Annotated in this window: 48 protein-coding genes (2 of these 48 running past the window's edge); 19 read left to right on the top strand and 29 right to left on the bottom strand. The window is 73.8% G+C overall.

Going from position 1 to position 57,671, the window contains the following annotated elements:
* From ABD993_RS03775 to metH, 3 genes are all read right to left on the bottom strand, one after another.
* Window positions 1-60, bottom strand: the start of a protein-coding gene (locus ABD993_RS03775) for a phosphoribosyl-ATP diphosphatase (RefSeq protein ID WP_345412673.1). 204 nt of this gene lie to the left of the window's left edge; only the first 60 of its 264 coding nucleotides appear in the window; its start codon is at window positions 58-60; the stop codon falls past the left edge of the window.
* 209 nt (window positions 61-269) lie between these two features.
* Entirely contained in the window at window positions 270-938 is a 669-nt protein-coding gene (locus ABD993_RS03770) for an HAD family hydrolase (RefSeq protein ID WP_345412672.1), read from the bottom strand.
* Between the two features lie 94 nt (window positions 939-1,032).
* Window positions 1,033-4,596 (bottom strand): methionine synthase, encoded by a 3,564-nt coding sequence (gene metH, locus ABD993_RS03765; protein ID WP_345412670.1) that lies wholly within the window; start codon window positions 4,594-4,596, stop codon window positions 1,033-1,035.
* A 64-nt stretch (window positions 4,597-4,660) separates the two neighbouring features.
* Here metH and ABD993_RS03760 point away from each other — a divergent pair, with 64 nt between their 5' ends.
* Window positions 4,661-5,554, top strand: a complete 894-nt coding sequence (locus tag ABD993_RS03760; protein ID WP_345412668.1) for a PAC2 family protein — start codon at window positions 4,661-4,663, stop codon at window positions 5,552-5,554.
* Complete coding sequence (locus ABD993_RS03755) at window positions 5,551-6,660, top strand: MFS transporter (protein WP_345412823.1); 1,110 nt, start codon at window positions 5,551-5,553, stop codon at window positions 6,658-6,660. The genes ABD993_RS03760 and ABD993_RS03755 overlap by 4 nt, the downstream gene beginning before the upstream one ends.
* Window positions 6,661-6,758: 98 nt before the next feature.
* Here ABD993_RS03755 and mshC read toward each other — a convergent pair whose 3' ends face one another.
* Both mshC and ABD993_RS03745 read right to left on the bottom strand, forming a co-directional pair.
* Window positions 6,759-7,997, bottom strand: a complete 1,239-nt coding sequence (mshC, locus tag ABD993_RS03750; protein WP_345412666.1) for a cysteine--1-D-myo-inosityl 2-amino-2-deoxy-alpha-D-glucopyranoside ligase — start codon at window positions 7,995-7,997, stop codon at window positions 6,759-6,761.
* 113 nt (window positions 7,998-8,110) lie between these two features.
* Window positions 8,111-9,079: a bile acid:sodium symporter family protein gene (locus ABD993_RS03745; RefSeq protein ID WP_345412664.1), complete on the bottom strand. Its 969-nt coding sequence runs from the start codon at window positions 9,077-9,079 to the stop codon at window positions 8,111-8,113.
* A gap of 79 nt (window positions 9,080-9,158) precedes the next feature.
* Between ABD993_RS03745 and ABD993_RS03740 the strand changes: the two genes are divergently transcribed.
* Window positions 9,159-10,001 carry a LysR family transcriptional regulator gene (locus ABD993_RS03740; RefSeq protein ID WP_345412662.1) on the top strand — a complete coding sequence of 281 codons (843 nt, stop codon included), beginning with the start codon at window positions 9,159-9,161 and terminating at the stop codon, window positions 9,999-10,001.
* 66 nt (window positions 10,002-10,067) lie between these two features.
* On the opposite strand, the gene ABD993_RS03735 is transcribed toward ABD993_RS03740, so the two are convergent.
* The gene (locus tag ABD993_RS03735; protein WP_345412660.1) at window positions 10,068-10,724 is read right to left on the bottom strand and encodes a TetR/AcrR family transcriptional regulator; all 657 of its coding nucleotides are present in this window, start codon (window positions 10,722-10,724) and stop codon (window positions 10,068-10,070) included.
* A 53-nt stretch (window positions 10,725-10,777) separates the two neighbouring features.
* On the opposite strand from ABD993_RS03735, the gene ABD993_RS03730 reads away from it, so the two are divergent.
* Window positions 10,778-12,358 carry a carboxyl transferase domain-containing protein gene (locus ABD993_RS03730; protein ID WP_345412658.1) on the top strand — a complete coding sequence of 527 codons (1,581 nt, stop codon included), beginning with the start codon at window positions 10,778-10,780 and terminating at the stop codon, window positions 12,356-12,358.
* A 5-nt stretch (window positions 12,359-12,363) separates the two neighbouring features.
* The gene (locus ABD993_RS03725; protein WP_345412655.1) at window positions 12,364-14,322 is read left to right on the top strand and encodes an acetyl/propionyl/methylcrotonyl-CoA carboxylase subunit alpha; all 1,959 of its coding nucleotides are present in this window, start codon (window positions 12,364-12,366) and stop codon (window positions 14,320-14,322) included.
* 129 nt (window positions 14,323-14,451) lie between these two features.
* Here ABD993_RS03725 and ABD993_RS03720 read toward each other — a convergent pair whose 3' ends face one another.
* A complete protein-coding gene (locus ABD993_RS03720; RefSeq protein ID WP_345412653.1) occupies window positions 14,452-15,573 on the bottom strand; it encodes a hypothetical protein in 1,122 nt (373 codons plus the stop codon).
* A gap of 106 nt (window positions 15,574-15,679) precedes the next feature.
* On the opposite strand from ABD993_RS03720, the gene ABD993_RS03715 reads away from it, so the two are divergent.
* On the top strand, window positions 15,680-16,816 hold the full coding sequence (locus ABD993_RS03715; protein ID WP_345412650.1) for a tyrosine-type recombinase/integrase: 1,137 nt from the start codon (window positions 15,680-15,682) through the stop codon (window positions 16,814-16,816).
* Here the strand turns inward: ABD993_RS03715 and ABD993_RS03710 are convergent.
* The 6 genes from ABD993_RS03710 to ABD993_RS03685 all read right to left on the bottom strand — a co-directional run bounded on the left by ABD993_RS03710 (window position 16,795) and on the right by ABD993_RS03685 (window position 22,884).
* The gene (locus tag ABD993_RS03710; RefSeq protein ID WP_345412648.1) at window positions 16,795-18,759 is read right to left on the bottom strand and encodes a VWA domain-containing protein; all 1,965 of its coding nucleotides are present in this window, start codon (window positions 18,757-18,759) and stop codon (window positions 16,795-16,797) included. The two genes, ABD993_RS03715 and ABD993_RS03710, sit on opposite strands and share 22 nt — an antisense overlap.
* A complete protein-coding gene (locus ABD993_RS03705; protein ID WP_345412645.1) occupies window positions 18,752-20,152 on the bottom strand; it encodes an ATP-binding protein in 1,401 nt (466 codons plus the stop codon). Before ABD993_RS03705 ends, ABD993_RS03710 begins: the two co-directional genes overlap by 8 nt.
* Window positions 20,153-20,194: 42 nt before the next feature.
* Window positions 20,195-21,097 carry a M56 family metallopeptidase gene (locus ABD993_RS03700; RefSeq protein ID WP_345412642.1) on the bottom strand — a complete coding sequence of 301 codons (903 nt, stop codon included), beginning with the start codon at window positions 21,095-21,097 and terminating at the stop codon, window positions 20,195-20,197.
* 29 nt (window positions 21,098-21,126) lie between these two features.
* Window positions 21,127-21,468, bottom strand: a complete 342-nt coding sequence (locus ABD993_RS03695; protein ID WP_425568885.1) for a BlaI/MecI/CopY family transcriptional regulator — start codon at window positions 21,466-21,468, stop codon at window positions 21,127-21,129.
* A gap of 55 nt (window positions 21,469-21,523) precedes the next feature.
* Window positions 21,524-22,030 carry a L,D-transpeptidase gene (locus tag ABD993_RS03690; RefSeq protein ID WP_345412638.1) on the bottom strand — a complete coding sequence of 169 codons (507 nt, stop codon included), beginning with the start codon at window positions 22,028-22,030 and terminating at the stop codon, window positions 21,524-21,526.
* 122 nt (window positions 22,031-22,152) lie between these two features.
* Window positions 22,153-22,884: an enoyl-CoA hydratase gene (locus ABD993_RS03685; RefSeq protein WP_345412636.1), complete on the bottom strand. Its 732-nt coding sequence runs from the start codon at window positions 22,882-22,884 to the stop codon at window positions 22,153-22,155.
* A 46-nt stretch (window positions 22,885-22,930) separates the two neighbouring features.
* On the opposite strand from ABD993_RS03685, the gene ABD993_RS03680 reads away from it, so the two are divergent.
* The gene (locus ABD993_RS03680) at window positions 22,931-24,403 is read left to right on the top strand and encodes an MFS transporter (RefSeq protein ID WP_345412633.1); all 1,473 of its coding nucleotides are present in this window, start codon (window positions 22,931-22,933) and stop codon (window positions 24,401-24,403) included.
* On the opposite strand, the gene ABD993_RS03675 is transcribed toward ABD993_RS03680, so the two are convergent.
* Window positions 24,372-26,516 carry an FUSC family protein gene (locus tag ABD993_RS03675; protein ID WP_345412631.1) on the bottom strand — a complete coding sequence of 715 codons (2,145 nt, stop codon included), beginning with the start codon at window positions 26,514-26,516 and terminating at the stop codon, window positions 24,372-24,374. The two genes, ABD993_RS03680 and ABD993_RS03675, sit on opposite strands and share 32 nt — an antisense overlap.
* Window positions 26,517-26,551: 35 nt before the next feature.
* Window positions 26,552-27,388, bottom strand: coding sequence for an LLM class F420-dependent oxidoreductase (locus ABD993_RS03670; protein WP_345412628.1), 837 nt, complete (start codon window positions 27,386-27,388; stop codon window positions 26,552-26,554).
* 65 nt (window positions 27,389-27,453) lie between these two features.
* Between ABD993_RS03670 and ABD993_RS03665 the strand changes: the two genes are divergently transcribed.
* Together ABD993_RS03665 and ABD993_RS03660 are read left to right on the top strand one after the other, a co-directional pair.
* On the top strand, window positions 27,454-29,058 hold the full coding sequence (locus tag ABD993_RS03665; RefSeq protein ID WP_345412626.1) for an FAD-dependent oxidoreductase: 1,605 nt from the start codon (window positions 27,454-27,456) through the stop codon (window positions 29,056-29,058).
* Window positions 29,058-30,830: a bifunctional 3'-5' exonuclease/DNA polymerase gene (locus ABD993_RS03660; RefSeq protein WP_345412624.1), complete on the top strand. Its 1,773-nt coding sequence runs from the start codon at window positions 29,058-29,060 to the stop codon at window positions 30,828-30,830. The genes ABD993_RS03665 and ABD993_RS03660 overlap by 1 nt, the downstream gene beginning before the upstream one ends.
* A gap of 132 nt (window positions 30,831-30,962) precedes the next feature.
* Here the strand turns inward: ABD993_RS03660 and ABD993_RS03655 are convergent, their stop codons facing one another.
* Window positions 30,963-31,859, bottom strand: a complete 897-nt coding sequence (locus ABD993_RS03655; protein ID WP_345412622.1) for an SGNH/GDSL hydrolase family protein — start codon at window positions 31,857-31,859, stop codon at window positions 30,963-30,965.
* A gap of 76 nt (window positions 31,860-31,935) precedes the next feature.
* Here ABD993_RS03655 and ABD993_RS03650 point away from each other — a divergent pair, with 76 nt between their 5' ends.
* On the top strand, window positions 31,936-32,418 hold the full coding sequence (locus ABD993_RS03650) for a pyridoxamine 5'-phosphate oxidase family protein (protein ID WP_345412621.1): 483 nt from the start codon (window positions 31,936-31,938) through the stop codon (window positions 32,416-32,418).
* Here ABD993_RS03650 and ABD993_RS03645 read toward each other — a convergent pair.
* Together ABD993_RS03645 and ABD993_RS03640 are read right to left on the bottom strand one after the other, a co-directional pair.
* On the bottom strand, window positions 32,415-33,419 hold the full coding sequence (locus ABD993_RS03645) for an acyl-CoA dehydrogenase family protein (RefSeq protein WP_345412619.1): 1,005 nt from the start codon (window positions 33,417-33,419) through the stop codon (window positions 32,415-32,417). The two genes, ABD993_RS03650 and ABD993_RS03645, sit on opposite strands and share 4 nt — an antisense overlap.
* Window positions 33,419-34,585, bottom strand: coding sequence for an acyl-CoA dehydrogenase family protein (locus tag ABD993_RS03640; protein WP_345412618.1), 1,167 nt, complete (start codon window positions 34,583-34,585; stop codon window positions 33,419-33,421). The genes ABD993_RS03645 and ABD993_RS03640 overlap by 1 nt, the downstream gene beginning before the upstream one ends.
* 77 nt (window positions 34,586-34,662) lie before the next feature.
* On the opposite strand from ABD993_RS03640, the gene ABD993_RS03635 reads away from it, so the two are divergent.
* A complete protein-coding gene (locus ABD993_RS03635) occupies window positions 34,663-36,132 on the top strand; it encodes an NAD-dependent succinate-semialdehyde dehydrogenase (protein ID WP_345412616.1) in 1,470 nt (489 codons plus the stop codon).
* Between the two features lie 36 nt (window positions 36,133-36,168).
* On the opposite strand, the gene ABD993_RS03630 is transcribed toward ABD993_RS03635, so the two are convergent.
* The gene (locus ABD993_RS03630) at window positions 36,169-37,761 is read right to left on the bottom strand and encodes a lipopolysaccharide biosynthesis protein (RefSeq protein WP_345412613.1); all 1,593 of its coding nucleotides are present in this window, start codon (window positions 37,759-37,761) and stop codon (window positions 36,169-36,171) included.
* 221 nt (window positions 37,762-37,982) lie between these two features.
* On the opposite strand from ABD993_RS03630, the gene ABD993_RS03625 reads away from it, so the two are divergent.
* The 4 genes from ABD993_RS03625 to ABD993_RS03610 are packed head-to-tail and all read left to right on the top strand — an operon-like array spanning window position 37,983 to window position 42,377.
* On the top strand, window positions 37,983-39,113 hold the full coding sequence (locus ABD993_RS03625) for a Gfo/Idh/MocA family protein (RefSeq protein WP_345412612.1): 1,131 nt from the start codon (window positions 37,983-37,985) through the stop codon (window positions 39,111-39,113).
* Window positions 39,110-40,108, top strand: coding sequence for an NAD-dependent epimerase/dehydratase family protein (locus tag ABD993_RS03620; protein WP_345412610.1), 999 nt, complete (start codon window positions 39,110-39,112; stop codon window positions 40,106-40,108). Before ABD993_RS03625 ends, ABD993_RS03620 begins: the two co-directional genes overlap by 4 nt.
* Window positions 40,105-41,232 (top strand): DegT/DnrJ/EryC1/StrS family aminotransferase, encoded by a 1,128-nt coding sequence (locus ABD993_RS03615; protein WP_345412608.1) that lies wholly within the window; start codon window positions 40,105-40,107, stop codon window positions 41,230-41,232. Before ABD993_RS03620 ends, ABD993_RS03615 begins: the two co-directional genes overlap by 4 nt.
* Before the next feature lie 50 nt (window positions 41,233-41,282).
* Window positions 41,283-42,377 (top strand): DegT/DnrJ/EryC1/StrS family aminotransferase, encoded by a 1,095-nt coding sequence (locus ABD993_RS03610; RefSeq protein WP_345412607.1) that lies wholly within the window; start codon window positions 41,283-41,285, stop codon window positions 42,375-42,377.
* A 39-nt stretch (window positions 42,378-42,416) separates the two neighbouring features.
* Here ABD993_RS03610 and ABD993_RS03605 read toward each other — a convergent pair whose 3' ends face one another.
* A complete protein-coding gene (locus tag ABD993_RS03605) occupies window positions 42,417-43,262 on the bottom strand; it encodes a polysaccharide deacetylase family protein (RefSeq protein ID WP_345412605.1) in 846 nt (281 codons plus the stop codon).
* A gap of 86 nt (window positions 43,263-43,348) precedes the next feature.
* Here ABD993_RS03605 and ABD993_RS03600 point away from each other — a divergent pair, with 86 nt between their 5' ends.
* Window positions 43,349-44,266, top strand: coding sequence for a hypothetical protein (locus ABD993_RS03600; protein WP_345412604.1), 918 nt, complete (start codon window positions 43,349-43,351; stop codon window positions 44,264-44,266).
* A 3-nt stretch (window positions 44,267-44,269) separates the two neighbouring features.
* Here ABD993_RS03600 and ABD993_RS03595 read toward each other — a convergent pair whose 3' ends face one another.
* Both ABD993_RS03595 and ABD993_RS03590 read right to left on the bottom strand, forming a co-directional pair.
* Window positions 44,270-44,665, bottom strand: a complete 396-nt coding sequence (locus ABD993_RS03595) for a hypothetical protein (RefSeq protein WP_345412602.1) — start codon at window positions 44,663-44,665, stop codon at window positions 44,270-44,272.
* 54 nt (window positions 44,666-44,719) lie between these two features.
* The gene (locus ABD993_RS03590; RefSeq protein ID WP_345412599.1) at window positions 44,720-45,328 is read right to left on the bottom strand and encodes an acyltransferase; all 609 of its coding nucleotides are present in this window, start codon (window positions 45,326-45,328) and stop codon (window positions 44,720-44,722) included.
* 164 nt (window positions 45,329-45,492) lie between these two features.
* Between ABD993_RS03590 and ABD993_RS03585 the strand changes: the two genes are divergently transcribed.
* A complete protein-coding gene (locus ABD993_RS03585; RefSeq protein ID WP_345412597.1) occupies window positions 45,493-47,019 on the top strand; it encodes a lipopolysaccharide biosynthesis protein in 1,527 nt (508 codons plus the stop codon).
* The gene (locus tag ABD993_RS03580; protein ID WP_345412595.1) at window positions 47,016-48,410 is read left to right on the top strand and encodes a glycosyltransferase family 4 protein; all 1,395 of its coding nucleotides are present in this window, start codon (window positions 47,016-47,018) and stop codon (window positions 48,408-48,410) included. The genes ABD993_RS03585 and ABD993_RS03580 overlap by 4 nt, the downstream gene beginning before the upstream one ends.
* A 67-nt stretch (window positions 48,411-48,477) precedes the next feature.
* On the opposite strand, the gene ABD993_RS03575 is transcribed toward ABD993_RS03580, so the two are convergent.
* The 7 genes from ABD993_RS03575 to ABD993_RS03545 form a co-directional block, all read right to left on the bottom strand.
* Window positions 48,478-49,413: a glycoside hydrolase family 16 protein gene (locus ABD993_RS03575; protein ID WP_345412593.1), complete on the bottom strand. Its 936-nt coding sequence runs from the start codon at window positions 49,411-49,413 to the stop codon at window positions 48,478-48,480.
* On the bottom strand, window positions 49,410-50,651 hold the full coding sequence (locus ABD993_RS03570; RefSeq protein WP_345412590.1) for a glycosyltransferase family 2 protein: 1,242 nt from the start codon (window positions 50,649-50,651) through the stop codon (window positions 49,410-49,412). Before ABD993_RS03570 ends, ABD993_RS03575 begins: the two co-directional genes overlap by 4 nt.
* Before the next feature lie 29 nt (window positions 50,652-50,680).
* The gene (locus ABD993_RS03565) at window positions 50,681-52,381 is read right to left on the bottom strand and encodes a choline dehydrogenase (RefSeq protein WP_345412588.1); all 1,701 of its coding nucleotides are present in this window, start codon (window positions 52,379-52,381) and stop codon (window positions 50,681-50,683) included.
* Window positions 52,382-52,600: 219 nt separating this feature from the next.
* Complete coding sequence (locus tag ABD993_RS03560; protein ID WP_345412586.1) at window positions 52,601-52,966, bottom strand: hypothetical protein; 366 nt, start codon at window positions 52,964-52,966, stop codon at window positions 52,601-52,603.
* Window positions 52,963-54,960: a hypothetical protein gene (locus tag ABD993_RS03555; protein WP_345412584.1), complete on the bottom strand. Its 1,998-nt coding sequence runs from the start codon at window positions 54,958-54,960 to the stop codon at window positions 52,963-52,965. The genes ABD993_RS03560 and ABD993_RS03555 overlap by 4 nt, the downstream gene beginning before the upstream one ends.
* A complete protein-coding gene (locus ABD993_RS03550; RefSeq protein ID WP_345412582.1) occupies window positions 54,957-55,328 on the bottom strand; it encodes a hypothetical protein in 372 nt (123 codons plus the stop codon). The genes ABD993_RS03555 and ABD993_RS03550 overlap by 4 nt, the downstream gene beginning before the upstream one ends.
* A 76-nt stretch (window positions 55,329-55,404) precedes the next feature.
* Complete coding sequence (locus ABD993_RS03545; protein WP_345412580.1) at window positions 55,405-56,535, bottom strand: glycosyltransferase family 2 protein; 1,131 nt, start codon at window positions 56,533-56,535, stop codon at window positions 55,405-55,407.
* Between the two features lie 359 nt (window positions 56,536-56,894).
* On the opposite strand from ABD993_RS03545, the gene ABD993_RS03540 reads away from it, so the two are divergent.
* On the top strand, window positions 56,895-57,671 hold the 5' portion of the coding sequence (locus tag ABD993_RS03540; RefSeq protein ID WP_345412578.1) for a glycosyltransferase family 2 protein. The gene runs 126 nt beyond the window's last position; 777 of the gene's 903 nt are visible here — the first part of the coding sequence; the start codon lies at window positions 56,895-56,897; the stop codon falls past the right edge of the window.

Raw genomic sequence — 57,671 nt, 5'->3', positions numbered from 1 at the left:
GGGGGCCTTGGCGGCCGCCTTCTCACTGAGCTCCTCGAACAGCGCGTCGAATGTCTTCACGGGTCGGCGTCTTCCTCTCACGAGCGTTCCTGCACACCCAGTGTCGGATGCGTCCCCCGCGGTCACGACCGGAAACGGGCCGCAGGAGATCGCCGGGTGCCGGCATGCGCCGGGCGGCCCGGTCCTCCCGGGCGTTCACCCGGAAGGAGGCTCCGCTCGGCGCACGCTGATCGCGCCCGACGGTACCCGGCGTGAGCAGGGTGGTTCCGTCAGGCCTCGGGACGCCCGCGGACCGACCCGAGGACGCAGGCCAGGTCCTCCGCCCGCAACCCCACCAGCGAGTCCCGGACGACACGCCGCGGGCCCGCGGGGATCGGCACCTCGCACGGCACCCCCAGCACGGCCGCGCCCGCGGCCTCGGCCGACGCGATGCCCGTCGGTGAGTCCTCGACGGCCACGCAGTCCGTGATCGCCACGCCCAGCAGCGACGCCGCCCGCAGGTACGGATCCGGCGCGGGCTTGCCGCGCGGCACCTCGTCCCCGCACACGGTGACGTCGAAGTGCTCGTGCCCGATCCCGATCAGCGCCTTGTCCGTGAGGTACCGGCCGGTGTTGGTCACGAGGGCGACCTTCGGACCCGCCAGCCGGACAGTGCGCAGCGCCTCCTCGGCGCCGGGCCGCCAGGGCAGCCCGGCCTCGAAGAACTCCGCCGTGGTGTCGACGAGCATCCGGGCGCCCTGCTCCGACAGCGCCGGGGTCTGCGCGACGCCCGCCTCCCGGAACACGATGGCGAGGCTGCTCGCGAGGTTCCCGCCGAGGGTCTCCCGGCGGGCCGCCGCGGACAGGTCGGTGCCGCCCAGCCAACGCAGGACCTCGACGAGCGAGCGGTCCCACACCTTCTCCGAGTCGATCAACGTGCCGTCCATGTCGAACAGCACCGCCGCCGGAACCGCACGAACGGCACTCTCGTGCGGTAGGTCCGCACGAGGGTGCCGTTCGTGCGGATCGGAGCCGGGCCCCGACGAGCGCGCCTCACCCGGCATTGAAGTACTTCGCCTCCGGGTGGTGGGCGACCAGCGCGTCGGTGGACTGCTCGGGATGGAGCTGGAACTCCTCGGACAGGGTCACGCCGATGCGGCCCGGCTCCAGCAGGTCGATGATCTTCGCGCGGTCGTCCAGGTTCGGGCAGGCGCCGTAGCCCAGCGAGTACCGGGCGCCGCGGTAGCCCAGCTTGAAGAAGTCCTCGATGTCCGTGGGGTCCTCCTCGGCCAGGCTCCGGCCCGTGGCACCCCAGGTCAGCTCCTCGCGGATCCGCTTGTGCCAGTACTCCGCCATCGCCTCGGTGAGCTGCACGCCCAGGCCGTGGACCTCCAGGTAGTCCCGGTAGGCGTCCTTCGAGAACAGCTCGTTGGCGTAGTCGGCGATCGGCTGGCCCATGGTCACCAGGTGCAGCGGCAGGACGTCGATCTCGCCGTTCGCGATCGCGAGCTCGCGCGGGCGCCAGAAGTCCGCCAGGCACAGGTTCCGGTCCCGGCGCTGGCGCGGGAACGTGAACCGGTAGCGCTCCGGCGCGTCCGGCCGCGGCTCGGTGAGCACCAGCAGCGAGTCCTTCTCCGACACCGCGGGGAAGTAGCCGTAGACCAGCGAGGCGTGCGCGAGCACCCCGTCCGCGGTCAGCCGCTCCAGCCAGTACCGCAGCCGCGGCCTGCCCTCGGTCTCGACGAGCTCCTCGTAGGACGGCCCGTCCCCGCCCTTGGTCCCGCGCAGGCCCCACTGCCCCAGGAACAGCGCGCGCTCGTCCACCATCCCGGAGTACTCCGACAGCGACAGCCCCTTGACGACCCGGGTGCCCCAGAACGGGGGCGTCGGGACCGGGTTGTCCACCGCCACGTCCGACCGCTCGGGCAGCGGTCCGGCCGCCTCGGCCTCGGCCGCCTTGCGCTTCGCGGCGATCCGCTTGGAGCGCTCGTGGCGCTCCTTGCGCTCGGCCGCCTTGCGCTCCTCGTCCGGGTCGACCGCGGGGGTGAGCCCGCGCAGCCGGGACATGGTCTGGTCCATCAGGCGCAGGCCCTCGAAGGCGTCCCGGGCATAGGAGACCCGGCCCTCGTAGACCTCGGTGAGGTCGTTCTCCACGTACGAGCGGGTCAGCGCGGCGCCGCCGAGCAGCACCGGCAGCCGCGTCCCGCGGGAGTTCATCTCCTGCAGGTTCTCCTTCATGATCACCGTGGACTTGACCAGCAGCCCGGACATCCCGACAGCGTGCGCCCGGTGCTCCTCCGCGGCCTGCAGGATCGTGGAGATGGGCTGCTTGATGCCCAGGTTGACCACGGTGTAGCCGTTGTTGCTCAGGATGATGTCCACGAGGTTCTTGCCGATGTCGTGGACGTCCCCCTTCACCGTGGCGAGCACGATCGTGCCCTTGCCCTCGTCGTCCGACTTCTCCATGTGCGGCTCGAGGTGGGCGACCGCGGTCTTCATGACCTCGGCGGACGCGAGCACGAACGGCAGCTGCATCTGCCCGGAGCCGAACAGCTCACCGACGGTCTTCATGCCCGCCAGCAGCGTGTCGTTGACGATCTCGAGGGGCGGCCGGGTGGTCATCGCCTCGTCGAGGTCCGCCTCCAGGCCGTTGCGCTCGCCGTCCACGATCCGCCGCTCCAGCCGCTCGAACAGCGGCAGCCCGGCCAGCTCCTCGGCCCGGCTCGCCCGCGCGGACGTGGCGGTGACGCCCTCGAACAGCTCCATGAACCTGTTCAGCGGGTCGTAGCCCTCGCGGCGGCGGTCGTAGACCAGGTCGAGCGCGACGGCGCGCTGCTCGTCCGGGATCTTCGCCATCGGGATGATCTTCGCGGCGGACACGATCGCGGTGTCCAGCCCGGCCTCGACGCACTCGTGCAGGAACACCGAGTTCAGCACCTGGCGCGCCGCCGGGTTGAGGCCGAAGGAGATGTTGGAGATGCCGAGCGTGGTCTGGACCTCGGGGTAGCGCCGCTTGAGCTCGCGGATCGCCTCGATGGTCTCCAGGCCGTCCCTGCGGACCTCCTCCTGCCCGGTGGTGATCGGGAAGGTCAGGGTGTCGACGACGATGTCCTCGACGTGCATCCCGTGGTTCGTGGTCAGGTCCTCGATCAGCCGCGACGCGACGCGGACCTTCCAGTCCCGGTCCCTGGCCTGGCCCTCCTCGTCGATGCACAGCGCCACGACCGCGCAGCCGTGCGCCCGGACCAGCTCCATCGTGCGCTGGTAGCGCGAGCCGGGCCCGTCCCCGTCCTCGAAGTTGACGGAGTTGACGATCGAGCGACCGCCGAGCAGCTCCAGGCCCGCCTTGAGGACCTCGGGCTCGGTGGAGTCCAGCATCACGGGCAGGGTCGAGGCCGTGGCCAGCCTGCCCGCGAGCTCCTCCATGTCCCGGACGCCGTCCCGGCCGACGTAGTCGATGCACAGGTCGATCAGGTGCGCGCCCTCGCGGGTCTGCTCGCGGGCGATCGCGACGCAGTCCTCCCAGCGCTCCTCCAGCATGGCCTCGCGGAACTTCTTGGAGCCGTTGGCGTTCGTCCGCTCCCCCACCATCAGCACCGAGGTGTCCTGGCGGAAGGGCACGGGCGCGTACAGCGACGCGACGCCGGGCTCGGGGCGCGGCCTGCGTTGGGCGGCGGTGACCTGCGGGATGGCGTCCGCGACGGCGCGGACGTGCGCCGGCGTCGTCCCGCAGCAGCCGCCGACCAGCCGCAGCCCGTAGTCCCGGACGAAGACGGACAGCGCCTCGGCGAGCTCCTCGGCGGTGAGGGGGTACTCGGCGCCGTTCTTGCCCAGCACCGGGAGGCCGGCGTTCGGCATGACGGACAGCGGGATGCGCGACTGCTTGGACAGCGTGCGCAGGTGCTCGCTCATCTCGGCGGGCCCGGTGGCGCAGTTGAGCCCGATGAGGTCGATGCCCAGCGGCTCCAACGCGGTGAGCGCGGCGCCGATCTCCGAGCCCAGCAGCATCGTGCCGGTGGTCTCGACGGTCACGCTGGTGATGATCGGGACGCGCCTGCCCTCGAGCCGCATCGCCTCCTGCACGCCCAACACGGCCGACTTGACCTGCAGCAGGTCCTGGCAGGTCTCGATCAGGAACGCGTCCGCGCCGCCTGCGAGCAGGCCCCGCCCGGTCTCGGTGTAGGCGTCCCGCAGGGTGCCGAACCGCTCGTGGCCCAGCGTGGGGAGCTTGGTGCCGGGGCCGATCGAGCCCAGCACGAACCGCTCCCCGCCGACCTCGTCCGCGGCCTCGCGGGCCAGGGCGGCCCCCCGTTCGGCCAGCTCGCGGATGCGGTCCGCGATGTCGTAGTCGGCGAGGTTGGGCAGGTTCGCGCCGAAGGTGTTCGTCTCGACGGCGTCCGCGCCCGCCTCGTAGTAGGCGCGGTGGATCCCGCGCACCACGTCCGGCCGGGTGACGTTGAGGATCTCGTTGCACCCCTCGAGCCCCGCGAAGTCGTCGAGCGTGAGCTCGGCGTTCTGGAGCATGGTGCCCATGGCACCGTCGGCGACCACCACGCGCTGGGACAGGGTCTCCAGGAGCGTGGTGTCGAAGCTGTGATCTGACGCGGCTGCGTTCACGGCTGACACTCCACCAGAGTACGGCTGTCCACCGTGCTAGATGCGCGCGCCGTAGGGTGGACGGATGACCGAGCGAGAGCAGCGTGCGGGGGTGCCCTCCGATCTGCCGGACCTCGTGGACCCGGTGATGATCACTGCGTTCGAGGGCTGGAACGACGCGGGTGAGGCCGCGAGCACCGCGCTCGAGCATCTCGAGCTGAGCTGGGACGCCGAGCCGCTGGGCTCGATCGACCCCGAGGAGTACTACGACTTCCAGGTCACGCGGCCGCTGGTCCGGATGGCGCAGGGCGTCACGCGGCGGATCGAGTGGCAGACGACCCGGCTGTCGGTGGCGAAGCTGCCGGGCAGCGAGCGGCACGTCGTGCTGGTGAACGGGATCGAGCCGAACCTGCGCTGGCGCACGTTCTGCGGCGAGATCCTGGAGTACGTCGAACGGCTGGGCGTGACCAAGGTCATCAACCTGGGCGCCATGCTCACCGACATCCCGCACACCCGACCCACCCCGGTCCGCGGCAGTGGCTACGACTCGGACTCCACGGAGAAGCTGGGCGTCGAGCCGTCGACCTACCAGGGGCCCACCGGCATCGTCGGGGTCTTCCAGCACCTGTGCATCGAGGCGGGCGTGCCCGCGCTGTCCTACTGGGCCGAGGTCCCGCACTACGTCTCGCAGGCCCGCGTGCCCAAGGCCGCCGTGGCGTTGCTGCTGCGAGTCGAGGACGCGCTGGACGTCGAGGTCCCGCTCGGCGGGCTGCCCGAGCAGGCCGAGGAGTGGGAGCGCACGGTCAACGAGATGGCCGAGGCGGACGACGAGGTGCGCGAGTACGTGCGCCAGCTCGAGCAGCAGGCTCAGGACGACGAGGAGGAGCAGCCCGTCGACCTGACCGAGACCAGCGGGGACGAGATCGCCAAGGACTTCGAGCGCTACCTGCGCCGCCGCGGCCCCGGCGGCGCGAGCTGAACCTGCGCAGGGCCGGGCTCTACCTCGGCGGGTTCCTGGGCCCGTTCGGCGGCGGGATCACCACGGCGATGCTGCCGGAGCTGGGCGGGTCCTTCGGGATCTCCCCCGCCACGGCGTCGACGTCGCTGACGGCGTTCCTGCTGCCGTTCGCCGCGGCGATGCTGGTCTCGGGCACCCTCGGCGAGCGCTGGGGCCGGTCGCGCACGGTCCGGCTCGCCTACGTCCTCTACTCGCTGTCCTGTGTGGCCGCGGTGCTGGCCCCGTCCTGGGGGCTGTTCCTCGGGGCGCGGATCGTGCAGGGGCTGGCCAACGCCTTCACCACCCCGTTGATCATGGCGGCGCTCGCCGCGTCGGTGGTGCCGGAGGCCCTCGGTCGGGCGCTGGGCTGGTACGGGTCGCTGCAGGCCGCGGGCCAGACGTCGGCGCCGCTGGTGGGCGGGCTCGCGGCCGAGGTGGAGTGGCACTACGCCTTCTACGGGGTCGCCGTGGTGGCCCTGCTCCTCGCCGTGGTCGGGATCCCGCGGGAGGAGCGGGCCGCGGGCCGGGCGCGGGCCACCCTGCGCAGCGCGCTGCGGCCCCAGGTGCTGCGGCTGGGTCTGGTCGCCGGGCTCGGCTGGGGCTGTCTCGCGGGCGCGGGGTTCCTGGTCGCCCTCCGGCTGGCGGACGTGTTCGCCCTGGACTCGGGGCCGCGCGGGCTCGTCCTGACCGGGCTGGGCGCGATGGGGATCCTCACCGCGCGGCTGGTCGGGGCGGCCGTGGACCGGGTGGGTGCGCGGCGCTGTGTCGTCGTCGGCGCGGTGGCGGGCGGGCTGCTGCTCGCCTGCGTCGGGCTCGCGCCGGTCGTGTGGCTGGTCGCGGTGCTCTGGGTGCTGGCCGGGATCCCGAGTCAGCTCCTGCTGGTCGGGGTGAACGCCCTGGTCCTGGGCGGGCCGGGGGCGAACCGGAGCGGCGCGGTGTCGGTGGTGCAGTCGCTGCGGTTCTTCGGCGCCGCCGCCTCCCCCGCAGGCCTGCCGCCGATCTACCACGCGGACCCGCTCGCGGCCTTCCTCGCCCCGGCCGCCCTGCTGGTCGCCGCCGTCCCCGCCCTGGTCCCCCGCCGCCCCTGACCGCCCCGGTCGCACGTTTCGTGCCGTCAGCGCGGCATGATCACCGGTTCCGTGCGCTCACCGCGGCGCAAGCCACGCTGAGAGCACGAAACGTGCAGTCAGAGCGCGATGCCGAGAAGGGCGTCGATCGCCGCGCGGGCCTCGGCCGGGGCCGCGGCGTCCGTGCCTCGCCGCTCCAGCGCCTCGGTCGCCCACGCGTCGACCGCCGCCAGCGCGCGGGGGGTGTCGAGGTCGTCCGCCAGGTGCTCGCGCAGCCGCGCCACCAGGCTCGACGCCGACGGGCCCGCCTCCAGTGCGACGGCCTCCCGCCACCGCGCCAGCCGCTTCTCCGCCGTGGCCAGCAGCTCGTCCGTCCAGGGCCGGTCCTCGCGGTAGTGCCCGGAGATCAGGGCGGCGCGGATCGCGTTGGGGTCCACGCCCTGTGACCGCAGCTTCGACACGAACACCAGGTTGCCGCGGGACTTCGACATCTTCTCGCCGTCCAGCCCGATCATCCCGGTGTGCGTGTAGTGCCGGGCGAAGGGGTGCTCGCCGGTCAGCGCCTCCGCGTGGGCCGCGCCGCACTCGTGGTGCGGGAAGATCAGGTCGGAGCCGCCGCCGTTGAGGTCGATCTGCGTGCCCAGCCGGTTGAGCGCGATCGCCGCGCACTCGACGTGCCAGCCCGGACGCCCCCGACCCAGGTCGGACTCCCACGCGGGCTCGCCGGGTCGCTCCAGGCGCCACAGCAGTGCGTCGACCGGGTTGCGCTTGCCGGGCCGGTCCGGGTCGCCGCCGCGCTCGCGGGACAGCCGGAGCATCGTCTCCGCGTCGTAGGTCGACTCGTAGCCGAAGTGGCCCGTCGACGCGGAGTCGAAGTACACGTCCGGGTACTCCGGGTCGTCGATCCGGTAGGCCGCGCCGTTGGCCACCAGCTTCCCGACCAGCTCCGCGATCTCCGGGATCGCCTCGACCGCGCCGATGTAGTCCCGCGGCGGGAGCACCCGGAGCTCCTCCATGTCCTCGCGGAACAGGGCGGTCTCGCGCATGCCCAGGACCACCCAGTCGTCCTGGTCCCGCTCGGCCCGCTCCAGCAGCGGCTCGTCGATGTCGGTCACGTTCTGGACGTAGTACACCTCGTGCCCGAGGTCCCGCCACAGCCGGTTGACCAGGTCGAACGCCAGGTAGGTGGCGGCGTGGCCGAGGTGCGTGGCGTCGTACGGGGTGATGCCGCAGACGTACATCGTGGCGGTGTCACCCGGGGCGGTCGGGCGGACCCGCGCGGTCGAGGTGTCGTACAGGCGGAGCGGCGGACCGCTCCCCTCGAGCGCGGGGAGGTCGACGGAGGCCCAGGTGTGCATGAGTCCAGCCTAAATGCTCGCCGGGTGTGCTCCGTCCTGTCGTTGCTCACCTCCGCCACGCACAGCCGGGCCGCGACGTCGAGACCCTCGGGGTGGTCCCGGCGGGGGCGAGGTCAACCCTGGAGCACGGGCTCCCGGACCTCGCGGCCCAGGCGCCCCGCGATCACCGCGCAGGCCATCAGCTGGATCTGGTGGAACAGCATCAGCGGCAGCACCAGCAGACCGACCTGCCCGCCCGCGAACAGCACCCCGGCCATCGGCAGCCCGCTGGCCAGGCTCTTCTTCGACCCGCAGAACAGGACGGTGATCCGGTCCTCGCGGTCGAAGAACCGGGCGGGGACGAACCAGGTCAGGGCGAGGACGACGGCGAGCAGCACCACACACGTCCCCACCAGGGCGGCGAGGGCGCCCAGGGACAACCGGCCCCAGATCCCCTCCACCATCCCCTCGCTGAACGCCACGTAGACCACCAGCAGGATCGAGCCGCGGTCCACGACCTGCAGGTACCTCCTGTTGCGGCCCACCCAGCCGCCGATCCAGCGGCGCAGCACCTGCCCGAGGACGAACGGCGCGAGCAGCTGCAGCGCGACGTCCAGCACCGCGCCGCCCGAGATCCCGCCCTGCGCCGACAGCAGCAGCCCGGTCAGCAGCGGCGTGACCACGATGCCCAGCAGGTTGGACAGCGACGCCGCGCAGATCGCCGCGGGCACATTCCCCCGGGCCACGGAGGTGAAGGCGATGGACGACTGCACCGTCGACGGCAGGCAGCACAGGAACAGCACCCCGAGCGTGAGCTCGGTGGGCAGCACGCTCGCGGGCACGAGCTGGATCAGCAGCCCGAGCAGCGGGAACGCCACGAACGTTGCGGCCAGGACGGTCCCGTGCAGCCGCCAGTGCCTGAGCCCCTCGATCGCCTCGCCGGTGGAGAGCCGGGCGCCGTAGAGGAGGAACAGCAGCCCGATGGCGACCGTCGTCGCGTGCCCGAACCCCTCCGCCACCGCCCCGCGCGCGGGCAGCAGCGCGGCGATCCCGACGGTGACCAGGATCAGCGCCAGGAACAGGTCGATCTTCACGCGACGCACGGGTACCAGGGTGAGCGGTTCGCGGTCATTCGGAAACCCGTGTACCGCTCTGTCTGTCAGTGCGAACTATGATGACCGCGTGGACCCCGTCCTGCTGCGCTCCTTCACGGCCGTCGCGCGGGCGCTGTCGTTCACCCGCGCCGCGGCGGCGCTCGACCTGCGTCAGTCGACGGTGAGCCAGCACGTCAGGCGGCTGGAGGAGACGGTCGGACGGACCCTGCTGGACCGGGACACCCACCGCGTCGCGCTCACCGCGGACGGCGAGGCGATGCTGGAGTACGCCGGGACGATCCTGGACGCCACCGACCGCGCCCTGGCCCACTTCCGCGGCGCCGACGTCCGGCAGCGGCTGCGCCTCGGCGTCTCCGAGGACCTCGTCCTCACCCGGGTGCCGACGATCCTCGCGGACTTCCGGAGCAGGCACCCCGCCGTCGACCTGGAACTGACGGTCGGGCTGAGCGAGACCCTCGAGGCTGCGCTGGACCACGGCGACCTGGACCTGGTCTTCGCCAAGCGCTCCCCCGGCCGGACAGGTGGCACCCGGGTCTGGCCGGACCGGTTCGTGTGGTGCGGGGCGCCCGGCACGCGACTGGCCCCGGACGCGCCGGTCCCGCTGGTCGGCTACCCGCCACCGAGCCTGTCCCGGGCCGCCGCGATCGCCGCGCTGGAGGCGGCGGGGCGGGCGTGGCGGGTCGCCTGCACCAGCGGCTCGCTGTCAGGCCTGCGGGCCGCGGCGCTCGCGGGCCTGGGGGTCGTGGCCCACGCCGAGACCCTCCTGCCCGCAGGCCTCGTCCCGATTCCGGGCCTTCCACCGCTGGGCGGCTTCGACTTCACGCTGCAGACCGGCAGGCGCACCCTCTCGGCACCCGGCGACGCCCTCGCCCGCGCGATCCTCGACAGCGCCGCCACCCTCCGCACCTGACCCCCGCGAGTCCCCCACTTCCCGCGCCCGAGTCGGACATCGCCGACTCGACGAGCCCGACCGCGGTCAGCCGGGCAGGCGCGCCGGGGTCCGTCGGACGACCCGCACGGCCTCGGTCAGCACCGCGTCGAGGTCGTCGGCGCCCGGGCCGGTCCGCAGCCCCTGCAGGATGTCCCGCGCGAACACCCCCGCGATCTGCTCCACGGACTGCGGCCCGTCCGGGCGGTACCAGGTCCAGGCGTAGTTGCACATGCCGAAGACGTGCAGCGCGGTCAGCCCCGGGTCGGTGGTGCGGAACTCCCCCGCCGCCACCCCCTCGCGCAGGATGTCCACGACGATCCCGGTGTACCGGACCCGCTGGGTGCGCACGAACTCCCTGAGGTCCCCCTCGAAGTAGCGGACGAGCTCCCGCAGGCAGGTGAGGCTGGCGGCGCGGTCGTCCCGGTGCGCGGCGAGCAGCGCGTAGATCATCGCGACCAGCCGGGAGGTCGGGTCCGGGAGGTGGGCGCGCACGTAGTCCGCCTCGGCGAAGCGGCGGCCGAAGTAGGTCACGTGCACCTCGCCGAGCACCGCCTCCTTGCTGCCGAAGTGGTGCAGGATCGTGCCCTTGCTCAGCCCGAGCTCCGCCGCGACGTCCGCCAGGCTCGTCTCGGCGTACCCGCGGTCGGCGACGTGCTCGGCGAAGACGCGCAGGATCGCGTCGCGGGAACTGGGCCGGACCATGCGGGGACTCTAGCCCATTGCTGACTGAACGTGCGGTCAGTTACGGTGGCGGCATGACGACGCAGACGAGCGCGGCACCGGTGCTGCGCAGCGCGGCCGACCCCGCGTCGGAGCGGTTCGCGCGCCAGGCCGAGTCGCACCGGTCGCTGGTGGCGGACCTCAACGCCCGGCTGGCCACGGCCCGACTCGGCGGCCCCGAACGTTCCCGCGCCCGGCACGTCGAGCGCGGGAAGCTACTCCCCCGCGACCGGGTGGACTCCCTCGTCGACCCCGGGTCGCCGTTCCTCGAGCTCTCCCCGCTGGCCGCGCACGGCCTCTACGAGGGGGACGCCCCCGGTGCCGGGATGATCACGGGCGTCGGACGGGTGTCGGGCCGGGAGTGCGTGATCGTCGCCAACGACGCGACGGTCAAGGGCGGCACCTACTACCCGATGACCGTGAAGAAGCACCTCCGGGCGCAGGAGGTGGCGCTGCACAACCGGCTCCCCTGCCTCTACCTGGTCGACTCCGGCGGCGCCTTCCTCCCCCGGCAGGACGAGGTGTTCCCCGACCGCGAGCACTTCGGCCGGATCTTCTACAACCAGGCCACCATGTCCGGGCTCGGGATCCCGCAGATCGCCGCGGTCCTGGGCTCGTGCACGGCGGGGGGCGCCTACGTGCCCGCGATGAGCGACGAGGCCGTGATCGTGCGCAACCAGGGCACGATCTTCCTCGGCGGCCCGCCGCTGGTGAAGGCCGCGACCGGCGAGGTCGTCACCGCCGAGGAGCTCGGCGGCGGGGACCTGCACTCCAAGGTCTCCGGGGTCACCGACCACCTCGCGGACGACGACGCCCACGCCCTGCGCATCGTCCGCTCCATCGTGGGCACCCTGGGCCCGCGCGCCGCCCCGCCGTGGGAGCGGATCCCCACCGAGGACCCGGTCGTGGATCCGGCCGAGCTGTACGGCGCCGTCCCCACCGACTCGCGCACCCCGTACGACGTGCACGAGGTCATCGCGCGGATCGTCGACGGCTCCCGGTTCCACGAGTTCAAGTCCGAGTACGGCACCACCCTGGTCACCGGGTTCGCGCACCTCCACGGCCACCCCGTCGGCATCATCGCCAACAACGGCATCCTGTTCTCCGAGTCCGCGGTCAAGGGCGCGCACTTCGTCGAGCTCTGCGACCAGCGCGGCATCCCGCTGGTGTTCCTGCAGAACATCTCCGGGTTCATGGTCGGCCGCGAGTACGAGGCGGGCGGCATCGCCAAGAACGGCGCGAAGATGGTCACCGCCGTGGCCTCCACCCGGGTGCCGAAGCTGACCGTGGTCATCGGCGGCTCCTTCGGCGCGGGCAACTACGCCATGTGCGGGCGGGCCTACTCGCCCCGGTTCCTGTTCATGTGGCCCAACGCCCGCATCTCGGTCATGGGCGGCGAGCAGGCCGCGACCGTGCTCGGCACCGTCGGCAACACCGATCCGGACGCCATCCGGGACCAGTACGAACACCAGGGCCACCCCTACTACTCCACGGCCCGGCTCTGGGACGACGGCGTCATCGACCCCGCCGACACCCGCACCGTCCTCGGGCTGTCCCTGTCCGTCGCCGCCAACGCGCCCCTGGCCGACCCGGCCTTCGGCGTCTTCCGGATGTGAGGCCCATGTTCTCGACAGTGCTCGTCGCCAACCGCGGGGAGATCGCGGTCCGGGTCATCCGGACGCTGCGGTCGCTCGGCATCCGGTCCGTCGCCGTGTACACCGACCCCGACGCGGCGGCGCCGCACGTCGCCGCGGCGGACGTGGCGGTGCACCTCGGGCCCGCCCCGTCCTACCTGTCCACCGAGAAGGTCATCGCGGCCGCGAAGGCCACCGGCGCCGAGGCGATCCACCCCGGCTACGGCTTCCTGTCCGAGAACACGGCGTTCGCCGCCGCGTGCGAGGAGGCCGGGATCGTCTTCGTCGGGCCGCCCGCGAGCGCGATCGAGGCGATGGGCGACAAGATCCGGGCGAAGCAGACCGTAGCGAAGGCCGGCGTGCCGGTGGTGCCCGGCTCGGACGGCGTCGGGCTCTCGGACGCCGAGCTGACGGCGGCCGTCACGGACATCGGCTACCCGGTGCTGCTCAAGCCCTCCGCGGGCGGGGGCGGCAAGGGCATGGTCGAGGTGCACCGGGCCGAGGACCTGCCCGAGGCACTGGCCGGGGCCCGACGGGTCGCGCGCAGCTCCTTCGGAGACGACACCCTGCTCGTCGAACGGCTGGTCACCTCGCCGCGGCACATCGAGATCCAGGTGCTGGCGGACGCGCACGGGAACGTCGTGCACCTCGGCGAGCGCGAGTGCTCGCTGCAGCGGCGCCACCAGAAGATCGTCGAGGAGGCGCCGTCGCCGCTGCTCACGCCCGCGCAGCGGGAGGCGATGGGGCGGGCCGCCTGCGACGCCGCCCTGGCCTGCGGGTACGCGGGGGCGGGGACCGTCGAGTTCATCGTCGACGGGCGCGACCCCGACTCCTGGTTCTTCATGGAGATGAACACCCGGCTCCAGGTGGAGCACCCGGTGACCGAGGAGGTGTACCGCGCCGACCTCGTCGCGCTGCAGCTGCGGATCGCCGCCGGGGAGCGGGCGCCGTGGCCGACCTTCCGGCCGCAGGGCCACGCGGTCGAGGTCCGGCTCTACGCCGAGGACCCCGGCGCGGGGTTCCTCCCGACGGGCGGGCGGATCCTGGCCTGGCGCCCGCCTTCGACCGTCCGGGTGGACTCGGGCATCGCCGAGGGCGGCGTCGTCGGCTCCGACTACGACCCGATGCTGGCCAAGATCATCAGCTGGGGCGGGACCCGGGACGAGGCGCTGCGCCTGCTCGACTCCGCGCTCGCGGACACGGTGTTGCTCGGCGTCGGCTCCAACCTCGGGTTCCTGCGGGCACTGCTCGCCGACCCGGACGTCCGGGCGGGGAACCTCGACACCGGGCTGGTGGGCCGCCGCCTCGACGCGCTGACCGCCACCGACCTGCCCGCCGCGGCCCTCGGGGCGGCGACGGGGGTGACCCTGCTGGACCTCGAACCGCGCGGCGCGATCGTCGACCCGTTCGACGTCCCGGGCGGGTGGCGGCTCGGCGAGGACGCCTGGACCACCCGGCGGATGCGGGTCGCCGGGCACGAGCCGGTCGAGGTCCGCGCCCGCGGTCGGGCCGCCGCGGCCGAGGTGTCGATCGACGGCGGGGCCCCGATCGCCGTCGCCACGGTGCGGGACGGGGACGGCTACCACCACACCCAGGACGGGATCACCCACGGCTGCGTCGCCGTGCGGGACGGGTCCACGCTCTGGCTCTCCTTCGACGGGCGCATCTACGCGATCGGCGAGCAGGAGGCCCTGGAGGCCGCGGCCGAGGCGGCGGCGGGCGCGGGCGGCCCGGTCCTCTCCCCCATGCCCGGGACCGTGACGGTCGTCGAGGTGGCGGAGGGCCAGGAGGTGACCGCGGGGCAGACCCTGGTCGTGGTCGAGGCGATGAAGATGGAGCACGTGCTGACCGCCCCGGTCGACGGCACGGTCCGCGAGCTGCGGGCGAGGGTCGGCGGCACGGTGGCCAAAGACGCGGCACTGCTGGTGGTGGAAGCCGCGGAATGATCGCTCGCCGCGGGATCCGAGCCCCGCCGGTGTGGCTCGGGAACCGCGGGTGAGCCGGTCGCTCGTGGCGGCGCGGGTACGCGCCCGGGCTGACCGCCCGGTGACACCGACCGGACGCCTCGTGGGTCGTCAGGTGCCCGTGGCGCGCAGGGTGCGGAGCTCGTGGTCGGCGGCGCCGAGCTGTCGGTGCAGGTCCGCGAGCCGGGCGGCCGCCTCCTCGTCCCGCGCCGCCAGCCGGTCGCGGTGCTCGCGGTCCCGAGCGGCCAGGTCCGCACGCCACCGGGCCTGCGCGGCCGCGGACTCCGCACCCGCCCGCTCCTCCACCGCCGCCACCGCGTTCCGGGCCTGCTCCCGGGCCGCCGCCACCGCCGCGCTCGCCCGTTCCTCGGCCGCCGCGACGTCCGCGCGACGGCGGTCCTCGGCCACCGCGGCCCGATCCGCCAGCTCCAGGCGGTGGCTCTCGCGGAGCTCCGCTAGCTCGGTGTGATGCCGGTCGGTCACCGCGGCCAGCTCCCCGCGGTGTCGCTCGGCCGCCGCGGCCAGTTCCTCCGCCGCGCGAGCCGCCTGTCGCTCGGCGCTCGCCCGGGCCTCGGCGGCCGCGTCCTCGGCGACCCGGAGGGCGGCGGCGGTCGTGGCCAGACGGTCGGAGACCTCGGCGGTCCGAGCCGCCGCGGCCTCGGCGAGGTCCTCCGCCCGGGAGACCCGCTCCTGCAGCGCCTCGATCCGGCCCTCGGCGCGCAACCGGTCCGCGACGGCTGCGGCCGCCGCCCTCTCCGCCTTCCCGCGCTCACGGTCCGCCCCCTCCGCGAACGCCACCGCCTCCACGGCCCGGGCCTGCGCGTCCGCGGCCTCCTGCGCGGCCGCGGCGGCGCGGGCCTCCGCCTGTTCGCGCGCCCCGCGGGACTCCGCGGCCTCCGCACGGGCCGCGTCCCGGTCCGCCAACGCCGCCCGGGTCGCGTCGCGGACCAGCGTGCGGGTCTCGGTCACCGCGGAGAGCAGGTCCCCGAGCGGTTCGGCCGCGGCGTCCAGCTGCTCCGCCATCCGGTCCAGGACGACGGCGTGTCCGAGCGGGTCCTCCGGCTGCAGTGACTCGACCGCGAGGAACGCCGCCTCCGCGGCCTTGCAGCTCAGGTCGTTCGCGCCCCAGGTTCTGCCGTCCTGGCAGTACCGGGGCCGGTTCCCGCGCCCCTGCGACACCGGCAACGGCGCTCGGCAGTGCCGGTACGCGCACAGGCGTTCGGTCTGTTCCACATCCACAGGATTACATATCAATCTGTATTATCGGAATTTGGATATGCGCTACCTGTCAACTCGGGAGAAACCCCCTTCTCCCGGGTCAGGCGCTAGGATCCGGCGCGTGAGCGACGCAGAAGTGGGCCTCCCCGCTCGACGGCAGACGGCAGTCCTCGCCGACCTGCCCACCCGCCTCCGTGCGCTCGACGCCGCCGCGGACCGCTACCTCGAGGACGGGCGGGTCGCCGGGACCCGCGCGGCCTACGCCCAGGACTGGGCGGCGTGGACCGACTACACGCGCTGGGCCGGGATCCCGCTGCTCTCCGGCGGGCGGGGCGCGCTCGTCGGGTTCGTGCTCTGGTGCCAGCAGGGCGGGCCGCGGCTGGACCGCCCGGCCGGCGAGCCCGCGGCGCCGGCGACCATCCGCCGTCGGATCGCGGGGGTGCTGCACGGGCTGCGGCGGTTCGGGGCGGAGATCGACCCGCGCGGCCCGGAAGCCGCCCGCGAGGCGCTGGCCGTCTACCGGCGGCGGCTCGCCGAGGAGGGGGTGCGGCGCGGGCGGGGGCAGGCGGTCGCCGTCGACCTGCCCGCCGTGCTCGCGATGTCGCGGGCCTGCCCGGACACCCGGGCCGGGCTACGGGACCGCGCGATGCTCACGATCGGCTTCTACGGCGCCACCCGGGCCAGCGACCAGGCACATCTGCGCGCGGCGGACGTGACGGTCGAGCAGAACGGGCTCGTCCTGGACGTCCGGGTGGGCAAGACAACCGGCCGCAGCGCGCTCCCCCGCCGTCGCCACCCGCTGCTCTGCCCGCGCACCGCGTGGCTGGCCTGGCGCGAGCTCACCGGGCCCGGCGGCCCCGCCTTCCGCCGGATCGACCGACACGACGTCGTGAGCGAGAAGGCCCTGTCCCCCGACGCCGTCACCGCGCTGGTCGCGCGCGCCGGCGAGCGGGCCGGGCTCCCGCACCCCGTGACCTGCCACTCCCTGCGCGCCGGCTTCGCCACGGAGTCCTACCGGGCGGGAGCCGCCCTGCTCGACATCGCGACGCAGGGCCGCTGGGCCCCGGGCAGCCAGGAGCTCTTCCGCTACATCCGCACCGTCGACCAGTGGCGCCACAACGCCGCCGACGCGCTCGACCTCCCCCCTGACCGCACTCCCCCAACCGCACACCCCCGACCGCACGAACGGCACTCTTGTGCGGACCTACCGCACAAGAGTGCCGTTCGTGCGGAAGGTCAGGAGCGGCGCTTCAGGTAGTCCGCGACCACCTCGGCGCCCAGGCCGTCGAGGGACGGCGTCACCACTCGACCGCCCACGCGCTTCGCCACGTCGTCCATGAACGCCGCGAGGCGCGGGTCGTCTCCCAGGACGAAGAAGGTGAACGCGGCCTTGAGCCCGGCGAGCTTGTCCAGCTCCCCCACCGTCGCCCGCAGGGTGTGCGGGCTGGGCGGGTAGTCGAAGTAGGCCTCGCCGTCCGGCTCCAGGTGCGCGGTCGGCTCGCCGTCGGTGACGACCAGGACCACCGGCGTGGCGTCGGAGTTCCTGCGGAGGTGCTGTCCCGCGAGCAGGAGCGCGTGGTGCAGGTTCGTGCCCTGCGCGTACGCCCCCTCCAGGCCGACCAGCTCGCCGATGTCCACGGACTGCGCGTGCCGCCCGAACGTCACGAGCTGCAGCGCGTCCCCGCGGAACCGGGTCGAGACCAGCTGGTGCAGGGCCAGCGCGGTGCGCTTCATCGGCACCCACCGCCCCTCGGCCACCATCGACCACGAGGTGTCCACCAGCAGCGACACCGCGGCGCGGGTCCGCTGCTCCGTCTCGACGATCTCGACGTCCGTCACGTCGAGCGCGCGGCTGTCGCCGGACGCCCGCCGCAGCTGCGCGTTGAGCAGCGTGCGCGGCACCGACCACGCCTCGGTGTCCCCGAAGGCCCACGGCCGGGTCTGCCCGGTCGCGTCTCCCGCGGCCCCGGCCCGGCGGGTGTCCCGCTGGCCCGTGCGCCCGGAGAGCTGCTCGGAGACGTCCCGCAGGATCGACTGCCCCAGCCGCCGCAACGCCTTGGGCGACAACGTCAACGACCCGTCCGCGGCCCGTTCGAACAGGCCCTGCCGCTGCAGCTCGCGCTCCAGCTGGGCCAGTGCGCGGGCGTCGACGCCCGCCTGCTCGCCGAGCATCTCGGTGAGCGCGTCCAAGTCGATGTCGTCCAGCCGGGCGCCCGGGTAGCTCTGCGAGAGCTGCTCCGCGAGGGAGTCCAGCTGTCCCAGCTCCTCCAGGGCACGCGTCGCCTCGCCCATGCCCATCGGGTTGTCCCCGCGGAACCGTCCCGACCCGTCCCAGTCCTCGCCGGGGCGCAGGCCCTGGAGCTGGGCGTCCAGCCGGGCCATCTGCTGGGCCAGCCGAGGGTCGCCGAACGCCTGCTGCGAGAGCTCCATCAGCTCGGCCCGCTGCTCGGCGGACATCGAGTTGAGCATCCGCTGGGCGGCGGCGGAGCGTTGGGCGAGGGTGTCGATGAGCTCGTCGGTGTTCTGCGGGTTCTCCGGGAAGAAGTCCCCGTGCTCCCGCATGAACTCCTGGAACTGCTCGGTGGTGTCCTGCCCGTTCGCGTGGTTCTCCAGCAGGGAGTTCAGCGACTCCATCATGGAGTTGATGCGCTCGACGTCCTCCGGGGTGGCCCCCTGCAGCGCCTGCTTCATCCCCTCGAACCGCTGGTCCATCATCTCGCGACCGAGCAGGTCCCGGATGTCCTCGTAGGCCTGGCGCGCGTCGGCCGACCGCCAGTCGTACTCGTTCAGCTCGCGGACCGCGCCGCCGGTGTCGTTCGGCAGCGCGTCCAGCTGCATCTCACGGAACCGCGCGTCGACTGAACCTTCAGCGTCCTCGTTCCGCAGAGCCTCGCGCTCGGCGTCGAGGGCACGCTGCAGGAGCTCGCGGACCTCCTGCAGCGTGCCGTCGATCCGGTTGTCCCGCTGCAGGTCCCGGCGGCGCTGCCAGACCTGGCGGGTCAGGTCGTCCAGCCCCCGGTTCTCGCCCAGCCCGCGGCGCAGCAGCTCCTGGAGGGCCTGGCGGGGCGAGGACCCCTCCATGACGTCCCGGCCGACCTGGTCCATGGCCGCGCGGATGTCGAACGGCGGGGCGAGCGGGTCCGGGCCGCCGTCGTAGGGCCCGTAGGCGTAGCGGAGTCTCCTGCGGCGTGGATCAGCCATATTCCACCGTGTCGCCGTCGTCCGTCTCGTCCTTCGCCAGCTTGCGGGTGAGGAAGAGGTACTCGAGCGCCATCTCGGCGGCCGACGCCATCGGCCCGGGGTCCTCGGTCCCCTCGGCCCCCAGTCGCCTGGCCACCTCGGTGAGCACGGCGACGGCGGGCAGCTTGGCGACGACCTCGGCCGCCGCCACCCGCTCCCCCGTCCGCACGGGCCGGGACGCCACCTCGTGGGCCAGCTCGGAGAGGTCGACGCCGCGCAGGGCGAACCGCGCGGTGTCCGCGATCGCCCGGCGCAGCAGGTGCTCGAGGATCTCCTCCTCGCGCCCCTCCTCACCGGACTCGAACTCGATCTTGCCGCGGAGTACGGCAGGCACGGCCTCCAGGTCGACGGGCCGGGCGTACGCCCTGCGCTCGCCGACGATCGCGGCCCGGCGCAGCGCCGCCGCCGCGACGGTCTCGGCGGCCGCCACGGCGAACCGCGCCGACACACCGGAGCCCTGGTCGACCGCGGAGGACTCCCGCAGGTGCCGGGTGAACCGCGCGACGACCTCGATCAGGTGCCGCGGGACCTCCGCGGCCAGCTCGGCCTCCTGGACGACCAGGTCGACCTCGTCCGCCACGGCGAGCGGGTAGTGCGTGCGCACCTCCGCGCCGAAGCGGTCCTTGAGCGGGGTGATGATCCGGCCGCGGTTGGTGTAGTCCTCGGGGTTCGCGGAGGCGACCAGCAGCACGTCCAGCGGCAGGCGCAGCGTGTAGCCGCGGACCTGGATGTCCCGCTCCTCCATCACGTTGAGCAGGGCGACCTGGATGCGTTCGGCCAGGTCCGGCAGCTCGTTGATGGCGACGACGCCGCGGTGGGCGCGCGGGACGAGTCCGAAGTGGATGGTCTCAGGGTCGCCCAGCGAGCGACCCTCGGCGACCTTGACCGGGTCCACGTCGCCGATCAGGTCGGCGACCGCGGTGTCCGGGGTGGCGAGCTTCTCGGTGTACCGCGCGGAGCGGTGCACCCAGGTGACGGGCAGGTCGTCGCCCAGCTCGGCGGCGCGGCGGAGGGTCTCCGGCGCGATGGGCTCGTAGGGGTGCTCACCCAGCTCGGAGCCCTCGATGACGGGCGCCCACTCGTCGAGCAGGCCGACGAGTGAGCGGAGCAGTCGGGTCTTGCCCTGGCCGCGCTCGCCGAGCAGCACGATGTCGTGCCCGGCGATCAGGGCCCGTTCGAACTGGGGCAGGACGGTGTTCTCGAAGCCGACGATCCCCGGCCAGGGGTCGCGGCCCTCGCGCAGCGCGGCGAGGAGGTTGTCACGGATCTCGGACTTGACGCCCTTGAGCACGTGCCCGGAGGCACGGAGGGCACCGAGGGAGCGGGGAAGATCGGCGGGTGCAGTGAACGGCACGGATTCCACGCTACGCCCGCGAGATGATGACCGCGCAACGATTCACAGGAGCAGGAGCCCCGTGGGCACCGCCACCAGGGCGATCGCGCCCAGCCGGATCCCCGCCTGCGCGAGCCGCGGCAGCGGGCGGGGGTGCGAGGAGATCCGCTCGATCCGGGCCTCGAGGGCGTCGGTGAAGGAGCTCAGAGCGGCGGCGGGGGCGCTGCCGCCCACCGTCTTCAGGGCACCGACCAGCTCGTGGGGCTCCGACTTGCACGCCGCGACGTCGTCCGCCCGCATCTCGATCAGCTCCGCCACCGCGACCTGGGCGCACTCCATCCCGCGCACGAACGGCGCGGTGGCACCCCAGGCGACGAAGGGCAGGACCACCAGGTCGTGCCGCTCGCGCAGGTGGGAGCGCTCGTGGGCGAGGACGGCCCAGACCTCCTCGGGCTCGAGTGCCTCCAGCACCCCGGCGGAGACGACGAGCCGGGAGCTGCGCCCGGGCAGGCAGTACGCGACGGGCTGGGGATGGTCCAGCACGCGGGTACCGGGCGAGTCCGGCCAGGGCGTCGCGAGCACGTCCAGCAGGTCCCGGTGGCGCCGCCGGGCGCGGAGCGTGCGCAGGTACATCGTGCCGAGCACCCACACCAGCCGCGCCCCGACGCCGAGCGACGCGGCGGCGGCGATCACGTGCACGGTGTCGAACCGGGCGGGCCACTCGCCGGAGTTCCACTCCCGCACCAGCGTGCCGAGCGCGGCGGGGAGGGAGTCCCCCAGCGGGGACAGGCCGTAGACGACTCCACAGCCGACGAGCGACAGCCCACCGGCCAGGCCGATCGCCTGCCAGACGAGCAGGGCCCCGACCGGGTCCCGGCGGGTCCAGCGCGCCCGGCTGAACCCACGGCTCACCGGCTCGGCGAGGACCACGCCGAGCACCAGGAGGCCGAGCGCCGCGAGCGCCATCGGCCCATTGTCCCGGACGGCGTCCGGGCCTAGTCCAGCAGGTCCCGCAGCTTGCGACGCTCCTCACTGGGGATCGAGCCCAGGAAGCGGGCCAACGCGGCGCCGCGGTCCGGGGCGCCGTCCAGCGCGTCGTTCATCAGCTCGGCCACGTGGTCCTCGCGCGAGGCGGTGGGCCGGTAGTGGTGCGCCCGCCCATCCCGCGTGCGGAGCACGAGCTGCTTGCGCTCCAGCCTGCCCAGCACCGTCAGCACGGTGGTGGTCGCGAGCTCGCGATCGGCCAGGGACTCCTGGACCTCCCGCGCCGTCAGGTCGCCGGTGGCGGCCCACAGCACTTCCATCACAGCACGTTCAAGCTCACCCAGACTCGGCACACCGACGATTCTACTCCGCGTAGAAAGCATCGCGGTGCAGAACCGAGGGCGACCTTCACGTGACCTGCACCTCGTCACCGACCTGGAGGAACGCGAAGAAGGCCTGCGCGTCCGCCTGGACCAGCTTCACGCACCCGGCCGACGGCGTGTCCTGCCCGCCCTGGTGGAACGCGACCCCTCCGGGGGCGAAGAACACCGAGTACGGCATCTGCACCAGGTACTCGCGGCTGGTGTACTGCTCGGCCTTCCACTGCACCGCGAAGGTGCCGACCGGGGTCGGGTCCTCGTCGTCCCCGGTCTGGACCGCCACCGGCCCCCGGACGACCTTGCCGCCGTCCATCAGCCAGGCCTTCCTTCCGGCCACGTCCACGCACGCCCGGGCGGTTGCCGTGCACGGCGTGCCCGCGACGCCGCCGGGGTACGCGGCGGGGGCCGCCGCGGCGAGGGGTCGTGCCGGTTCCTGCGCGGACGCCGCACCGATCCCGACCGTCGAGACCGCGAGGGCCGTCACCACGCCCAGGGCCACCGCACCCGCGACCGAGCCCCGCACCTGCCGCCGCATCCGCACCTCACCGTTCCGTCCGTCGGGCCCCCACCCCTCCATCGTCCGTGCGGGGCAACGACTGTTGGGCGATCCGGGTGACGGTCGGGTGGCCTTGACGACACTCTCCGTACAGGTGCGTGTCACCGGCCGCGGTAGGCCGGGGTCCGCTTCTCCGCCCTGGCCACGCGGCCCTCCTCGAGGTCCGCGCTGCGCCAGCAGGCCCGGAAGGCCTCCTGCAGCACGGGATCGGTCTCGGCCAGGTCGACGCGGTCGAGGACCTGCTTGTTGTAGGCCAGCGTGAGCGGGGCCAGCCCGGCCAGCTCGGCGGCCCAGGCGTGGGCGTCGGCGACGGTGCCGAGCCGGTCGACGAGCCCGCGCTCCCACGCGAGCCGCGCGCCGACGGTCTCGCAGCCGATCAGCAGCGCCCGCGCGGTGCCCCCGCCCGCGACCTGCTCCAGCCGCCGGATCGTCCACGGGTCGACGGCCAGCCCGAGCCGCGCGGTCGGCAGCGCGAAGACCGCACCCTCCGCGGCGACCCGCAGGTCCGCGGCGATGGCCAGCTGGGTGCCGCCACCGATCGCAGGCCCGTTGACCGCGGCGACGACCGGGACCGGGAGGGTGTGCACGGCCTGCAGCGCGGCGTAGAGCGCGGCCAGGAAGTCCGCGCCGTACACCTCCCCGAAGTCCGCCCCCGCGCAGAAGCTGGTCCCCGCCCCCGTCACGACGACGGCGCGGGCCCCCTCGGCCCGGACCCGTTCGACCGCGGCGACGATGCCCTCGCAGGTCTCGATGTTCAGCGCGTTGCGCCGCTCCGGACGGTCCAGCTCGATGGTCCCGACCCGGTCGTCACCGACCCGCACGTGCACGGCCACAATCCACTCCTCTTGATCGACCGCTCGGGAGCGTACGCTGCGCCGCGTGACCGACGGTGCAGACGACGGCGGGCTGCGCCTCGGCACCCCCGCGGGCCGGTGGGTGCTGCTCGCCACGGTCCTCGGCTCCGGGCTCGCCATGCTGGACGGGACCGTCGTCAACGTCGCCCTCGCCCACATCGGCGAGGACCTCGACGCCGGGTTCTCCGGTCTGCAGTGGACGGTCAACGCCTACACCCTCGGCCTGGCCGCGCTGATCCTGCTCGGCGGGTCGCTGGGCGACCGGTTCGGGCGGCGGCGGGTCTTCGTCGTCGGGGTGGTGTGGTTCGCGGTGGCGTCGGCGGGGTGCGCGCTGGCGCCGGACGTCGGCACGCTGGTGGCGGCACGGGCGCTGCAGGGCGTCGGCGGGGCGCTGCTCACCCCCGGCAGCCTCGCGATCATCTCGGCGTCCTTCCACGGCGGCGACCGGGCCGCCGCGGTGGGCGCCTGGTCCGGGCTGGGCGGGATCGCGGGCGCGGTCGGGCCGTTCGTCGGCGGCTGGCTCGTCGAGTGGTCCTGGCGGGCGGTGTTCCTGGTCAACCTGCCCCTGGCGGCGCTCGTGGTGTGGGTCGCGCTCACGCACGTCCCCGAGACCAGGGACCCGGCGGCCGCCCCGGGGCTCGACCTCACCGGGACGGCGCTGGCGGCCGTCGGGCTGGCGGGGGTCACCTGGGCGCTGACCGAGGGCGGCTCCGGCTGGACCACGCCCGCGTGGGTCGCGCTGGTGGTGGGGATCGCCGCGCTGACGGCGTTCGTGCCGGTGGAGCGGCGCTCCCCGCACCCGCTCGTCCCGCCGTCGCTGTTCCGCAGCCGGGTGTTCACCGCGGCGAACGTCGTCACGCTGCTGGTCTACGCCGCGCTCGGCACGCTGTTCCTGCTACTCGTCCTGCAGCTCCAGGTCGTCGCGGGGTTCTCCCCCGTGCTCGCGGGCGCGTCGCTGCTGCCGGTGACCCTGCTGATGCTGCTGCTCTCCGCCCGCTCGGGGGCGCTCGCGCAGCGGATCGGGCCCCGGGTCCCGATGACGGTGGGGCCGCTGCTCGCCGCGGCGGGGGTGCTGCTGCTCCTGCGGATCGGGCCGGGCGCGTCCTGGGTGCTGGACGTGCTGCCCGGCGTCGTGGTGTTCGCGCTCGGGCTCTGCCTGACCGTCGCGCCGCTCACCGCGACCGTGCTCGACGCCGCCCCGGACCGCTACGCCGGCGCCGCCTCCGGGGTGAACAACGCCGTCGCGCGCTCGGCCGGGCTGCTCGCCGTCGCGGTGATCCCCGGCGTCGCGGGCATCGGCGGGGCCGACTACACCGACCCGGTCGCCTTCGGGTCCGGGTTCCGCACCGCGATGGTCATCGTCGCCGTGCTGCTGGCGGCGGGTGGCGTGGTGTCGGCGCTGACCGTGCGGCGGGCCCCGGGCGACGTCGACCGGATCCCCCTCGAACGCTGCGCGCACTGCGGGATCAGCTCGCCACAGGCGTATCCACGGGAGTGAGGTCGTCGGCGAACCGGAGTACCGCCTGGTCGATGCGGCGCAGGTAGCGGACCGCGGCGAGCATGGCGGTGCGCCGCGCGTGGTCGGTGCAGGTCGCGGCCTCGGCCTCGGCCGCGTCGACCAGGTCCTCGGCGGCCCGGATGTCGGCGTACCCGTCGCCCTCGGGCCGGAGCAGGTCACCGAGCGCGGCGAGGTTCGCCCGCACCCGCGTGACGACCGGGTCCAGCGTGGGCGCCCAGTCCGGCGCGACGAGGGTGTCCGAGACCCGCGCGAGCGACCGGGCGTAGTGGTCGACGGCCGTCAGCACCCGCAGCGCGCGCTGGTAGCTCCCCCGCCCGCGGCGCCGCGGTAGCGGGTTGTCCAGCGGCTTCGCCCGCTCGCGCAGCGTCCCCAGCTTCTCGTCCGCCTCCCGGGCCAGCTCGGTGGGCACGCCGGTGGCGGGTCGGCCGAGCAGCCGGTCCGCGGCGGCCGCCAGGGTCGCGTCGAGGGCCTCGACGGTGTCGTCGAGCGCGTCCCGGAAGGCCTCGCGGGTGTGCGTGGGCAGGATGAGGAACCCGGCCAGCGCCCCGAGCGCGCCGCCCACCGCGGTCTCGGCCACCCGCAGGACCAGGGTCTCGACGGAGAACTGGCCGATGACGCCGTAGAGCAGCGCGAGCACCGCGGTGATCCAGAAGGCGAGCAGCCCGACGGAGATCCGGACCAGGTACAGCGCGAGGAACACGCACACCGCCAGCAGCACCAGCGACGCCACCGTGTTCCCGCCGACGAGGAACGCCAGCAGCATCCCCGCCACCACGCCGCCGACGGTCCCGAGCAGCCGCTGCCACCCGCGGGCCAGCACGTCACCGCGGCTGGAGGTGCCCGCGAAGACCACGAACGCCGCGATCACCGCCCAGTACCAGCGTGCCGGGGAGACCAGCTCGCCCGCGACGATCGCCAGGCTCGTCGCCACCCCCACCTGGACGGCCTGCCGGGTCGAGAGCGCCAGGCCGTGGTCGTCGTCCGCCTCCTCGGGCTCCGTCGGCCCCTGGGCGATCTCGATCGGGGCGGGCGCGGGACGGTCGTCGCCGCCCTCCAGCGCGTCCGCCAGCCGGATCACGGCGAAGGCCGCCCGCTGCTCGCGGGGCCGCGCGCCCCCGTGCTCCGAGGCGAGGTCGTCCACGCTGCGGCGGGCGCCGCGGAGGGCGATCTCGCGGGACTCCTCGGGCATGCCGGTCGCGGTGCCCGCGACGATCCCGCGCGTCCCCGAGATCAGCGCGCGGCGCACGTCGGGTTCCAGCGCGCCGGGGCGGGCGGGGTCGTCGGCGAGCCGCCGGGTGGTGACGGCGAGCCGTTCGGCGGCCAGCTCCAGGTCACCGACCCACAGCTCCAGTCCGGGCTCGACGGACTCGCCCAGCTGCTCGATCCGGTCCACGACCAGCAGCATCGTGTCGTTGAGCCGGGTGCGGCGGCGGTGCAGCACGGCCAGCGCGGCGTCGATCTCGGCGCGCCGGTCGGCCGGTGCCTCCAGGACGTCGACGACGGCGAGCGCCAGGGCGTGCACGTGCGCCCGCAGCGCACGCAGCAGCCGGTCGAGCACCTTCGCCGGGTCCTCGGCGAGCAGGAACCCGCGCAGCAGCAGCGTGGAGCCGATGCCCGCACCGACCGCGGCGAGCAGCCAGGGCAGCTGGTCGGGGTGGGCCTGCAGGAACTGGGTGAAGAAGTACGGCATGAACAGGGCCATGCCCAGCGCGGTGCCGCGGGCGCCGAACCGCCGCAGTGCGACCGCCACCATCATCACGGCGACGAACACGACGTCCGACACCACGCGGTACTCCGACAGCAGCGTCCCGACCACCGTGGACGCCGCCGCGGGCAGCAGCATCAGCGCGGTGGTGACCCGGCGGGCGGGGACCCCGGTCTCGGTCACCGACAGGTTGCTGATCATCGCCAGCACGGCGGCGAACAGCACCACGGTGACGGGCTGGCCGGTCAGCGCCCGGACCCCGGACATGACCGCGACGGCGAGCGCCATCGCCAGCACCGCCACCCCGGCCAGCCGCAACCGCCCCAGCCCCGGATCGACGCCGGTCACCCAGGTGCGGAGCTCTGCGATCCGGACGCGCCCCTGCACGCCCGGGAGCCTACGAGACCGCGGGCCCGCTCACGTCACAGCAGGGCCGCGGCGAGCGCGCGCAGGGCAGTGCGGAACTCGTCGTCGACGGTTCCGGAGCTGCTCAGGACCTGCACCGCGACGTGGTCGGCGCCCGCGTCGGCGTGCGCGCGCAGCCCGGCGGCGATCTCCGCGGTGGTGCCGTGCAGGGCGAGGGCGTCGACGAGCCGGTCCGAGGCGGTGTCGAGGTCCTCCTCGGTGAAGCCGCTGCGCAGCAGGTTCCGCCGGTAGTTCACCAGGCCCAGGTAGCGCTGGATCGTGGGCTCGGCGACGGCGCGGGCGTGCGCCGGGTCCACGGACGGGACGATCTTCTGCTCGATCGCGAGCAGCGGGCCGTCGCCGAGGATCCCGCGCGCCTCCCGGGTGTGGGCGGGGACCGTCAGGTACGGCAGCGCACCCGCGGTCCGCTCGCCCGCGACCCGGAGCACCTTCGGCCCCAACGCGGCCAGCGCGCGGCCCTCCACCGGGACCTTCAGCGTGTCCAGCTCGTCCAGGTAGGACCGGATCGTGTCGTACGGCGAGGCGTACACCCGGTCCGCCTCCGGGTGCCCGATACCGACGCCCAGCAGGAAGCGGTCCGGGTGCCGGTCCGCGATCCGGTGGTAGGACGGTGCCACGTCCTCGGCCGCCACCTGCCACATGTTGACGATGCTCGTTCCCACCGCGATCCGCTCGGTGGCCGCGAGCAGGCTCTCCGACACCGCGAGGTCCGCCGGAGGCGAGCCGCCCACCCAGATCGCGCCGAAGCCGAGCTCCTCGATCTCCGCCGCGATCTCCGGGGTCTGGTGGCCCCGCATCAGCCAGATTCCGTACCGTCCCACGTCCACGCTCATGCTCCCAGTCAACCCGGCCCGGGCGCGCGCGCATTCCTGTCGGGGTGGGTTCGTAGGCTCGCGGGGTGACCCGCACCCTCCCCTGGCGCCGCGCGCCGCACGTCCTGGTGCCCGCCCGGCCGGAGCTCCCCCGTCGGGCGGCCGCGGGCACCCGCGCGGTCGTGGTCGGCGGTGGCATCGCCGGGATCAGCGCCGCGACCGTGCTCGCCGAGCGGGGCGTCGCGGTCACCGTGCTCGAGGCCGCCGGACACCTCGGGGGCAGGCTCGGGGCCTGGTCGCACACCCTGGCGGACGGGTCGGAACAGGTCGTCGAGCACGGGTTCCACGCCTTCTTCCGGCACTACGACACCTGGCGGTCGATCCTGCGCCGGATCGACCCGGGGCTGGGGTTCCTGCGGCCGGTGACGGGCTACCCGGTGATCTCGCGGCGCTGGCCCGCCGAGGACCTGGGGAACCTGCCCGCGGCGCCGCCGTTCAACCTGCTCGCGCTGTTCGCGCGCTCGCCCAGCCTGCGGCTGCGGGAGATCGCCGGGGCGGACGCGGGGCTCGGCTTCGCGCTGCTCGCACACTCCCCCGCCGAGACCGTCCGGCGGTTCGACGACGTGTCCGCCGCCGAGTTCCTCCGCAGGCTCGGGGTGTCGGAGCGGGCCCGGGCCATGCTGTTCGAGGCCTTCGCCCGATCCTTCTTCTGCGACCAGGACGGGCTCTCGGCCGCCGAGCTGGTCTCGATGTTCCACTACTACTTCCTCGGCAACCCGGCGGGCATCGGCTTCGACGCACCGTCCGAGGACCACCGCACCGCGATCTGGGACCCGCTGGCCGCATACCTGGGAGAGCGGGGCGCGCAGGTCCGGCTCGGCGCGCGGGCGGTCGGCCTGCGGCGGGCCGGTGAGACCTGGGTCGTGGAGGTCGAGGAGGTCGTGGAGGTCGAGGACTCCGCCGGAGCCGCGGCTCCGGGCGGGGCGGGTTCGGCGGGGGGCGGCGCCGTCGAAGCCGAGCACGTCGTCCTGGCGCTGGACCCGGGGGCGTTGCGCGCGCTGCTCGCGGGCTCCCCGGTCGCGCCGGACCTCGCGCGGCGCGCCGCGTCGCTGCAGGTCGCGCCCCCGTTCGCGGTGAGCAGGCTGTGGCTGGACCGGCCCGTCGGGCCGGACCGGGCGGTGTTCAACGCGGTGTCCGGGGAGCCGACCCTGGACTCGGTCACGCTCTACTCCCGGTTGGAGGGCGAGTCCGCCCGGTGGGCCGCGCGGACCGGGGGCGAGGTCGTCGAGCTGCACTCCTACGCCTGCACCGCGCCGGACGCGGCGAGCGCGACCGCTCGGATGCGGGCGGAGCTGGCGGGCCTGTGGCCCGAGACGGCCCAGGCGCGGGTCGTCGATCTCGTCGAGCGCAGCGAGGCCACCGCCCCGGCCTTCCCGCCGGGTGGCGCAGGCACCCGCCCCGGTGTGCTCACCGACGCGCCGGGGATCCGGGTGGCGGGCGACTTCGTCGAGTGCCCCTACCCGTCCGGGCTGATGGAGCGGGCGTCGATGACCGGGGTCCTCGCAGCCAACGACGTGCTCGACGCCGTCGGCGCGGGCCCCGAGGAGATCCGCGGGATCGCCGAGCAGGGCCTGCTGGCAGGCCTCCCCGTCCACCGCCTCGGCTCCCTGGGCAGGGCCCGAGGCGCCTGATGCAGGCCCCCCACCCCACCCCCCGCGAGTCCGACACCCAAGCCTGCGAGTCCGACACCGCAGCCTGCGAGTCCGACACCACAACCCCCGAGTCCGGCACGACAGCGCACACGTCCGACACCGCGGCGCGCGGGTCCGGCACCGGGGCACATGCGGTGGCGCGCGGACCGGCGCGGGTGGCGGTGGAGGTCGACGTGGAGGCTCGTGAGGCGCTCGTGCAGCCGCTCGATGCCGCGGGCGCGCCGCTCGGGTCGGTCGAGCGGAGGCCCCTCGCCGACCTCGCCCGACTCGACGACACGGGGCCCCGCTGGGTCTGGCGGCACCATCGCACCTACCGGTCCCTGCTCGCCGCAGGGGTGCGGATCGGGCGGGCGCACGACGTCGAGCTGGTCGAGGGGCTGCTCGTCGGGGTGGACGGCGCCTTCGGGGCGCCGCACGGGGTGGCGGCGGCCGTCGCTCGCCTCCGCGGCGAGCCGGTGGAGCCCGATCCCGCGCCCGAGGAGGAGGACGAACGCCTGACGCTGTTCGGCCGCGCGGCGCCGGACCCGGCAGCGGTGCTGGCGGACGTCGTCGCGGTGCACGCCGCCCAGCAGGCGCGGCTGGCCGCGGACCCCCGGTTGCGGCTGCTCGCGGCGGTCGAGTCGGCGGGCGGGATCGTGGCCGAGGAGATGCGCGCCGAGGGACTGCCATGGCGCCGCGACGTGCACGACGCCCTGCTCACCGAGGCACTCGGCGCGCGCCCCGTCGGGTGGGAGCGACCGCCCCGGCTGGCCGCGTTGGCCGCCGAGATCGAGGCGGCGTTCGGCAGGCCGCTCAACCCGGACTCGCACGTGGAGGTGCTGCGCGCCTTCGCCCGGGTCGGCATCGAGCTGCCCAACACCCGGTCGTGGGTGGTCCGCAAGGTCGACCATCCCGCCGTCGCCCCGCTGCTCGCCTACAAGGACCTCGCTCGGTTGCACGCCGCGCACGGCTGGAGCTGGCTGGACACCTGGGTCGAGGACGGCCGGTTCCGACCGGAGTACGTCGTCGGCGGGGTCGTGTCCGGGCGGTGGGCCTCCCGCGGCGGGGGTGCGCTGCAGATCCCGAAGGCCGTGCGGGGCGCGGTGCGCGCGGATCCGGGGCACGTGCTCGTGAGCGCGGACGCGGCCCAGCTGGAGCCCCGCATCCTCGCCGCCATGGCAGGCGACACGGCGCTCGCCCGGACCGCGGGCGCCTCGGACCTCTACGCCGAGCTGGCGGCCGAGCTGTTCGGGGCCGAGGGGGCGCGGGACAAGGCGAAGATCGCGGTGCTCTCCGCGATCTACGGCCAGACCTCGGGGGACGCCGGCGTCCATCTCGCGCTGCTCCGCCGCCGCTTCCCCGCCGCCGTGGCCGTGGTGGAGGACGCGGCGCGCACGGGTGAGGAGGGTGGGCTCGTCCGCACCTGGCTGGGCCGCACCTGCCCCGCCGCGCAGCCCGGGGACGAGGTGCCCGGTCGGGCCCGCGCCCGCGGCCGGTTCACGCGCAACTTCGTGGTCCAGGGGACGGCGGCGGAGTGGGCGCTGATCCTGCTCGCCGAGCTCCGCGGGGCCCTGCACCGCACCGGGAACCCCGCCCGCCTGGTCTTCTTCCAGCACGACGAGGTGCTCCTGCACGCCCCCGAGGGTGCCGCCGCCGAGACCGTCGAGCTGATCGCCGCGGCCTCGGACACCGCGACCCGCACCCTGTTCGGCGCCACGGAGGTCCGCGTGCCGATGGACGCCGCGATCGTGGAGTCCTACGCGGACAAGTAGCGCCCCGCCCCGCGGGCGAGGGTCGATTCGCCGATGGCGCCGGACTCGCGGGCCCTGGTGTCGGACTCGCGGGCTGTGGGGGGCGGGCTCGCCGGAGGCAGGCGGCTCGTGGGGCGTGGGTGGGGGTCGTGGTCAGGCGGCGGTGGGGGTGGTGTTCAGGGTCTTCAGCACCGCCGCGCCCATCGCCTTCATGCCGAGCTCGTTCGGGTGCACCGGGGCCGCCGGTGCGGTCGGCAGCAGGCCCTCGATCCACTTCACGCCCGGGACCTGGCACATGTCGTGCCCGATCGTCGGGGTGTAGGTGTCCACGTAGGTCGCGCCCGCCGCGGCCGCCCGCGCCGCGAGCGTCGCGTTGAGGTCCTTCTCGACCCCGCGCAGCCAGGCGACGTCGCCCGCACTGAACGGCACGAGCGGGAAGCAGCCGGGGCCCTCGTCCGGCAGCAGCGCCGGGTAGCCGACGAGGGCGACGGTGGCGTCCGGGGAGCGCTTCGCGACGGCATCCAGCGCGGTCGCGACCTTCTCCCCCGCCACCGCGATCCGCTCGTCGAGGGTGCTCCCGTAGGACGCCTTGCACGCCGCGCCGAACAGGTCCGTGGGCGAGGTCAGCGCGCAGCGGCCGATGATGTCCGCGAACCCGACGTCGTTCCCGCCGATGGTCAGCGTGACCAGGTCCTCGGCGCCGGTGAGGGCGTCGAGCTGGGGCGGGTTGGAGCCGAGGGCCACGCTCTGGGGTGCGGTGAGGTCGTCCGTGGTCGCGCCGCTGCAGGAGACGTCCACGAACTCGGCCGCCCCGATCCCCGCCGCCACGACGGACGGGAAGTTCGACCCCGACCGCAGGCACCCGACCGGCATCCCCTCCTGCGGGGGAACCAGCGGCCCGGCGCTGTAGGAGTCGCCGAGGGCGACGTAGCGCTCCGGCTCCCCCGCCTGGGCGACACCGGCCGCCGAGAGCGCGCCGACGAGCAGGAGCAGAGCGAGGACGAGCGAGGAGCGACGCACGTGCGGCAGGCCTTTCGAGGGAGCGATCACCGGCACACTAACGACGCCGGGCCCGTCCCGGTCGCGCATCCATCCCAGTGGGTGATCACTGGGTAACCTCAGCCCCATGACCGCACCGAATACCCAGCGCCGGGCCCGGGCCATCGCGATGACCGACGACGAGCGGGACGCCTACCTCGGCACCGCCCGCGTCTGCCGGGTGGCGACGAACGGCACGAACGGCCCGCACGCCACCCCGCTCTGGTTCCACTGGGACGGCACCGCGCTGTGGCTGACGTCGCTGGTGAAGTCGCAGCGCTGGACGGACCTCGAGAAGGACCCGCGCATCGCGGCGGTCGTCGACGGCGGGGACGACTACTCCGAGCTGCACGGCGTCGAGCTGCGCGGTCGGGTCGAGCCGGTCGGCGAGATCCCCCGCACCGGTGAGCCGAACCCCGAGCTCGACGCCGTCGAGCAGGCCATGGCGGACAAGTACTCCGGCGGCCGGAAGGTGATCGACGGCAGGCACGGCTGGCTCCGCCTGGTGCCGGAGAAGATCACGAGCTGGGACTTCCGCAAGCTCCCCGACTCCAGGCGGGACCGCGGTTAGGGCGCGCCGGTCAGCAGCGGCCAGAGGCCGTCCGGGCCGACCTCCAGGGCTCGGGCACCGACCCGGTCGTTCCACTGGGCCTCGGTGCCGTCCTCGTCCCGCCAGGCCCACAGGCGAGTCGTCGCGATCCGCAGCGCGTGCTCGCGGGTGAAGCCGATCGCGCCGTGGACCTGGTGGGCGATCCGGGCCACCTGACCGGCCGCCTCGCCGCACCGGGCCTTGGCCGCCGCGATCGGCAGCGCGGACTCGGCGAACCCGTGCCGCTCGGCCTCGCCCGCCGCGGCCTGGGACGCCGCCTCCGCGGCGGCGACCTCGGCCCCGGCGAGGGCGAGGGTCTGCTGGATGGCCTGCAGCTTCGCGATGGGTCTGCCGAACTGCACCCGCTCGGTCGCGTAGCGCACGGACATCGCGAGCGCGGCGTGCGCGGCCCCGGCCATCAGCAGGGACCGACCCAGCGCCGCCCGCAACGGGAACTCGACGACGACCTCCGACGGCGCCGTGCCCACCGTCACCGGGGCGCCGTCCAGGACCAGGGTGTCCCGCGGCTCCTCGGCGACGTTCGCACCCTCGGTGACCTGCGCGGAGGTCGGGTCGACCAGGACGACGCGGTCCCCGGTCAGCGCCACCACGGTCCCGACGGAGCGACCCCACGCGACCCGGTGCAGGGTGCCGGTGGCCCGGTCGCCCTCGACCGCGAGCCCCGGCGCGAGCACCGCCGAGAGCGGCCCGGTGGGTACCTCGAGGCCCGCGGCGTGCAACAGCCACCCGCCGAGCAGGTCGGTCTCCACCAGTGGCACCCGCGCGCCGTGGCGACCGGCCATCCGGAGCACGGCCGCCGCGTCGGACAGCGCGCCGCCGGACCCACACGCCTCCTCCGGCAGGGTCAGCCGGGCCAGCCCGGTCTGTTCCAGGGTCTTCCACAGCTCGGTGTCCAGGCCGGTCGCGGTGACGTCCCCGGCGTCCGCGAAGACCGACTCCGCCATCTCCTCGAGCTCGTTCATCAGCGCAGCCCCAATCCCCGCGCGACGATCCCCCGCAGCACCTCGTTCGTCCCGCCCCGCAGCGTGAAGCCGGGGGCGTGCAGCACCGCCTCGGCCAGCAGCCGCGCATAGCCGGACTCCGCTCCGGGGTCCGGCGGGACCGACACCAGCAGGCGGGCGGCGTCGATCACCTCGTTCTCGAAGCGGGTGCCCAGGTCCTTCACCACCGCGGCGGCGAGCTCCGGGGCCTCCCCCGCCTCGAGCGCCCCGGCGATGGCCAGCGACATCCGCCGCAGCGTCCAGTACCGGGAGACCAGCCCGCCCAGGTCGCGGCGCCGCCCGGCGTCCAGCTCCTGCCCCGAGATCTCCTGCAGCAGGGCGACGAGCAGCGGGAACGTCGACAGGTAGCGCTCGGGGCCGGAGCGCTCGAACGCCAGCTCCGAGGTCACCTGGTGCCAGCCCCGGCCCACCTCGCCGAGCACCCGGTCGTCCGGCACGAAGACCTTGTCGAAGACCACCTCGTTGAAGTGGTGGGCGCCGGTGAGCAGCGGGATGGGTCGGATCGTGACACCCGGCGAGTCCAGCTCGACGATGAGCTGCGACAGCCCGGCGTGCCGGTTCCCCTCGTCCTTGGGCGAGGTCCGGACCAGGGCGAAGAACGCGTGCGCCCGGTGGGCCCCGGACGTCCAGACCTTGGTGCCGCTCAGCTCCCACCCGCCGTCGACCCTGTCCGCCTTCGAGCGCACCGACGCCAGGTCCGAACCCGAGTCCGGCTCGGACATGCCGATGCCGAAGAACACCTCGCCCTTCGCGATCCCGGGCAGGTACCGCTGCCGCTGGCCCTCGGTGCCGAAGCGCAGCAGCGACGGCCCGATCTGCCGATCGGCGATCCAGTGGGCCGCCACCGGCGCGCCCGCCGCCAGCAGCTCCTCGGTCACGACGTACCGGTCCAGGGCACCGCGGGCGTGCCCGCCGTACTCCGTGGGGATCGTCATGCCCAGCCAGCCGCGGGCGGCCAGCTCGCGGCTGAACCGCTCGTCCCAGCCGGAGAGCCAGGTGTCGGCCCGCGGGCGCCAGAGCCCCGCCGCCCGCTCCTCGGCCAGGAAGGCCCGCACCTCGGCGCGCAGCGCCGCGACCCGCTCGGGAAGCTCGACCGGGGGCGGCACCAGGTCGGGCAGTCTCACCATCGTGGATGTCACCTCCCCTTCCTAGACGACCGTTCGGTTCCGTGCATCAAGGCGTGCCGGGATGGGAACATCCGGGTATGAACTCCGATCTCGAACGGAAGGTGCTCGACGCCGTCCCCACGGGCCTGCTCATCGGCGGCGAGTGGCGACAGGCGGCGTCGGGTGCGACCACCAAGGTCGAGGACCCCTCGACCGGCGAGGTCCTCGCCGAGGTCGCCGACGCCGCGCCGGAGGACGGCATGGCGGCGCTCACGGCCGCCCACGAGGCCCAGGCCGCGTGGGCGGCGACCGCCCCGCGGGAGCGCAGCGACGTGCTGCGCCGGGCGTACCAGGCGATGCTCGCGCAGCAGGAGGACCTCGCCCTGCTGATGACGCTGGAGATGGGCAAGCCGCTGGCCGAGTCCCGCGGCGAGGTCGCCTACGCGGCCGAGTTCCTCCGCTGGTTCTCCGAGGAGGCCGTGCGGATCGACGGCGGCTTCGCCACGGCCCCCGCGGGCGGCAGCCGGTTCCTGGTGATGAAGCAGCCCGTGGGCCCGTGCCTGTTCATCACGCCCTGGAACTTCCCGCTGGCCATGGGCGCCCGCAAGATCGGCCCGGCGCTGGCCGCCGGGTGCACCGTGGTGATCAAGCCCGCGCCGCAGACCCCGCTGTCCATGCTCGCCCTCGGCCGCATCCTGCTCGACGCCGGCGTCCCCGCGGGCGTCCTCAACATCCTCAACGCCACGGACGCCCAGGGCGTCATGGAGCCGATCATCCGGGACGGGCGGGCGCGCAAGCTCTCCTTCACCGGCTCGACCGGCGTCGGCAAGATCCTGCTCGAGCAGTGCGCCGAGAAGGTCCTGCGCACGTCCCTGGAGCTGGGTGGCAACGCCTCGTTCCTGGTGTTCGACGACGCCGACCTCGACAAGGCCGTCGAGGGCGCGATGCTCGCCAAGATGCGGAACATGGGCGAGGCGTGCACCGCCGCGAACCGCTTCTACGTGCACCGCTCGGTCGCGGACGCCTTCGCGGGCAAGCTCGCCGAGCGGATGGGCGCGCTCAAGGTCGGCCGCGGCACCGAGGACGGCGTGCAGGTCGGCCCGCTGGTGGACGCCAAGGGGCTCGGCAAGGTGGTCGACCTCGTCGGGGACGCCGTCTCGCACGGGGCGCGGATCACCGTCGGCGGCGAGAAGGCGGACGGGCCGGGCTACTTCTACCCGCCCACGGTGCTGGTGGACGTGCCGCAGAACTCCCGGCTCAACCACGAGGAGGTCTTCGGACCGGTGGCGCCGATCTCGGTGTTCGACACCGAGGACGAGGCACTGGCCGCCGCCAACGCGACCGAGTTCGGCCTGGTCAACTACGTGTTCACGGAGAACCTGAACCGGGCGCTGCGGGTGGCGGAGAAGCTGGAGAGCGGGATGGTCGGGCTCAACACCGGGCTCGTCTCCAACCCCGCGGCACCGTTCGGCGGGATCAAGGAGTCCGGCCTGGGCCGCGAGGGCGGCACGGTGGGCATCGAGGAGTTCCTGGAGATCAAGTACGTGGCCATCGGCGGCCTCGGCTGACCGACCGGGGGCGGCCCGCGCGAGCCGCCCCCGGGTTCAGGCCTCCTGCTCGATCCTGAACGTGCGCGGCTTCGGGCCGCCCGGCCGGATCCGCGGCCACACCAGCACCGCGACCGCGCAGACGGCCTGCGAGACCGCGTAGCCGATCGCGATCGGGAGCAGCTGCTCCACGGGATGGCTGCCGTCCGCGCTCGCCGCGCCGATCGGCATGAACACCGCGACGCCGATGACGAACGCCGTGCTGATCAGCTGCAGCCGGGCGAAGCCGAACCCGTCGTGCAGCGCCTGCCGGACACCCAGCTCGTGCGAGATGACCAGACGCGCGACCATGCCGAGCAGCAGCACCCGCAGGACGTCGGCGGCCTCGGCGTAGCCCGGGCCGAAGAGCGACAGGCCCAGGCTCGCCCCGGCGATCCCGACGACGATCATCGGCAGGAAGATCACATAGAGCCTGCGCCGCGAGGAGCGGATGTTCACGGCCGCGTTCTCCGGGTCCCGCGCGAGCTGCGCGGACAGCGACTGCATGAACCGCTGGCAGGCGATGTCGATGACCATGACGGCCTGCCAGGCGATGAAGAACGCCGCGCCGGCGGAGCCGCCGAACCGCTGTGTGACGATGACCGTCACCTGGTTGAACAGCAGCACCGTGCCCCAGTGCGCCAGCGTGGTCGGCCCGAGGAAGCCCACGGCCTCCTTGCGGGTGGGCAGCCAGTCGTTGTCCGACACTCGGGCGAACTTGCGGGTGTAGATGCCGCCGACGATGGCGCTCCCGAGCGTCCAGAGCGCGATCGGCACGACCCAGGACAGCACGACGCCGAAGGGGCCCATCGAGGCCCCGAGCGCGACCAGCAGGCCGATCCGTGCCACGGCGAACGCGATGTTGCGCCAGGACGCCCACCACGTCTTCCCGACGGCGATGAGGCTGAAGTCGTGCACGCCCCACAGACCCCAGCCGATGGCGGCGGCCAGGAACAGCAGGCCACCCGCCCACATCGGGAGGTAGTCGCCCGACCCCGTCTCGGCCATCAGCGGCTCGAGGATCACGTAGACCAGGCCGACCACCGCACAGGACGGGATGATCACCAGGTGGCTGCGCCAGAACAGCGTCGCCGCCCGCTTGCCCGACCGCGGCATCCACAACATCATCGCGGAGTCCAGGTTGAGCTGGGCCACACCCGCGACCAGCAGGAACGCCGAGACGAAGGCGGAGGCGTAGCCGACGGACTCCTGCGGCATGATCCGCGCCGCGATCAGCCACGAGATCAGGCCCGCGACCGAGCCGACCGCGCCGCTGATCGTCAGCGACAGCCCGTCGTTCAGCGCGCGCCGGTTGGAGCCACCGGAGGACGAGCCGAGGTCCTTGCCCATCTCCGGCGGGGGCTCGGGCCCGTCGCCGCCACCCGTCGCCCCCGCCGGACGCCCACCGTCGGCGTCCGGGAGGGGAATGGGCCCGGTCGGGAGCTCGATCGGGCCGGTGGGCGGGTCGTCGGGCGTCCGGTGCGCGGCGGGTCCTCGTGTCTCGGGCCTGCGGGGGGTGTCGAACCAGCCCGGCCCCGGGTCGCGGGGGGCCCCGTCGCCGGCGGGGGGAGCGGGCGCGCGGGGGCCGGCCTCGGAGTCGGGGCGGGTCACTGCTGCCTGCGGACGGACCGCGCGACGGTACCGGCAGGCCGTGGGAATGCGGGGGGATACCCGGCCGATGTCATGGCGACGGAGTCTAGGAGACGACACCTGAAGCCACCCTGAGGCCCCGACGGGCCGTTCGAGGGGCTGCCGTATGGTCCGAAGCACCCGCCCGTCCGGGTGACGCGGTCGTCTTGTGGGGACGGGAGAGCAGCACGAGGGGGACTCGAGTGGAGAACGGCAACCCGATCGGCATCGCGGTCGTCGGCGGCGGCTACTGGGGCCCCAACCTGGTGCGCAACGCCCAGCAGACACCGGGGCTGCGCCTCGAGTACCTCTGCGACCTGAGCGAGGAGCGGGCCCAGGCCGTGCTCGGCAACTACTCCACCGTCCGCGTCTCGACCTCCCTCACCGACGTGCTCGCCGATCCCGCCGTGCAGGCGGTCGCCATCGCGACGCCCGCGGCCACCCACTACGCCGTCGCGATGCAGGCCCTGGAGGCGGGCAAGCACGTGCTGATCGAGAAGCCGCTCGCCCCCTCCTTCGAGGAGGGCAGGCGGCTGGTCGAGGCCGCCGAGCGGCTCGGCCGAGTGCTCATGGTCGACCACACGTTCTGCTACACCTCCGAGGTCCGGCACATCCGCGAGTCGGTCCGCAGCGGCCGGATCGGCGACCTGCAGTACCTCGACTCCGTGCGGATCAACCTCGGGATCGTGCAGCCGGACGTGGACGTGCTCTGGGACCTCGCCCCGCACGACCTCTCGATCTTCGACGCCATCCTGCCGGACGAGGTGCACCCGGTCTCGGTCGCGGCGCACGGCTCGGACCCGGTCGGCGCGGGGCACGCCTGCGTGGCGCACCTCACGCTGCGGCTGTCCAACGGCGCGCTGGCCCACGTGCACGTGAACTGGCTGTCCCCCACCAAGATCCGCACCTTCGTCGTCGGCGGGTCGAAGCGGACGCTGATCTGGGACGACCTGAACCCCACCCAGCGGCTCTCCGAGCACGAGCGCGGTGTGGAGCGCAACCCCGACCTGGCGGACGCGGACGTCAGGGGCAGGCAGCTCGTGTCCTACCGGACCGGCGACACCGTCGCGCCCGCCCTGGCCAACCTGGAGGCCCTGCGGTCGGTGATGGTCGAGTTCGCCGCGGCGATCGCGGAGAACCGGCGACCGCTCACCGACGGCTTCGCGGGCCTGCGGGTCCTCGCGATCCTGGAGGCGGCGGCCGAGAGCCTGGCGAAGGACGGGCAGTCCGTCCCGATCCGGGCCGTCGAGGAGTTCCCCCGGGCCACCGCGGGGGTCATCGAGAGTGTTCCGACCACGATGGCCCGGCGCGGCCGTGGAGAGGTGACGGTGTGACCGAGTCTCAGCAGGCGGCCCAGCCGGTGACCGGACAGAAGGTCCTGGTCACAGGCGGTGCGGGCACGATCGGCTCGACGCTGGTGGACCAGCTCGTCGAGGCCGGTGCGGCCGAGATCGTGGTGTTGGACAACCTCGTGCGCGGGCGCCGGGAGAACATCGCCGCGGCCCGGGAGGCGGCGGGTGACCGGTTGACCCTGGTCGAGGGCGACATCAACGACGTCGGTGTCGTGCGCGAGCTGACCGCGGGCAGGGACCTGGTCTTCCACCTCGCGGCGCTGCGCATCACCCAGTGCGCCGAGCAGCCGCGGACCGCGCTGGAGAGCCTGGTCGACGGCACGTTCACCGTCATCGAGCAGGCCGTCGAGGCCGGCGTGAAGAAGGTCGTGGCGAGCTCGTCGGCCTCGGTCTACGGGCTGGCCGAGGAGTTCCCGACCACCGAGCGCCACCACCCGTACAACAACGACACCTTCTACGGCGCCGCCAAGGCGTTCAACGAGGGCATGCTGCGCAGCTTCCACGCCATGAAGGGCCTGGACTACGTCGCGCTGCGCTACTTCAACGTCTACGGCCCGCGGATGGACGCCTACGGCGTCTACACCGAGGTGCTCATCCGCTGGATGGAGCGCATCGCCCGCGGCGAGCGCCCGCTGATCTTCGGCGACGGCCTGCAGACCATGGACTTCGTGCACGTCCACGACATCGCCCGGGCCAACGTGCTCGCCGCGCAGGCCCCTGTCACGGACGACGTGTACAACATCGCCACCGCCCAGGAGATCAGCCTCGCCGGGCTGGCCGAGGCGCTGCTGGCGGCCATGGACTCCGACCTCACCCCGGAGTTCGGCCCCGCGCGCCAGGTCAACGGCGTCACCCGGCGGCTCGCGGACATCTCCGCCGCGGCGCGCGACCTGGGCTGGAAGCCGACGATCGGGATGGACGAGGGCCTGCGCGGCCTCGTCGCGTGGTGGAAGCAGGAGACGGGAGTCTCCGCGTGATCCCCGTGATGAAGCCCCTCCTCGGGGACGAGGAGGCGGAGGCCGTCGCGGCGGCCGTCCGGTCCGGCTGGGTGGCCCAGGGACCCCGGGTGCAGGAGTTCGAGAAGGCCTTCGCCGCCCACGTCGGCGCCGAGCACGCCGTCGCGACCTCGAACTGCACCACGGCCCTGCACCTGGCGCTGTACGTCCTCGGCGTGGGCCCGGGCGACGAGGTCGTCTGCCCGTCGTTCTCCTTCATCGCCACCGCCAACGCCATCCGCTACTGCGGAGCGACGCCGGTGTTCGCGGACGTCTCGCCCGCGGACGGGAACCTCACGCCGGAGTCGGTCTCCGCGGTGCTCACCGAGCGCACGAAGGCCGTCCTCGTGGTGCACCAGGGCGGCCAGCCCGCGGACGTCCCCGCGCTGCGCGAGGTCTGCCGGGACATCCCGGTCGTGGAGGACGCGGCCTGCGCCGCGGGCGCCACCCTGCACGGCTCCCCCGTCGGCACCGGCGCGCTGCTCGCCGCCTGGTCGTTCCATCCCCGCAAGCTGCTCACCACGGGTGAGGGCGGCATGGTCACCACGGACGACGCCGAGTGGGCCGCCCGGATCCGTCGGCTGCGCGAGCACGGCATGACCGTGTCCGCCGCGGACCGACACGCGGCCGGGTCGAAGGTCGTCCTGGAGGGCTACGCCGAGACGGCGTTCAACTACCGGATGACGGACATGCAGGCCGCGATGGGCCTGGTCCAGCTGGGCAGGCTGCCCGGGATCGTGGCGCAGCGGCGCGCGATCGCCGAGCGCTACCGCGAGCTGCTGGAGCCGCTGGGCCTGCGGGCGGTCACCGACCCCGCGCACGGCACCGGCAACTACCAGTCCTACTGGGTCGAGCTCCCGCCCGGGGCCGACCGGCTCGCCGTGCTGGAGTCGCTCGCGGGCGCGGGGGTCTCCGCGCGGCGCGGGATCATGGCCTCGCACCTGGAGCCCGCCTACGCCGGCCACCCGCACGGGCCGCTGCCGGTGACCGAGCACCTCACCCGGAACACGATCATCCTGCCGGTGCACCACGAGATCGGCGAGGCCGAGCAGAAGCTGGTGGTGGACGCGCTGGCCGCCGCCCTGCACCTCGCCCCCACCGCCTGACCGAGTCCGCGCCTGCCGCCGACGGCGCCCCGACCGCCCCGAGGAGAACCGTGGCGAACATCCCCCTGGTCGACCTGGCCGCCCAGCACGCCGAGGTGGCGGCCGAGGTCGCGGAGGGCTGGGAGCAGGTCCTGGCCCGCACCGCGTTCGTCGGCGGCCCGGCCGTCGCGGCGTTCGAGGCCGAGTACGCGGCGTACTCCGGCGTCGAGCACGTCGTCGGCGTCGCGAACGGCACGGACGCCCTCGAGCTCGCCCTGCGGGCCCTGGGCGTCGGCCCGGGCGACGAGTGCCTCGTCCCGGCGAACACCTTCATCGCCACCGCCGAGGCCGTCGCCCGCGCGGGCGCCGAGACCGTCCTGGTGGACTGCGAGCCCGGCACCGCGCTGATGGACGTCGACGCCGCCGTCGCCGCGGTCACCGACCGGACCCGCGCGGTGTTGCCGGTGCACCTCTACGGCCAGGTCGCGGACGTGGCCGCGCTGCGGGACCGGCTCCCCGACGGCGTCGCGATCTGCGAGGACGCCGCCCAGTCCCAGGGCGCCCGTCGGGACGGCCTGCGGGCCGGGGCGATCGGCGACATCGCGGGCACCAGCTTCTACCCGGGCAAGAACCTCGGGGCGTACGGGGACGCGGGTGCTGTGCTCACCCGGTCCGCCGAGCTCGCCGAGCGGGTCCGGCTGATCGGCGCGCACGGTTCCCCGCGCAAGTACGAGCACAGCGTGGTCGGCGTGAACTCCCGGCTGGACACCCTGCAGGCCGTGGTGCTGAGCGCGAAGCTGCGCAGGCTGGACGCCTGGAACGCGCTGCGCCGCGAGGCCGCCGCCCGCTACGACGCGCTGCTCGCGGACCTCCCGGTGACCCGTCCCACGGTCACCCCCGGCAACGAGCCCGTCTGGCACCTGTACGTGATCGAGGTCGAGCGCCGGGACGAGGTGCTCGCGCACCTGAACGCGAACGGCATCGGCGCCGGGATCCACTACCCCACCCCGGTCCACCTCACCGAGGCCTTCGGCACGCTGGGCAAGCGCGGCGACTTCCCCGTCGCCGAGGCCATGGCCGACCGCATCCTGAGCCTGCCGCTCCACCCGCAGATCACCGAGGAGCAGCAGCAGCGCGTCGTGGAGGTCCTGCGCACCGCCCTCTGACGGGCGGGCGCCTGCACGAGTCCCGAGTCGTGAGAGCCCTCAGCGCGGGCCGAGGAACCATTCCTCCCAGTCGTCGAACGCGCCGTTGAGGGCCGCGCGGAAGATCAGCGGGCGGTCGATCCGGGTGATGAAGGTGCGCGGGACGGTGTTCGCCGGGCGGGTGTCGACGGCCTGGGCGTAGACCGTGCCGTAGACCTTCGCCGCGATCTCCCCCGCTTCCGGGGTCCAGTTGGCGGACTGGCCGAAGGGGATCGCGAACTCGTCGACCGCGTGGCCGAGCATCGCCTCCAGCCGTTCCCGGGAGTCGACGAGCTCGCGCTCGGCCTCCGCGGGGGTGAGCCTGCCGAAGTCCGGGTGCGACGCCGAGTGGCTGGCCAGCGTCACGCCCGCCGCCTCCAACCTGCCGAGCCCCGCCCAGTCCAGGACGTGCTCGTAGCCGGCGCCGTGTCCGCCGTCCGCCCAGCCGCTGACGACGAACATCGTCGAGGGGACGCCGTGGTGGCGCAGGACCGGGACGGCGTTGTCGAGGACGCTCGTGGCGCCGTCGTCGAAGGTGATCGCGAGCTGCCGCTGCGCCGGATCGGCGAGGACCCGGTCCGGCGTGGTGAAGGTCCAGCCGTCGTCCGCCGCGAGCTGGAGGTGCCGCTCGAAGTCCGCGGGGCGGACGTCGTTCACGCCCCAGGAGTCCGTGCCGATCGAGTGGTAGGCCAGGATCCGCCCGACACCGGCCGTCCGGGGCTTCACCAGCCGGGTGCGGGTGCGCAGGGACTCGTCCAGAGCGAGCCCCCAACGCTCGGCCCGCATCCGGCCCGCCACCGCGCACCGGTAGGCGAGTTGGGCGGCGGGGAGCTCCCCCACCTTGCTGCGCAGCGCCTGCGTGTCCATCGGCGGTGACCTTAGCCGCCGGGTCGGAGGCTGCCCGCCCGCGGCCCCGCCGTACCCTGGGCCACACCCGGCGGACCCCCGGTCGGGTGAGCCGAGAGGACACGATGGACCAGCCGGACGGCACGCGCCTCCACCGACTCGTCGAGCACCTGCGCCGCGGCGAGGCGCCCCAGCTCGCCGCGGGAGCCGCCCGGCAGGCGGGGCGCGGCCTGCGGTCGGTCGCCCGCGTCGGGGACGCGACGGGCAGGCTGCGGATGATGCGGATGCTCGCGGAGTCCGCCCTCGGCCGCGAGGAGGACCAGCGTCCGGCCTCGGCGGCACGGCCCTTCCGGGTCCCGGAGCTCGGCGACCGGATCGTGTGGCTGCGCCCGCGGTCGCGGGACTACGCCGCCTTCCAGTTCCTCGCCGAGGGCCACCACATGCCGCCCGCGGACATGCCGGGCCCGGTCCGGCACATCGCGGTCTTCGGCGCCAACATCGGGCTGCTGCTCGCCGACCTGGCGGACGAGTACCCGGAGGCCCGGGTCCTGGGGATCGAGCCGGACTTCGACAACGCCGTGCTGGCCCGGCGGAACACCGAGCACCTGGGCGACCGGGCCACGATCATCGACACCGCGGTCTGGCACCGGGACACCACGCTCGAGGTCGGCTGGGGACGAGACGCCTGGGGCCTGGACCTGGCGGCCGACCAGACCGGGAACGGCACCGTCGAGCACCCGCAGACCGTCGGCCCCGTCATCGAGGCCTCCGACGCGGGCAGGCTGCTCACCGACTGGAGCGGCGGCGCTCCCGTCGACTACCTGCTGGTGAGCGTGGAGACGGCGTGGCGGGAGATCCTGCGCCACGGCGACTGGGCCCGGGACGTCCGGTGCATCAAGGTCGAGATCTCGGACGCCCACAGCGCCGAGACCGCGCAGGACGCGGTCCCGCTGCTGGAGAAACTGGGCTTCCGCGCCCGGCTGGAGACCCTGCCGTGGGGCGCGTTCGCGATCGGCCTGCGGTAGCGGCTACCGCTTCAGGCCGCTGAGGATGACGCCCGCGAGCAGTGCGGGGATCGTCCACTCGACGGCGTGCACGGTGGTCTCCGGGACCTCCTTCGAGCCCATCACCGCGGTGCCCGCGGTCAGCCCGACGGCGGCCGTGGTCAGCCCGACGCCGACGACGTCCGCCCGGCTGCGCCGGGTCGCCAGCTGGGCCACGCCGCCGAGGAGGGTCGCGGCCAGTGCCGCGCGGGAGATCGGGGTCCACTTCGCCCAGCCCGCGCTCACGACGCGCTCCCGGTCGGCGGGTCCGCCCGCGGCGTCCGCCGCGGCGTTGAGCCCGGAGGCGCCCATGAGCGAGCCGCCGAACCAGGCGGCGGCGCCGACGTCGCGGAGGGCCCGAAAGGCGGTCGTGCTGTCCATGTCTCTCCTCGGGGAACGGGCGAACGGTGCGCAGGAGACCCTAGCGACGGTCCGTCACCCGTCCGCGTTCACCCGGCCGCGCGCCCGCAGGCCGTCCCCGGCCCGCTCGTGCGCGGTGCCGCACTCCGGGCAGACGAGGTCCCCGTCGACCGTCGGCTCCGCGGGCAACCGCTCGCCGCACTCGCACACCCAGCCCTTCACCACGGCCGGGTTGCCCGCCACGAAGGCGTGCGCCGGGACCGACCGCGTCACGACGGCGCCCGCGGCGGCGAAGGCGTGCTCGCCGATCTCCGTGCCGCACACCACGACGGTGCCCGCCCCGAGCGTCACGCCGCGGCGCACGGTCGTCGGGAGGAGGGCGTCCCCGCTGCGCTTGATGGCCGCGCGCGGGCGCAGGTCGTTGGTGAACAGTACGTTGGGGCCGAGGAACACGTCGTCCTCACAGGTCACGCCCTCGAAGACCAGCGTGCCGTTCTTGACGGTCACGTTGTCCCCCAGCGTCGCCCCGCCCTCGACGAAGGCCCCGTCGCAGATGTTGCAGTCCCGCCCGATCCGGGCGCCGGGGAGCACGTGGGCGAAGGCCCACACGCGGGTGCCCGCGCCCACGTCGTCGCTCTCGCACAGGCCCGCGGGGTGCACTCGCACCTCGTTCATCGGACTCATCCCGATCTCCTCCCTGCGGTCACCGCCGGACCGACCCTAGGAGGGCCCCCGTCCCCCGGCCGGACTACCCCCGAACCAGGCCCATCCGGGTGAGCCATAGGATCGACCAGCCACGGATTAGGGTGCTCGACGAGCACGGTCACGTCTGACGGGGTATCGCGGTAGTGGATCGAGACAACGAGCGGACGCAGGATCTCCGGCGTCCCGCCGCCCGCCCGAGTCCGAGGCGGGACGTCCACCGGGTCACGGGCCCGGGCTCCGACCCCTACGCCGACCCCGCCACCGAACGCTTCTCCGCCGTCGTGCCCGCGCCGGGTGCCGCCCAGGCCACGGCGCCCGTGCCGATCCTCCCGCCCGCCGAGGACGGGGAACCGGCTCGACGCAGGCTCCTCCCCAGCCTGGAGCTCAACGCCTTCGCCCTGATGGCCGCGACCGGCATCACCGCCGTCGTCGGACTCGGGTTCTGGGCCATCGCAGCCCGGCTGCCCGCCGCGGAGGTCGGCCGGTCGTCGGCCATCCTGTCCACCGCCACGATGCTGAGCCAGATCGCGGCATCGAACGTCGGGCTGCTGTTCGGCCGCGTGCTGGCCTCCGCGCACGGGCGCGGCAGACGGCTCGTGCTCGCGGGCTACGGGATCGCCACCGCGATCGCCCTGCTGCTCGGCTTCGGCTTCCTGCTGTTCTTCCCGCACGACGAGCTGTTCCCCACCACCTGGGACAGGCTCGGCTTCCCGCTGCTGGTCGTCCTGCTCGCGCTGTCCACGCTCCAGGACTGGGTGCTGACGGGGCTGCGTCGCTCGACGTGGATCCCGCTCGAACAGCTGCTCTTCGCGCTGGGCAAGATGGGGTTGTTGATCGTCTTCGCGAACCTGGCGTTCGAGAAGGGGATCCTCGTCGCCTGGGCGATCCCGATCATCGTGCTGCAGCTGGTGGTCGCGCCCCTCCTGTTCGGCAGGCTGCTGCCGCGGATCCCCCCGCCGGGGCCGGGCACGCCACCGATGCCGGACCGCCGGGGGCTGTCCACGATCTTCCTCGCCGAGTACGCCACCGGCGCGGTCACGGTGATCATCCCGCTGGTGCTGCCGCTGCTCGTCGTCGCCCGGCTGGGCACCGAGGCGAACGCCTACTACGCGCTGCCCTGGCTGATCGCCGAGTCGTTCAGCGTGCTCATCTGGAACATCAGCTCGTCCTACGTCGTCGAGGCGAGCCACGACCGCCGCGAGCAGTGGGCGCTGATGCGCCGCACCTTCCGGCTCAGCTACCTGATCGGCCTGGTCGGCGTGCCCTCGCTGTTCTTCCTGGCACCCTGGCTGCTCTCGCTCCTCGGCGACACCTACTCGGACGAGGGGACCTGGGTGCTGCGCTACGCGGTGCTGGCGATCCCCTTCACGATCATCAACATGAATTTCATCAACACCTCCCGGCTACGCAACCAGATGGGGCGCGTAGTCGTCCTAGAGGTGTTCACCGCGGCACTCGTGATCGGGCTCGCCGTGGTGCTCATGGACCGGATGGGGGTCGGGGGCGCCGGACTGGCGTTCCTGCTCGCCCAGGCGCTCACCGCACTGATCGTCGCGGTGCCGCTGCTCCGGTTCGCCCGCACGCTGCGCAAGGACGCGCTCGCGGCGGAGGAGAACCGGGACGAGCCCGCCAGGGACCTCGCCGACACCACAGGGAGTACCAGGACGTGACCTGGCAGAGCGGGCCGTTCCGTTCGCAGCACACCGACCGCAGGCTGCGCCTGCTCGTCGTCCTGCACAACCTCGGGATCGGCGGCAGCCAGCGCAACTCCGTCGATCTCGCCGCGGGCGCCCGCGACCTGGGCCACGAGGTCACCCTCGCGGGCCCGCCCGGCGTGCTGCAGGACGTCATCGCCGAGAAGGGGCTGCCCTTCGAGGTCATCGAGGAGCTGTCCCCGGACAACATCGCGCCCACCGCACGCAGCGCCTACCGGCGGATGCGCGAGCTGGTCAGGCGGGTACAGCCCGATCTCGTCCACACCTACGAGCTCACCCCGTCCATCCTGATGTTCCTCGGGCCGCACCGCTCCGACGACATCCCGATGACCATGACGATCAACAGCATGTCCGTGCCGGACTTCATGCCCGGCACGGTCCCGCTGCAGGTCTGCGGGCCGCTGATCGCCATGGAGACCCGGGAGCGGAGCGGGTCGATCGGCATCCTGGAGATCCCGACGGACGTCGTGGGCCAGTACCCGGGCTACCCCGGTGGGCAGGACTTCCGCGCCGAGATGGGCGTCAAGCCGGACGAGGTCATGGTCGTCGCGGTCAGCCGGTTCGCCCGCGCCCTCAAGCAGGAGGGTCTGGAGACGGCGATCCGCGCCACCGGCCGCATCGCCCACCAGTACCCCATCCGGCTCGTGCTGGTCGGCGACGGGCCGGCGATGCCGGAGCTGCAGGCCCTGGCCGCCGCGACCAACGCGAGTGCGGGACGCGAGATCGTCACGCTGCCCGGGCTGCGCGTCGACCCCAGGCCCGCCTACGAGTCCGCGGACATCGCGCTGGGCATGGGCGGGTCGGTGCTGCGGGCGATGGCCTTCGGCAAACCCTGCATCGTCCAGGGCGAGCACGGCTACTTCAAGACGCTGGACCGGCACTCCGCGCGCGAGTTCCGCTGGCACGGCTTCTACGGCATCGGGGACGGCGGCACCGGCGAGGACGTCCTGGTCCGCGAGCTGCGCACGCTCATGGCCGATCCGGTCCGACGCAAGACCAACGCCGAGTTCGCCCTCGAGCTGGTCCGCAGGCACTACAGCCTGCAGCACGCGCTCGACGTCCAGCTCGCCTGGTACCACAAGGCCATCGCCGAGCACGTCAAGCCGTCGCGGGGCGAGGTCGCCCGCACGATCGCCGGCGTCGGGACCTACTTCGCGGGCCGCGCCGCTGGCCGGATCCGCCCGGACACGTTCAACAGCTCCGAGCGGATCGGGCCGGGCATCGCCGCACCCGTGCCCGCCTGGTTCGACCCGGACCTCGACACCGATACGGGAAGCATCGACATCGCGACCGCACGGACCCTGAAGCTCCCCGCCGCGCGACGCCCGGCCTTCGGGACCGACTGACCCTCCCCTACGACGACGAGGCGCCCGCGCGACCGCGCGGGCGCCTCGTCTCGATCGGACAGCACGGTCAGCGGAGTGGGTACTCCTTGATCCAGTCCACCTGCATCTCCGACTCGCGGACGTTGTCGGGGTCCCCGTCCTCCGGGAACCAGTCCAGCTGGATCGTGAGGTGCATCGGGCGCGGCGGAAGGTGGTCCTTGTCCTCCACGCGGTACCACTCCTGGCCGTCCAGGTAGCCGATGATGTGGTCCGGCGTCCACTCGACTGCCCAGTTGTGCCACTGCGTCGCGTCCACGGCGACGGAGCCCTCGTCCTGCTTGTTGTTCTTGGAGTAGTGCAGGAAGAAGCTCACGTTCTGGCGGTCGCCGTCCGTGGCCTCCATGAAGTCGACCTCGCCGCCCTCCGGCCAGTCCTCCGCGTCCGGCCACAGCAGCAGCAGGGCGTGGTAGGTCGGGTCGGACTCCGGCAGTCGCACCCGGCCCTCCCACCGTCCGTACTGCTGGCCCGGGTAGAGCGCCATCCCACCGGTGTCGCCCTTGGAGTCCCCGGTGACGGTGAGGATGCCGTCCTTCACCGAGATGGCGTCCGGCGTACGACGGCCGTTGCCGTCGTGCCCCTCACCCTTGTAGAGGTTCCAGCCGGCGGGGCGCGGCCCGTCGAACTCGTCGACCCGGCTCGGGTCGCCCCAGCCCAGGATCGTCGCGGCGCTCGTCTCGGTACCCGCGCTCGGCGTCGTCGTGGTGGAGGTCGGGCCCGCGGGCTCGGCCACCGGCGGCTCGTTACCGCCGGAGCCCGACGTCGGCCGCACCAGGACCACGATCAGCGCCACGACGGCCAGGATCGCGATCCCGGCCACGACGTACAGCGTCCGCCGGGAGACCGTCCTGGTGGGCGCGCCGCCGGGCGGCTGCTCGGTGGGCTCGGGCCTCGGCATCTGCTCGACCGGGCGCGTCGGCGGGTTCTCGTCCCCCGGCCCGGTCCCGGTGCCCCCCGGCCCCGTCACCGGCTCACCGGCCCCTGCGGGGAGAGCCTGGGGACGCGACCGCCGGAGCGGCGGGCGGCCCGGCGCCCCCGGACGTACGCGGTGCCGCCGTCGGCGATCCAGGTGATGCGCTCGCGCAGGCTCCCCGCGGCCATGCCCTCCCCCGCGGTCGACTCCCGGTCACCGATCTGCCGGAACTGCGCGACGGCGGCGGGCAGCCGCCGCGCGGCCATCGCCCCCGCCCTCGGGTCGAGCGCGATCTTGGTGAGGAACGCGCCGAGGCCCATGGAGTAGCCGCGCAGCTGGCTGCGCAGCTCCTCGGGCGAGGACCGGTGGTGGTGCCAGACGAACGCACCGGGGTCGTAGCCGACCCGGTACCCGCCGAGCACGAGCCGGACCATGAACTCGCAGTCCTCGCCGCCCCGGGTGGGGGCGCCCGCGCCCAGCGCCTCGTCGAAGCCGCCGACCGCGCGGGCGATGTCCGCGCGGACCGCGAAGTTCGCCCCGATGCCGAACAGCCCCGGCGAGAACGGGAAGATCGCCGAATCCGCGGGCGGGTCCTCCAGCGAGTAGCGCCGGGACTCGAAGCCGCGGTTCCAGACCAGCGCCCGCTCGGCCGCGAGCTCCTCCTCGGTCTCCAAGCGGGCACCGATCACCGGGCCGCTCACGCAGGCCAGCCCCGGCTCCGCGGCGAAGACGGCGGCGATCCGCGAAGCCCAGTTGCGGTCCACCTCGGTGTCGTCGTCCGTGAACGCGACGAGCGCGGTGGCGGCCTCGCGGAGCCCGCGGTTGCGCCCGACCGACAGCCCGCGCCGGGCCTCCCGCACGTAGACGACGCCACGGTCCGCGAACTCCTCGGCGACCCGCTGCGTGGCGTCGTCCACGGGGTCGTTGTCCACGACGACCACCGTGACCGCGGGATGGTCACCCGCGACGACGGCGGCCAGGCTGGTCCGCAGGCTGTCCGGCCGCCCGCGGGTGGCGATCACGACGGTGAGCGGCTCGGCCGAGACGGGCAACGCCGTGTCCGCGCCACCGTCGGGCCCGAGCTGGGCCTCGATGGCCGCCCGCACAGTCGACGTCGTGGCGCGACCGCCGGTCAGCCCGACGGTGATCAGCCCCACGGGCGCCTCCCCGGCGGTGACCAGGAGCCGGGCGGCCACATACCGCGGATCAACCGAGAGGTCGAGGGCGTCCGGGCCCTCCGCCCGCCGGTCCACCCGGCCCACCCAGGCCGGCGCCCGCTGGGGCAGTTCCATGGACGTCCTCCGTGCTGTTCGAGAGTCCCTCAGGCCGAGGGGACCGGTGTCCCGACGGCGTCCGAGGCGGCGGCGGGCCGCGCCTGCGAGACGACCTCGGGGCGGGCGATCCGAACGGCCTCGAGCGGTGTGTTGCCGAGGATCATGTCGGATGCCTTCTCCGCCACCATCAGGGTGGGGGCGTAGGTCTGGGTGTTGGTCACGGTCGGGAAGATCGAGGCGTCGACCACCCGGAGGCCCTCGAGCCCGTACACGCGCATCGACGAGGGGTCCACGACGTCGTCCGCCGAGGTGCCCATCCGCACGCTGCCGGTGGGGTGCAGACCGGTCTGTCCCGCCTCGGCGATCCAGGCGATGATCTCCTCGTCGCTCTGCACCGACGCACCGGGGACGACCTCGCCGCCGTCCACGCCGGAGAAGGCGGGCTGGCTCATGATGTCCCGGGCGATCCGGACGGCCTTGACCCAGTCGTCCCGGTCCCGCTGGTTGTCCAGGTAGTTGAACACGATCCGCGGGTGCTGGGTCGGGTCCGCGGACTTCAGCGTGACGCTGCCGCGCGAGCGGGCCGCCATCGTGCCGACATGCACCTGGTAGCCGTGCCCGTCCACGATGCGCTTCTCGTCGAACCGCATCGCCATGGCCGCGAAGCCGATGATCACGTCCGGGAACGCCATGTCCTCGTTGCTGCGGATGAAGCCCGCCGCCTCGAACATGTTGCTGGTCGCCGGGCCTCGGCCCGCGAGCCACTGCAGCCCCATCTTCGGCCAGTTCTTCTTGTCCTTCATGTGCACCATCGAGATGGGCTGGGTGCACGAGTGCTGGACCTGGACGGCGAGGTGGTCCTCGAGGTTGTAGCCGACGCCGGGCAGCTCGTGCACCGGCGACACCCCGACGGCCGCGAGCTCCGCGGGCCTGCCGACCCCGGAGAGCTGCAGCAGCTGCGGGGTGTTGAACGCCCCGCCGGAGAGCACGATCTCCTTGGCCCGGACGATCTTCTCCTCGGAGCCCGTCCGGTAGGTGACGCCCACCGCGCGGGTGCCGGAGAAGACCACCTGGGTGGCCAGCGCGCGGGTGCGCACCTCGAGGTTCGGGCGGCCCATGACCGGGTGCAGGTAGGCCTGGGAGGAGGACTGGCGACGGCCCCGACGGATGTTGCGGTCGAAGGCCGCGAAGCCCTCCTGGACCGCACCGTTGAGGTCCGCGGTGATGTTGTACCCGGCCTGCTGGGCTGCTTCGAAGAACAGCGAGAACAGCGGGTGGTCCGCAGGGGCCTTCTCGACGGTCTGCAGGCCGCCGCGGCCGCGGAACTCGTTGCCCCCGAAGCTCAACGAGTCCTCGATGCGCTTGAAGTACGGCAGCACGTGCGCGTAGTCCCACGCCTCGTCACCGGTCTTGGCGGCCCACTCGTCGAAGTTCGCGGGGTGCCCGCGGACGAAGGTCATCGCGTTGATCGAGCCCGACCCGCCGAGGAGCTTGCCCCGCGGCTGCTGGATCCGCCGGTTGTTCATGAAGGGCTCGGGCTCGGACTCGTAGTGCCAGTTGTGCGAGTGGCTGGCGATCGCCATGCCCATCGCCGCGGGCATGTGGGTGAAGACGTCCCAGAACGGGTCCGACTTCCCGGCCTCGAGCAGCAGCACGCGGTTCGCCGGGTCGGCGCTGAGCCGGTTCGCGAGCACGCATCCGGCGGCACCGCCACCGACCACGACGAAGTCGTAGACCTGATCCGACATGGGGTGAGAGCCCTCCTCCGATGGCGCTGCGATCGTTGCCCCCTGCGGCGGTGCGGGCCGTTCGGATTCACCCGAACCGCCGAACCGGCAGCGGCGCCACGATATCGCGCGGCGTTCCCCCGCCCCCGAGGGGGAGCGATGGTCCTGCTCCGACGCCGTCGTCGGTCGAGCCTTGTGCTCCTTGCAGAGCCTCGTGCCTGGTCGCGTGCTTCGTCCCGATCAGGGCGTTCCGGGGGTACCCGCGGCCGGACCGTTCACCGGAACGCCGTTCGCGTCCACCGGGGCGTTCGGGTCGGCCGCCGGGGCGACCACCGCCGCGGCGGGCTGGTCGAGCGGCAGCCCGGTGACCGGGTCCACCCGGTTCACCACCGCGTTGACCACCTGCTGGCCGCCCTGGACCCACATCAGGCCCAGGACCACGGCGACCATGACGACGGAGGCGCCGGTCAGCGTCCGGACCCACCCGGGGGTGCGGGCCAGCCGGCCGCGGCTGCGCTCCACCACCCAGGCGCGCACGCCGAGCACCGCCAGCAGCCCGAAGAAGCCGAGCCACACCCACTTGTCGAAGCCGGGATCGAGGGTCATCCGGGGTTCACCTGCGCCTGGCTGTCGATGACGGGGGCGCCCGTCTTCCGCAGCACGAAGTCGTACGGATCCGTCGGGTCCTGGAACCACATGGTGTACGTGCCCTGGGCGACCAACGTGTTCGCCAGTTCCAGCGACCAGCCCGGCTTGTTGAGGTACAGGTACACGCCCTGTGCCTCGATGGACCCGAAGTTCACGATGACGTCCGGGTTGATCTGCGTGATGCAGCCGACCTTGTCGGTGGCCGCCGCGATGCGACCGCAGCCCTCGATGCCGCCCCCCCGGCCGAACATGGTGAGCCCCTCGATGGCGAACGGGCCCGGGTCGGACAACGGCATGACGTTCTGCCCCGGCGGGGTGGTGGCCACGACCTGTCGGTACATCTCCGCGTCCCGCGGGTAGACGACCTGGTAGGAGTCGTTTCCGCCGCGCAGGAAGATCAGCATGGCGAACAGCGCCACCATCCCGACGGCGAGCACCGGCCGCACCCAGCCGCGCCACCGGACGAGCCAGCGCAGGAGGTCCGTGCCGAGGATCGTGAGGATCGGCAGGCCGAACAGCAGGATCCGCAGGAAGCCCTCGCCGCCGTAGCCCTGCGCGGCGAAGCCCATCGGGACCACGGCCAAGCCGATCGGGACCAGGTCCCGGCGGCGCCGCCAGTAGACGATCGCGCCGAGGAAGCCGAGCCCGTAGGACAGGGCAGCCACGGCGAAGCGGCCGTACTTCACGATCTGCTGGCCGAAGTCGCCGGTCAGCCTGTTGCCGATGCCGGCCTCCACGGCCGCGCCGGTGTTGCCGTCCCCGATGAACAGCCCGATCTGCGTGGTCCAGATGGGCCGCGCGGCGATCAGGATGAACACCAGCACGCCGAGGATGCCGACGAGCACGAGCCCGCGCCCGCGGTACCTCCCGACCACCGCGAGCAGGGCTAGCTGGCCGATGATCGCGAACGGCGTGAGCTGGTGGGCCGGGATGACCGCGAGGATGCAGAGCGCGGCGCAGAAGTAGACCAGCAGCAGCTGGCGCGGCGGGAGGGTGGGGCGGTTCGGCGGGGTCATCGCGGAGACGACCCAGCGGTGCCACAGCGGGAGCCGCTTCGCCCCGAGGTGCGGGGCGGGCCAGCCGGGAACACCGCTCGAGTCCGTCCGGCGGGTGGCCAGCGGGCCGAGGGCGAAGGTCAGCACCGTCAACAGCAGGCAGATGCCCGTGGCCTGCGGCGAGAAGTAGTCCTGCTCGATCCAGTTCAGCCCGACGAAGAGCCACGCCGCGGCCCAGGGCGCCCGCGAGCCCCCGAGCATCGAGCGGGCGAGCGCGTAGATGCCGATCGCCCACACCGTGACGACGGCGAACGGGAACCAGCGCAGGACGACGTCGAGGTCGTCCGCCCCGGCGGCCTGCCGGAACCACGCCCACTGCGCGAAGAACGCGGGCCAGGAGAACCGGGCGTCCAGCCCCTGGGGCGGCACCCCGTTGGCGACCGCGACGGCGTCCACGAAACCGGTGATGGTCCACGCGGTGCCGAAGCGGGCCGCGGGCTGGATGACCGACGGCAGCCCGGTCGAGCACAGGATCAGCACGCCGGTGGCGGCGCCCAGCATCGGGATGCGGGGCCGCTTGGCGTAGAGCTCGGAGACACAGGCGCCGACCGCGAACAGCAGCGCGAGCCACGCGGGTGGGCCGAGAACCTTCGCCAGACCCCAGCCGTCCAGCGCCGCGAGGTCGGTCGTGGCCACCGCGAGCGGCAGCATGGCCACCGCGAGCAGCGCCAGCGCCGGGGACAGCCAGCGGTCCAGGGTCGGCCGGTTGCGGTCGAGCCAGGTCGGCGGCGTCGGGTCCTCGGTCGGCGGCATCGGGACGACGGGCAGCGCCGTCGTGGGCGGGTCCGCGAGATTACGGACCCCGTCGAGCGACAGGACCTGCGTGGCCTCCGAGTCCCCTGCGGTGTCCCGCGGCGGGCCGGCGGAGGCGTCGCGGCGGGTGTCCTGGGTGGTCACTGGGCGACCACCGCGTGCCGGAGCAGGAAGGGCACGCTCAGCCCGGTGATGATGTAGGTCATCAGGTCGGGGTGCCACCAGCTCGCGCTCACCATGATCTGGGCCGCGAGCAGCGTGGTGGCGACGCCGACACCGACCGTCAGCAGCCACATGTGGGCCGCCGGGGCGCGGCGCAGGAAGCCCGCCGCCGCCCAGCCCGGACCGAGCAGCAGGAACCCGACCGTCAGCGCGAGTCGCAGGCCGGAGCCGCCCGCCACGTCGAACGCGGCCAGCAGGCACGCCACGGCACCTGCGACGACGAGCATCACGGCCACCCCGCGCCGTGCCGTGCGGGCACGGGTCAACTCCGCCGCGGAGGGCATGCTCACCGCGTCACTCCGTTCCTCGCCGGTACCGCCGGCCGGTCGACCGCGTCCTCACTGCTGTCGGATGGGGACGTTCCTCTCAGGACGCCTCCTCCTCCAACGCATAACGCGCGTCGACGGCCTCCCGCTGCGCCGCGGCGCGGTCGGTCGCGGGACGGTCGTTCGCCGCCGCCGGACGGTTGACCGGGCGCGGTGACGGGCGCGGAGTGGGCCGCGGGGTGACGGCGGGCATGCCCGGCAGGGTGGCGGACCCGACCGGCGCCGCCGCGGCGGCGGACGGGCTCGGCGCCGTCGTCGGAGGAACGGGCAGGGTGTCCCCCTGGGGGGCCTGCCGCACCTCCGGACGCACCGGGTAGCCGTTCGCGAGGCCGCCGAGGTGGCCGCCCCGGCCCGGTGCGCCGCGGGTCGCACTCCCGTTCACGGGCGCGCCGTCCCGGCGCGGCGCCGTGGCCGAAGCCCCGGCCTCCTTGCGCGCCGCCCGACGCCGCTCGGCGGCCAGGGTGCGGAGCACCCGGGTGCCGTCGGCGAAGGTGCGCAGGTTGGTGTCGCCGAACATGCGCTCGCGCTCGTACGACGGGACCTCGGTGACCCGCAGGTTCGCGGCCGCCACCCGGCAGGCCAGCACCGTCTCGATCTCGAACCCGTCGCCCCACAGCATCGACCCGTCGCCGGGTGCTGGAGCGTCCACCGCCGGCAGCTCCAGGAGCGGCAGGAGGTCCGCCCAGAAGGCGTTGTAGCCGTAGCAGAGGTCCGAGTGACGGGTCCCGAACAGCATGTTCGCGACGCCGTTGAGCCCGGCGTTGCCGCTGCGGCGCAGCAGCGTGATGTCGTCGCTGCCGCCCCCGCGGGCGAAGCGCGTGCCCTTGGCGAAGTCCGCGCCGCCGACCAGCGCCGCGACGAACGCCGGGATCTCGGCGGGGTCCGCGGAGCCGTCGGCGTCGAACATCACGATGATGTCGCCGGTGGCGGCGGCGAAGCCGCACGCCATCGCGTTCCCCTTGCCCTTGCGGGTCTGCTCCACGATCCGCACCCACGGCAGGACGCGGCGGGCGGTCTCGATCGTCCCGTCGACGGAGTTGCCGTCGACGACGATGATCTCGTGGACCGCAGGGCGGACCGCCGCGATCGCGGGCAGCACCACCTGGAGGTTGCGCGCCTCGTTGCGGGTCGGTACCACGACGGACACCGTCGGCTGTTGACTGCGCTGCATCGCAGTTGTCCCCCTCATCGCACAGCGAGTGCGTCTGTACTGACGTCTTGGCGTCCGACTACTGCAGGTCGAGCTCTGGCCCGGTTCTCGGTCATCGAACGGGTTATCTGACGACCACCCGGAAGCGTTACGTGACCAGAACGACTCTCGACGACGAGACCGTCACCCGATCGGACCGCGTGGGACCACACCATCGTGACCGCGGGGTGGTGGCGCTCGTCCGGTCGCACACCGTGAACCTTACGGACAGTGCTCTCGACCCACCGACCCGGGCCGTCCGCGGGGCCCTCGGTAGAGTGCCGAGCCGTGCGCACCACGCCTGCCGACCTCCCGTTCCGTCGCCGCGACCTGGGCTCGCGGTGACCGTCGGCGGCCCAGGGGGGCCACCGCTGGCGTTCCAGCCCGTCATCTCCGTCGTCGCGGCCGTCACGGACGGCGACGACCATCTCGGCGAGACGATCGGGTCCGTCCTCGACCAGAGCGAGCGCGACTTCGAGCTCGTGCTGTTCGACAACGCCAGCCGGGACGCCACCCTCGAGGTGATGCGCAGCTTCTCCGACCCGCGGATCCGGATCGCGCGCACCGGCGAGCGGCTGCCGCGCAGCGAGGCGCGCAACCGCGCCCTGCAGCTCTGCCAGGCGCCGCTGGTGAAGACCGTCGTCGACGGGGACCTCCTGCACCCGCGCTGCCTCGAGCTGCAGAGCCAGCCCCTGCTGGACGACCCGGGCCTCGCCCTGGTCGCCTCGCGACGGCACGTCGTCGACGACCGCAGCCGGGTCCTGGTCCCCCGCCGCGGCCTCAGCGGGCTGATCGGCACCCGCAGCGGGGACGAGGTGGCGCGCAAGATCGTCCGGAGCCGGGCGAACCTGATCGGTGACGCGTGCAACGTGCTGTTCCGTCGGGAGAGCTTCGCGGCCGCGGGCGGCTGGCGCGGCCGCCGGGACGAGCTGCTCGACCTCGACTGCTGGCTGCGCCTGCTGCACCACGGGGACTTCCTCGGCAGGCCGGAGCCGTTGGCCGCCGTCCGGATGAACGGGACCGAGGGCCAACCGGGCTACGCGGACCGCGTGGCCGGGGAGCACCACGCGATCGTCGCCGAGCTGACGGACTCCGAGGCGTACGAGGTCAGCGCCACG

The sequence above is a fragment of the Pseudonocardia xishanensis genome (genome assembly GCF_039541715.1).
Taxonomy (GTDB): Bacteria; Actinomycetota; Actinomycetes; order Mycobacteriales; family Pseudonocardiaceae; genus Pseudonocardia; species Pseudonocardia xishanensis.
The sequence above is the reverse complement of the archived record's forward strand: the minus strand, read 5'-3'. Positions and strand labels throughout refer to the sequence as shown.

What these genes read in the sequence shown, in the direction of transcription:
- ABD993_RS03760 (WP_345412668.1), top strand. Translation starts at nt 4,661, where the DNA reads ATGACCGAGCGAGAGCAGCGTGCGGGGGTGCCCTCCGATCTGCCGGAC.
- mshC (WP_345412666.1), bottom strand. Translation starts at nt 7,997, where the DNA reads ATGCACACCTGGGCCTCCGTCGACCTCCCCGCGCTCGAGGGGAGCGGT.
- ABD993_RS03735 (WP_345412660.1), bottom strand. Translation starts at nt 10,724, where the DNA reads ATGGTCCGGCCCAGTTCCCGCGACGCGATCCTGCGCGTCTTCGCCGAG.
- ABD993_RS03730 (WP_345412658.1), top strand. Translation starts at nt 10,778, where the DNA reads ATGACGACGCAGACGAGCGCGGCACCGGTGCTGCGCAGCGCGGCCGAC.
- ABD993_RS03725 (WP_345412655.1), top strand. Translation starts at nt 12,364, where the DNA reads ATGTTCTCGACAGTGCTCGTCGCCAACCGCGGGGAGATCGCGGTCCGG.
- ABD993_RS03710 (WP_345412648.1), bottom strand. Translation starts at nt 18,759, where the DNA reads ATGGCTGATCCACGCCGCAGGAGACTCCGCTACGCCTACGGGCCCTAC.
- ABD993_RS03700 (WP_345412642.1), bottom strand. Translation starts at nt 21,097, where the DNA reads ATGGCGCTCGCGGCGCTCGGCCTCCTGGTGCTCGGCGTGGTCCTCGCC.
- ABD993_RS03690 (WP_345412638.1), bottom strand. Translation starts at nt 22,030, where the DNA reads ATGCGGCGGCAGGTGCGGGGCTCGGTCGCGGGTGCGGTGGCCCTGGGC.
- ABD993_RS03670 (WP_345412628.1), bottom strand. Translation starts at nt 27,388, where the DNA reads ATGAGCGTGGACGTGGGACGGTACGGAATCTGGCTGATGCGGGGCCAC.
- ABD993_RS03660 (WP_345412624.1), top strand. Translation starts at nt 29,058, where the DNA reads ATGCAGGCCCCCCACCCCACCCCCCGCGAGTCCGACACCCAAGCCTGC.
- ABD993_RS03650 (WP_345412621.1), top strand. Translation starts at nt 31,936, where the DNA reads ATGACCGCACCGAATACCCAGCGCCGGGCCCGGGCCATCGCGATGACC.
- ABD993_RS03645 (WP_345412619.1), bottom strand. Translation starts at nt 33,419, where the DNA reads ATGAACGAGCTCGAGGAGATGGCGGAGTCGGTCTTCGCGGACGCCGGG.
- ABD993_RS03640 (WP_345412618.1), bottom strand. Translation starts at nt 34,585, where the DNA reads ATGGTGAGACTGCCCGACCTGGTGCCGCCCCCGGTCGAGCTTCCCGAG.
- ABD993_RS03635 (WP_345412616.1), top strand. Translation starts at nt 34,663, where the DNA reads ATGAACTCCGATCTCGAACGGAAGGTGCTCGACGCCGTCCCCACGGGC.
- ABD993_RS03605 (WP_345412605.1), bottom strand. Translation starts at nt 43,262, where the DNA reads ATGGACACGCAGGCGCTGCGCAGCAAGGTGGGGGAGCTCCCCGCCGCC.
- ABD993_RS03595 (WP_345412602.1), bottom strand. Translation starts at nt 44,665, where the DNA reads ATGGACAGCACGACCGCCTTTCGGGCCCTCCGCGACGTCGGCGCCGCC.
- ABD993_RS03590 (WP_345412599.1), bottom strand. Translation starts at nt 45,328, where the DNA reads ATGAGTCCGATGAACGAGGTGCGAGTGCACCCCGCGGGCCTGTGCGAG.
- ABD993_RS03570 (WP_345412590.1), bottom strand. Translation starts at nt 50,651, where the DNA reads ATGGAACTGCCCCAGCGGGCGCCGGCCTGGGTGGGCCGGGTGGACCGG.
- ABD993_RS03565 (WP_345412588.1), bottom strand. Translation starts at nt 52,381, where the DNA reads ATGTCGGATCAGGTCTACGACTTCGTCGTGGTCGGTGGCGGTGCCGCC.
- ABD993_RS03560 (WP_345412586.1), bottom strand. Translation starts at nt 52,966, where the DNA reads ATGACCCTCGATCCCGGCTTCGACAAGTGGGTGTGGCTCGGCTTCTTC.
- ABD993_RS03545 (WP_345412580.1), bottom strand. Translation starts at nt 56,535, where the DNA reads ATGCAGCGCAGTCAACAGCCGACGGTGTCCGTCGTGGTACCGACCCGC.